Annotated in this window: 57 protein-coding genes, 1 other RNA gene and 1 pseudogene (2 of these 59 cut by a window edge); 34 read left to right on the top strand and 25 right to left on the bottom strand. The window is 64.2% G+C overall.

Annotated features, from left to right (window positions below):
• The 5 genes from ABLE86_RS02660 to ABLE86_RS02640 all read left to right on the top strand — a co-directional run.
• Positions 1-526, top strand: partial view of an outer membrane protein assembly factor BamD gene (locus ABLE86_RS02660; RefSeq protein WP_348777356.1) — the 3' portion only. Its footprint begins 341 nt before the window's first position; 526 of the gene's 867 nt are visible here — the last part of the coding sequence; the start codon falls outside the window, past its left edge; it ends in the stop codon at positions 524-526.
• A 15-nt stretch (positions 527-541) separates the two neighbouring features.
• Complete coding sequence (gene recN / locus ABLE86_RS02655) at positions 542-2,224, top strand: DNA repair protein RecN (RefSeq protein WP_348777355.1); 1,683 nt, start codon at positions 542-544, stop codon at positions 2,222-2,224.
• A gap of 126 nt (positions 2,225-2,350) precedes the next feature.
• Positions 2,351-4,504 (top strand): NAD-dependent DNA ligase LigA, encoded by a 2,154-nt coding sequence (gene ligA, locus ABLE86_RS02650; protein ID WP_348777354.1) that lies wholly within the window; start codon positions 2,351-2,353, stop codon positions 4,502-4,504.
• Positions 4,505-4,598: 94 nt separating this feature from the next.
• A complete protein-coding gene (locus ABLE86_RS02645) occupies positions 4,599-5,336 on the top strand; it encodes an AzlC family ABC transporter permease (protein ID WP_348777353.1) in 738 nt (245 codons plus the stop codon).
• A complete protein-coding gene (locus ABLE86_RS02640) occupies positions 5,333-5,629 on the top strand; it encodes an AzlD family protein (RefSeq protein WP_348777352.1) in 297 nt (98 codons plus the stop codon). The genes ABLE86_RS02645 and ABLE86_RS02640 overlap by 4 nt, the downstream gene beginning before the upstream one ends.
• Before the next feature lie 32 nt (positions 5,630-5,661).
• On the opposite strand, the gene ABLE86_RS02635 is transcribed toward ABLE86_RS02640, so the two are convergent.
• The 3 genes from ABLE86_RS02635 to ABLE86_RS02625 all read right to left on the bottom strand — a co-directional run bounded on the left by ABLE86_RS02635 (position 5,662) and on the right by ABLE86_RS02625 (position 9,118).
• Positions 5,662-7,491, bottom strand: coding sequence for an aminopeptidase P family protein (locus ABLE86_RS02635; protein ID WP_348777351.1), 1,830 nt, complete (start codon positions 7,489-7,491; stop codon positions 5,662-5,664).
• 125 nt (positions 7,492-7,616) lie between these two features.
• Complete coding sequence (locus ABLE86_RS02630) at positions 7,617-8,489, bottom strand: 50S ribosomal protein L11 methyltransferase (RefSeq protein ID WP_348777350.1); 873 nt, start codon at positions 8,487-8,489, stop codon at positions 7,617-7,619.
• A gap of 50 nt (positions 8,490-8,539) precedes the next feature.
• On the bottom strand, positions 8,540-9,118 hold the full coding sequence (locus ABLE86_RS02625) for an SCO family protein (protein ID WP_348777349.1): 579 nt from the start codon (positions 9,116-9,118) through the stop codon (positions 8,540-8,542).
• Positions 9,119-9,319: 201 nt separating this feature from the next.
• Here ABLE86_RS02625 and ABLE86_RS02620 point away from each other — a divergent pair, with 201 nt between their 5' ends.
• The 3 genes from ABLE86_RS02620 (at position 9,320) to ABLE86_RS02610 (ending at position 10,871) form a co-directional block, all read left to right on the top strand.
• Positions 9,320-9,805: a CreA family protein gene (locus ABLE86_RS02620; protein ID WP_348777348.1), complete on the top strand. Its 486-nt coding sequence runs from the start codon at positions 9,320-9,322 to the stop codon at positions 9,803-9,805.
• A gap of 56 nt (positions 9,806-9,861) precedes the next feature.
• Positions 9,862-10,497, top strand: coding sequence for a DapH/DapD/GlmU-related protein (locus ABLE86_RS02615; protein ID WP_348777347.1), 636 nt, complete (start codon positions 9,862-9,864; stop codon positions 10,495-10,497).
• A 92-nt stretch (positions 10,498-10,589) separates the two neighbouring features.
• Entirely contained in the window at positions 10,590-10,871 is a 282-nt protein-coding gene (locus tag ABLE86_RS02610) for a hypothetical protein (protein ID WP_348777346.1), read from the top strand.
• A 99-nt stretch (positions 10,872-10,970) separates the two neighbouring features.
• On the opposite strand, the gene ABLE86_RS02605 is transcribed toward ABLE86_RS02610, so the two are convergent.
• From ABLE86_RS02605 to ABLE86_RS02590, 4 genes are all read right to left on the bottom strand, one after another.
• Positions 10,971-11,954: a DUF2806 domain-containing protein gene (locus ABLE86_RS02605; protein WP_348777345.1), complete on the bottom strand. Its 984-nt coding sequence runs from the start codon at positions 11,952-11,954 to the stop codon at positions 10,971-10,973.
• Between the two features lie 26 nt (positions 11,955-11,980).
• Positions 11,981-14,491, bottom strand: a complete 2,511-nt coding sequence (locus tag ABLE86_RS02600; RefSeq protein WP_348777344.1) for a UvrD-helicase domain-containing protein — start codon at positions 14,489-14,491, stop codon at positions 11,981-11,983.
• Between the two features lie 117 nt (positions 14,492-14,608).
• A complete protein-coding gene (locus ABLE86_RS02595) occupies positions 14,609-15,046 on the bottom strand; it encodes a hypothetical protein (protein WP_348777343.1) in 438 nt (145 codons plus the stop codon).
• 10 nt (positions 15,047-15,056) lie between these two features.
• Positions 15,057-15,350 carry a hypothetical protein gene (locus tag ABLE86_RS02590; RefSeq protein ID WP_348777342.1) on the bottom strand — a complete coding sequence of 98 codons (294 nt, stop codon included), beginning with the start codon at positions 15,348-15,350 and terminating at the stop codon, positions 15,057-15,059.
• Between the two features lie 230 nt (positions 15,351-15,580).
• Between ABLE86_RS02590 and ABLE86_RS02585 the strand changes: the two genes are divergently transcribed.
• Entirely contained in the window at positions 15,581-16,459 is an 879-nt protein-coding gene (locus ABLE86_RS02585) for a dienelactone hydrolase family protein (RefSeq protein WP_348777341.1), read from the top strand.
• A 168-nt stretch (positions 16,460-16,627) separates the two neighbouring features.
• On the opposite strand, the gene ABLE86_RS02580 is transcribed toward ABLE86_RS02585, so the two are convergent.
• The gene (locus ABLE86_RS02580) at positions 16,628-16,831 is read right to left on the bottom strand and encodes a hypothetical protein (protein WP_348777340.1); all 204 of its coding nucleotides are present in this window, start codon (positions 16,829-16,831) and stop codon (positions 16,628-16,630) included.
• Positions 16,832-17,112: 281 nt separating this feature from the next.
• Positions 17,113-17,598 (bottom strand): thioesterase family protein, encoded by a 486-nt coding sequence (locus ABLE86_RS02575; protein ID WP_348777339.1) that lies wholly within the window; start codon positions 17,596-17,598, stop codon positions 17,113-17,115.
• A gap of 87 nt (positions 17,599-17,685) precedes the next feature.
• Between ABLE86_RS02575 and ABLE86_RS02570 the strand changes: the two genes are divergently transcribed.
• The 4 genes from ABLE86_RS02570 (at position 17,686) to ABLE86_RS02555 (ending at position 24,385) form a co-directional block, all read left to right on the top strand.
• On the top strand, positions 17,686-19,095 hold the full coding sequence (locus tag ABLE86_RS02570) for an FAD-linked oxidase C-terminal domain-containing protein (protein WP_348777338.1): 1,410 nt from the start codon (positions 17,686-17,688) through the stop codon (positions 19,093-19,095).
• A 109-nt stretch (positions 19,096-19,204) separates the two neighbouring features.
• Positions 19,205-19,741 carry a hypothetical protein gene (locus ABLE86_RS02565; RefSeq protein ID WP_348777337.1) on the top strand — a complete coding sequence of 179 codons (537 nt, stop codon included), beginning with the start codon at positions 19,205-19,207 and terminating at the stop codon, positions 19,739-19,741.
• 135 nt (positions 19,742-19,876) lie between these two features.
• Positions 19,877-23,800: an AsmA-like C-terminal region-containing protein gene (locus ABLE86_RS02560; protein ID WP_348777336.1), complete on the top strand. Its 3,924-nt coding sequence runs from the start codon at positions 19,877-19,879 to the stop codon at positions 23,798-23,800.
• A 102-nt stretch (positions 23,801-23,902) separates the two neighbouring features.
• Positions 23,903-24,385: an SRPBCC family protein gene (locus ABLE86_RS02555; protein WP_348777335.1), complete on the top strand. Its 483-nt coding sequence runs from the start codon at positions 23,903-23,905 to the stop codon at positions 24,383-24,385.
• Between the two features lie 75 nt (positions 24,386-24,460).
• Here ABLE86_RS02555 and ABLE86_RS02550 read toward each other — a convergent pair whose 3' ends face one another.
• The 5 genes and pseudogenes from ABLE86_RS02550 to ssrA form a co-directional block, all read right to left on the bottom strand.
• Positions 24,461-24,763 carry a putative quinol monooxygenase gene (locus ABLE86_RS02550; RefSeq protein WP_348777729.1) on the bottom strand — a complete coding sequence of 101 codons (303 nt, stop codon included), beginning with the start codon at positions 24,761-24,763 and terminating at the stop codon, positions 24,461-24,463.
• Between the two features lie 36 nt (positions 24,764-24,799).
• Positions 24,800-25,015 (bottom strand): annotated as a pseudogene (locus tag ABLE86_RS02545) (ribbon-helix-helix domain-containing protein); the annotation flags it as partial.
• Positions 25,012-25,227, bottom strand: coding sequence for a DUF4169 family protein (locus tag ABLE86_RS02540; RefSeq protein WP_348777334.1), 216 nt, complete (start codon positions 25,225-25,227; stop codon positions 25,012-25,014). The pseudogene ABLE86_RS02545 and the gene ABLE86_RS02540, both read right to left, overlap by 4 nt.
• A 12-nt stretch (positions 25,228-25,239) precedes the next feature.
• Positions 25,240-25,776 (bottom strand): SspB family protein, encoded by a 537-nt coding sequence (locus ABLE86_RS02535; protein WP_348777333.1) that lies wholly within the window; start codon positions 25,774-25,776, stop codon positions 25,240-25,242.
• A gap of 233 nt (positions 25,777-26,009) precedes the next feature.
• Positions 26,010-26,366, bottom strand: a transfer-messenger RNA (tmRNA) gene (gene ssrA / locus ABLE86_RS02530).
• A 145-nt stretch (positions 26,367-26,511) separates the two neighbouring features.
• Between ssrA and ABLE86_RS02525 the strand changes: the two genes are divergently transcribed.
• A complete protein-coding gene (locus tag ABLE86_RS02525) occupies positions 26,512-26,823 on the top strand; it encodes a DUF2853 family protein (protein ID WP_348777332.1) in 312 nt (103 codons plus the stop codon).
• A 132-nt stretch (positions 26,824-26,955) separates the two neighbouring features.
• Complete coding sequence (locus ABLE86_RS02520; RefSeq protein ID WP_348777331.1) at positions 26,956-27,750, top strand: thymidylate synthase; 795 nt, start codon at positions 26,956-26,958, stop codon at positions 27,748-27,750.
• A 78-nt stretch (positions 27,751-27,828) separates the two neighbouring features.
• Here ABLE86_RS02520 and ABLE86_RS02515 read toward each other — a convergent pair whose 3' ends face one another.
• From ABLE86_RS02515 to ABLE86_RS02505, 3 genes are all read right to left on the bottom strand, one after another.
• Positions 27,829-28,833, bottom strand: a complete 1,005-nt coding sequence (locus ABLE86_RS02515) for an inorganic phosphate transporter (protein WP_348777330.1) — start codon at positions 28,831-28,833, stop codon at positions 27,829-27,831.
• A gap of 9 nt (positions 28,834-28,842) precedes the next feature.
• On the bottom strand, positions 28,843-29,487 hold the full coding sequence (locus ABLE86_RS02510; RefSeq protein ID WP_348777329.1) for a DUF47 domain-containing protein: 645 nt from the start codon (positions 29,485-29,487) through the stop codon (positions 28,843-28,845).
• A 130-nt stretch (positions 29,488-29,617) separates the two neighbouring features.
• Complete coding sequence (locus tag ABLE86_RS02505) at positions 29,618-29,800, bottom strand: hypothetical protein (protein WP_348777328.1); 183 nt, start codon at positions 29,798-29,800, stop codon at positions 29,618-29,620.
• Between ABLE86_RS02505 and ABLE86_RS02500 the strand changes: the two genes are divergently transcribed.
• The 6 genes from ABLE86_RS02500 to ABLE86_RS02475 all read left to right on the top strand — a co-directional run bounded on the left by ABLE86_RS02500 (position 29,799) and on the right by ABLE86_RS02475 (position 35,459).
• A complete protein-coding gene (locus ABLE86_RS02500) occupies positions 29,799-30,836 on the top strand; it encodes a DUF4424 domain-containing protein (protein ID WP_348777327.1) in 1,038 nt (345 codons plus the stop codon). The genes ABLE86_RS02505 and ABLE86_RS02500 overlap by 2 nt on opposite strands.
• Complete coding sequence (locus ABLE86_RS02495) at positions 30,836-31,378, top strand: dihydrofolate reductase (protein WP_348777326.1); 543 nt, start codon at positions 30,836-30,838, stop codon at positions 31,376-31,378. Before ABLE86_RS02500 ends, ABLE86_RS02495 begins: the two co-directional genes overlap by 1 nt.
• 121 nt (positions 31,379-31,499) lie before the next feature.
• Complete coding sequence (gene hflK / locus ABLE86_RS02490; protein ID WP_348777325.1) at positions 31,500-32,606, top strand: FtsH protease activity modulator HflK; 1,107 nt, start codon at positions 31,500-31,502, stop codon at positions 32,604-32,606.
• Positions 32,606-33,574, top strand: a complete 969-nt coding sequence (locus ABLE86_RS02485; protein WP_348777324.1) for a protease modulator HflC — start codon at positions 32,606-32,608, stop codon at positions 33,572-33,574. Before hflK ends, ABLE86_RS02485 begins: the two co-directional genes overlap by 1 nt.
• A gap of 9 nt (positions 33,575-33,583) precedes the next feature.
• Entirely contained in the window at positions 33,584-33,769 is a 186-nt protein-coding gene (locus ABLE86_RS02480) for a DUF2065 family protein (protein ID WP_348777323.1), read from the top strand.
• 169 nt (positions 33,770-33,938) lie between these two features.
• Positions 33,939-35,459, top strand: a complete 1,521-nt coding sequence (locus ABLE86_RS02475) for a DegQ family serine endoprotease (protein WP_348777322.1) — start codon at positions 33,939-33,941, stop codon at positions 35,457-35,459.
• Positions 35,460-35,505: 46 nt separating this feature from the next.
• On the opposite strand, the gene ABLE86_RS02470 is transcribed toward ABLE86_RS02475, so the two are convergent.
• Together ABLE86_RS02470 and serB are read right to left on the bottom strand one after the other, a co-directional pair.
• On the bottom strand, positions 35,506-36,078 hold the full coding sequence (locus tag ABLE86_RS02470; protein ID WP_348777321.1) for a GNAT family N-acetyltransferase: 573 nt from the start codon (positions 36,076-36,078) through the stop codon (positions 35,506-35,508).
• On the bottom strand, positions 36,075-36,962 hold the full coding sequence (gene serB / locus ABLE86_RS02465) for a phosphoserine phosphatase SerB (RefSeq protein WP_348777320.1): 888 nt from the start codon (positions 36,960-36,962) through the stop codon (positions 36,075-36,077). The genes ABLE86_RS02470 and serB overlap by 4 nt, the downstream gene beginning before the upstream one ends.
• Here serB and miaA point away from each other — a divergent pair.
• Together miaA and ABLE86_RS02455 are read left to right on the top strand one after the other, a co-directional pair.
• Complete coding sequence (gene miaA, locus ABLE86_RS02460) at positions 36,961-37,887, top strand: tRNA (adenosine(37)-N6)-dimethylallyltransferase MiaA (protein ID WP_348777319.1); 927 nt, start codon at positions 36,961-36,963, stop codon at positions 37,885-37,887. The two genes, serB and miaA, sit on opposite strands and share 2 nt — an antisense overlap.
• A 144-nt stretch (positions 37,888-38,031) precedes the next feature.
• Positions 38,032-38,823 (top strand): GGDEF domain-containing protein, encoded by a 792-nt coding sequence (locus ABLE86_RS02455; protein ID WP_348777318.1) that lies wholly within the window; start codon positions 38,032-38,034, stop codon positions 38,821-38,823.
• 51 nt (positions 38,824-38,874) lie between these two features.
• Here ABLE86_RS02455 and ABLE86_RS02450 read toward each other — a convergent pair whose 3' ends face one another.
• Positions 38,875-40,695, bottom strand: coding sequence for an ATP-binding protein (locus tag ABLE86_RS02450; RefSeq protein WP_348777317.1), 1,821 nt, complete (start codon positions 40,693-40,695; stop codon positions 38,875-38,877).
• Between the two features lie 366 nt (positions 40,696-41,061).
• Between ABLE86_RS02450 and ABLE86_RS02445 the strand changes: the two genes are divergently transcribed.
• Together ABLE86_RS02445 and ilvN are read left to right on the top strand one after the other, a co-directional pair.
• Positions 41,062-42,849, top strand: a complete 1,788-nt coding sequence (locus ABLE86_RS02445) for an acetolactate synthase 3 large subunit (RefSeq protein WP_348777316.1) — start codon at positions 41,062-41,064, stop codon at positions 42,847-42,849.
• Between the two features lie 81 nt (positions 42,850-42,930).
• Positions 42,931-43,503 (top strand): acetolactate synthase small subunit, encoded by a 573-nt coding sequence (gene ilvN / locus ABLE86_RS02440; RefSeq protein WP_348777315.1) that lies wholly within the window; start codon positions 42,931-42,933, stop codon positions 43,501-43,503.
• A gap of 78 nt (positions 43,504-43,581) precedes the next feature.
• Here ilvN and ABLE86_RS02435 read toward each other — a convergent pair whose 3' ends face one another.
• Positions 43,582-44,337 (bottom strand): hypothetical protein, encoded by a 756-nt coding sequence (locus ABLE86_RS02435; protein WP_348777314.1) that lies wholly within the window; start codon positions 44,335-44,337, stop codon positions 43,582-43,584.
• A gap of 227 nt (positions 44,338-44,564) precedes the next feature.
• On the opposite strand from ABLE86_RS02435, the gene ABLE86_RS02430 reads away from it, so the two are divergent.
• From ABLE86_RS02430 to ABLE86_RS02415, 4 genes are read left to right on the top strand one after another with little or no spacing between them, the layout of a single operon-like run.
• Positions 44,565-45,161 carry a LysE family translocator gene (locus tag ABLE86_RS02430; protein ID WP_348777728.1) on the top strand — a complete coding sequence of 199 codons (597 nt, stop codon included), beginning with the start codon at positions 44,565-44,567 and terminating at the stop codon, positions 45,159-45,161.
• A 47-nt stretch (positions 45,162-45,208) separates the two neighbouring features.
• Positions 45,209-45,826, top strand: coding sequence for a nitrile hydratase subunit alpha (gene nthA, locus ABLE86_RS02425; RefSeq protein ID WP_348777313.1), 618 nt, complete (start codon positions 45,209-45,211; stop codon positions 45,824-45,826).
• A complete protein-coding gene (gene nthB / locus ABLE86_RS02420; RefSeq protein ID WP_348777312.1) occupies positions 45,823-46,482 on the top strand; it encodes a nitrile hydratase subunit beta in 660 nt (219 codons plus the stop codon). Before nthA ends, nthB begins: the two co-directional genes overlap by 4 nt.
• A complete protein-coding gene (locus ABLE86_RS02415; RefSeq protein WP_348777311.1) occupies positions 46,469-46,825 on the top strand; it encodes a nitrile hydratase accessory protein in 357 nt (118 codons plus the stop codon). The genes nthB and ABLE86_RS02415 overlap by 14 nt, the downstream gene beginning before the upstream one ends.
• Positions 46,826-46,846: 21 nt before the next feature.
• Here ABLE86_RS02415 and ABLE86_RS02410 read toward each other — a convergent pair whose 3' ends face one another.
• Together ABLE86_RS02410 and ABLE86_RS02405 are read right to left on the bottom strand one after the other, a co-directional pair.
• Positions 46,847-48,226 (bottom strand): FAD-containing oxidoreductase, encoded by a 1,380-nt coding sequence (locus ABLE86_RS02410; protein ID WP_348777310.1) that lies wholly within the window; start codon positions 48,224-48,226, stop codon positions 46,847-46,849.
• Positions 48,223-48,690 (bottom strand): DUF4126 family protein, encoded by a 468-nt coding sequence (locus ABLE86_RS02405; RefSeq protein WP_348777309.1) that lies wholly within the window; start codon positions 48,688-48,690, stop codon positions 48,223-48,225. Before ABLE86_RS02405 ends, ABLE86_RS02410 begins: the two co-directional genes overlap by 4 nt.
• Before the next feature lie 225 nt (positions 48,691-48,915).
• Between ABLE86_RS02405 and ABLE86_RS02400 the strand changes: the two genes are divergently transcribed.
• Genes ABLE86_RS02400 through ABLE86_RS02390 form a run of 3 tightly spaced genes read left to right on the top strand, consistent with a single transcriptional unit; the run spans position 48,916 to position 50,753 of the window.
• A complete protein-coding gene (locus ABLE86_RS02400) occupies positions 48,916-49,161 on the top strand; it encodes a type II toxin-antitoxin system VapB family antitoxin (protein WP_348777308.1) in 246 nt (81 codons plus the stop codon).
• A complete protein-coding gene (locus ABLE86_RS02395) occupies positions 49,161-49,568 on the top strand; it encodes a type II toxin-antitoxin system VapC family toxin (protein WP_348777307.1) in 408 nt (135 codons plus the stop codon). Before ABLE86_RS02400 ends, ABLE86_RS02395 begins: the two co-directional genes overlap by 1 nt.
• 57 nt (positions 49,569-49,625) lie before the next feature.
• On the top strand, positions 49,626-50,753 hold the full coding sequence (locus tag ABLE86_RS02390; RefSeq protein WP_348777306.1) for an ATP-dependent RecD-like DNA helicase: 1,128 nt from the start codon (positions 49,626-49,628) through the stop codon (positions 50,751-50,753).
• 108 nt (positions 50,754-50,861) lie between these two features.
• Here ABLE86_RS02390 and ABLE86_RS02385 read toward each other — a convergent pair whose 3' ends face one another.
• Both ABLE86_RS02385 and ABLE86_RS02380 read right to left on the bottom strand, forming a co-directional pair.
• Positions 50,862-51,734: a hypothetical protein gene (locus tag ABLE86_RS02385; RefSeq protein WP_348777305.1), complete on the bottom strand. Its 873-nt coding sequence runs from the start codon at positions 51,732-51,734 to the stop codon at positions 50,862-50,864.
• Between the two features lie 64 nt (positions 51,735-51,798).
• On the bottom strand, positions 51,799-52,203 hold the full coding sequence (locus ABLE86_RS02380; protein ID WP_348777304.1) for an STAS/SEC14 domain-containing protein: 405 nt from the start codon (positions 52,201-52,203) through the stop codon (positions 51,799-51,801).
• Positions 52,204-52,304: 101 nt separating this feature from the next.
• Between ABLE86_RS02380 and ABLE86_RS02375 the strand changes: the two genes are divergently transcribed.
• Positions 52,305-53,045: a pyridoxine 5'-phosphate synthase gene (locus ABLE86_RS02375; protein WP_348777303.1), complete on the top strand. Its 741-nt coding sequence runs from the start codon at positions 52,305-52,307 to the stop codon at positions 53,043-53,045.
• A gap of 80 nt (positions 53,046-53,125) precedes the next feature.
• Positions 53,126-54,006, top strand: partial view of a potassium transporter Kup gene (locus tag ABLE86_RS02370; RefSeq protein WP_348777302.1) — the 5' end (the start) only. 1,036 nt of this gene lie beyond the right edge of the window; the window shows 881 of its 1,917 coding nt (coding positions 1-881); its start codon is at positions 53,126-53,128; its stop codon lies beyond the right edge, outside the window.

Raw genomic sequence — 54,006 nt, 5'->3', positions numbered from 1 at the left:
TGCGCTCTACCCGTCGAGCCCCGACGCGGCCTACGCCCAGTACATTATCGGCCTCAGCTATTTCCGCCAGATCCGCGACGTGACGCAGGACCAGAAGGAGTCGCGCCGCGCCATCGAGGCGATGCAGGAAGTGGTTACCCGCTGGCCCGATTCCGAATATGTTGATGACGCCAAGGAAAAGATCCGCGTCGCGCGCGATCAGCTCGCCGGCAAGGAGATGCAGGTCGGCCGCTACTATCTTGAGCGGCGCGAGTACATCGCCGCCATCAAGCGCTTCCGCTTCGTGGTCGAGAACTATTCCAACACGCGGCAGATCGAGGAAGCCCTCGCGCGCCTGACCGAGAGCTACTACGCGATGGGCCTGACCTCCGAGGCGCAGACCGCGGCTGCCGTGCTGGGGCAGAACTACCCGCAAAGCCAGTGGTACAAGGACTCCTACAAGCTTCTGCAGTCCGGCGGGCTGGAGCCGCGTGAGAATGCCGGCTCTTGGCTTTCCAAGGCCGGAAAGTTCATTACCGGCGCCTGATCGCAGCGGGGCGAGATGCTCTCAAGGCTTTCGATCCGCGATATTGTCCTGATCCAGAAGCTGGACATCGATTTTGCGTCCGGCCTGTCGGTGCTGACAGGCGAGACCGGCGCGGGCAAGTCCATCCTTCTCGACGCGCTGTCGCTCGCGCTTGGTGCGCGCGGCGACGCATCGCTTGTGCGCCACGGCGCCACGCAAGGGCAGGTTTCCGCGGTTTTCGATGTGCCGCGCAATCATCCCGCCAGGCAGATCCTCATCGACAACGCGCTCGACGACGACGGCGACATCATTCTGCGCCGTGTGCAGACGGCAGACGGGCGCACGCGTGTCTTCGTCAACGACCAGCCTTCCAGCGTGACGCTGATGCGCGACATCGGTCGTGCGCTGGTGGAAATCCACGGCCAGCACGACGATCGCGCGCTGGTGGATGCCGGGGCGCACCGCGATGTGCTCGATTCCTTCGGTGGACATCTCGGCGAGGTGCGCGCCTGTGCAGAAGCCTGGCGGCGCTGGCGCGACTGCGAGCAGGAACTTTCCCGTCACCGTGCCCGTGTCGAGGCCGCCGCGCGCGAGGCCGACTATCTGCGTGCGGCTGTTGCCGAGCTGTCGCAGCTCGACCCGCAGGTGGGCGAGGAGGCCGAGCTTGCGGAAGTGCGCACGGCCATGATGCGGGCAGAGAAGATCGCCAGCGATATCCAGGATGCGCAGGACGTGCTGTCCGGCTCCAATTCGCCATTGCCGCAGCTTGCCAGCCTGCTTCGTCGCCTTCAGCGCAAGGCTGCCGAGGTGCCCGGTCTTCTCGATGACGTTGTCACGTCACTGGATGAGGCCATGCTGTCGCTGGACGCCGCGCAATCGGGCGTGGACGCGGCGCTGCGCGCCACCGAATTCGACCCCCAGCGGCTGGAGAAGGCCGAGGAGCGGCTGTTCGCGTTACGAGCGGCCTCCCGCAAGCACAATGTCCAGGTCGATGACCTCGCCAGGCTGCGCGACACGATGGCGGCCGACCTTGCCGACCTCGACGCGGGCGAAGATCGCCTGCAGGCGCTGGAGAAGCAGGCAGTGGCCGCCCGCGAGGCCTATGACCGCGTGGCCGCTCATCTGTCGGAGCTGCGCAAGACGGCCGCGCTCGGCTTGCGCGATGCGGTGATGGCCGAGCTGCCGGCGCTGAAGCTGGAGCGGGCCGAGTTCATCGTCGAGATGAGCGCGGAGCCCGACAATCGGCAGCAAGAGGGCATCGACCAGATCGAGTTCTGGGTTCGCACCAATCCGGGCACCAAGCCCGGGCCGATGATGAAGATTGCGTCCGGCGGCGAGCTGTCTCGCTTCCTGCTGGCGCTGAAGGTGGCGCTGGCCGACCGCGGCTCCGCGCCGACGCTGGTTTTCGACGAGATCGACACAGGCGTCGGTGGTGCCGTTGCCGACGCCATCGGCCAGCGCCTCGCGCGGCTGGCAAGCCGTGTGCAGGTGCTTTCGGTCACCCATGCGCCGCAGGTGGCAGCGCGGGCGCACACCCATTTCCTGATCGCGAAATCCGGCAGCAGCGAGCAGGTTTCCACCAGCATCGCGGCGATGAACCGCGACGCACGGCAGGAAGAAATCGCCCGCATGCTGGCGGGCGCAACAATCACCGACGAGGCGCGTGCCGCGGCCGAAAGGCTGCTGCGCGAAAACGCCGAGGCCGCCGCAGCTTCCTGAAGCTGCCGCGCGCTTGCAGTTTGTCAGCATGGTCCGCGTCATTGTGCCGAGCCGTGAAAAGCGGCTGCCACGCTCATGCTTCATAGGTTAGGGTATCGGCCGTCCTGAAAGCCGGATTCGCACATCATGTCGGAGACAATGAAACCCGTCGAACAACTGACCGAGGCGGAAGCCGCGGCCGAACTCGCGCGCCTTGCCGCAGAGATCGCCGAGCACGACCGGAGCTATTACGCCGAGGATAAGCCGACGATCTCGGACGCCGCCTATGATGCGCTGCGTCTGCGCAACGCGGCGATCGAGTCGCATTTCCCGGAACTGGTGCGGGCGGATTCGCCTTCGATGAGAATCGGCGCCGAGCCGACGGGGGCCTTTGCGCCCGTGGTTCATCTGCGGCCGATGCTTTCGCTGGACAACCTCTTCACCGACGAGGATGTCGTCGACTTCATCGGCAGCGTCCGCCGCTTTCTGGCCTATCCGGCCGACCGGGAGCTGGTCTTCACGGCCGAGCCCAAGATCGACGGCCTTTCAATGTCGCTGCGCTATGAGAACCGGCGGCTGGTGACGGCGGCCACGCGCGGCGATGGCACCACCGGCGAAAACGTCACCGCCAACATCCGCACCATCGGAGAGATCCCGCAGCATCTGCCGGCGGATGCGCCCGACCTGATCGAGGTGCGCGGCGAGGTCTACATGCGCCGCGACGACTTCTTCGCGCTCAACCAGCGCATGGCTGAAACCGGACAGGTCTTCGCCAATCCGCGCAATTCGGCAGCCGGCAGCCTCAGGCAGAAGGATCCGGCGGTCACGCGTTCGCGCCCGCTCAAGTTCTTTGCCTATGCCTGGGGCGAGACCAGCGAGCCGCTCGGCGAAACCCAGTATGAAGTCGTGCAGCGCTTCGCCGACTGGGGCTTTCCGGTCAACGACCTGATGGTGCGTTGCCGGTCGGTCGAGGAGATAATGGAGCACTACCGCGCCATCGAGGCGGAGCGTGCAGAGCTGCCCTACGACATAGACGGCGTGGTCTACAAGGTCGACCGGCTCGACCTGCAGGAGCGGCTCGGTTTCCGCTCGCGCAGCCCGCGCTGGGCGACGGCGCACAAGTTCCCCGCCGAGAAGGCGACTACGGTTCTGACCGATATCGATATCCAGGTGGGCCGCACCGGCGCGCTTACGCCCGTGGCGCGTTTGCATCCGGTCACCGTCGGCGGCGTGGTGGTCACCAACGCCACGCTGCACAACGAGGACTATATCCGCGGCATCGGCAACAACGGCCAGCCGATCCGCGAGGGCCGCGACATCCGCATTGGCGATACGGTGCTGGTGCAGCGCGCCGGCGATGTCATCCCGCAAATTCTGGACGTGGTCCTTGAAAAGCGCCCGGCCGATGCCGTGCCCTACGTCTTCCCCGACCGCTGTCCGGCTTGCAACAGCCATGCGGTGCGAGAGGAGGGCGAGGCCGTGCGGCGATGCACCGGCGGCCTCATCTGCCCGGCCCAGGCCGTGGAACGGCTGCGCCACTTCGTATCGCGCAACGCGCTGGACATTGAAGGGCTTGGCGAGAAGCAGATCGAGTTCTTCTTCAATGCCGAGGACCCGGCGCTACGCATCCGTTCTCCTGCCGACATCTTCACGCTGAAGGCGCGGCAGGAGAGGTCGCTGACCAAGCTGGAGAACATCGAAGGCTTTGGCACAGTCTCCGTGCGCAAGCTGTTTGCCGCCATCGACGACAAGCGGCAGGTCGAGTTTTCGCGCTTCCTGTTCGGGCTCGGCATCCGCCATGTCGGCGAAACCAACGCCAAGCGGCTGGCGCGGCATTTCCTGAATTTCTCGGTCCTGCGCGCGGCCGCGGAAAATGCCTTGGTGCCGACGGGCAAGGGCGACCCGGGCAATGCCGCTTGGCAGGAGCTGAACGGCATCAGCGGCATCGGCAATGTCGTCGCCGAAGCAGTGGTCGAGTTCTTCGCCGAGGAGCACAACCGCGAGGTGCTGGACGCGCTGCTGAAGGAAGTCACGCCGCTGGATGAGCAGCCGGTAGGGGAGGTTTCGTCTCCGGTCGCCGGCAAGACGGTGGTGTTTACCGGCGCGCTGGAGAAGATGTCGCGCGACGAAGCCAAGGCCATGGCCGAGAAGCTTGGCGCCAAGGTTGCGGGATCCGTCTCCAAGAAAACCGATTTGGTGGTGGCGGGGCCGGGCGCGGGCTCCAAGCTGAAGCAGGCCACCGAACTTGGCATCGAGGTCATCGACGAGGATGCCTGGTTCGAGCGGGTGGCGAAGGGGTGAGCCCGTTTCAGTTTCGCTGATGGTTGGCTCAACCATTTTGATATGACAGACGTGCCCGCGCTCCATACATAGGGCCTTCGCGAGGAATGGCCCCATGTCGGTAGAAGCAGTTTCGCAGCCCCAATCCGGCGCTTTCTGGCGCGGCGCGCGGTTAAGCATACCGGTGGTGGTCGCGTCCGCGCCCTTTGCCATCCTGTTCGGGGCGCTGGCCGTGGATAACGGCTTCAGCGTCGCCGAGGCCACGCTGATGAGCGCGACCATCTATGGCGGCGCGAGCCAGCTCGTCGGTATCGAACTGTTCGGCCACCAGGTCGCGCCATGGCTGGTGGTGCTGTCGATCTTCGCGGTCAATTTCCGCCACGTTCTCTATTCGGCAGCGGTGGGCAAGCACATCGACCACTGGCCGCTGTTGAACCAGGCCATCGGCTACTTCTTCCTCGTCGATCCGCAATATGCCGAAGCCGAGCGCAAAGGCGAGAACGGCGAAGACGTCAGCTTCGCCTGGTACATGGGCATGGCGGTGCCAATCTATGTGTTCTGGGTCGCCGAGAGCGCGCTCGGCGCGCTGTTCGGGCGGCTTATTCCCGATCCCCACGCCATCGGTCTCGACTTCCTGCTGCCGATTTATTTCCTCGGGCTCGTCATGAGCTTCCGCAAGCGCCCGCGCTGGCTGCCCATCGTCATTGCCAGTGCCGTAGCCTCGATGATCGCCTACAAGACGGTGGGTTCGCCCTGGCATGTGTCCCTCGGTGCGCTGGCGGGCGTGCTGCTTGCGGCCGCGTTGCCGGTGCGGCAGGGCGACGCTGTCGAGACGGCGGAGGCGACGATATGAGCACCACGCTGTGGATCATCGTCGCGGGCGCCATCGCGACCTACCTGACGCGCATTGGCGGGCATCTGGTCATCTCGCGCTTCGAGCGCATCCACCCGCGCGTCGAGGCCGGGCTCAACGCAGTTCCGGCGGCAGTGTTGACCACGCTTGTGGCGCCGGCCGCCCTTTCGGCCGGTCCGGCTGAGCTGGCAGCCCTTGCGGTGGCGGCGATCGTCTCGCTGCGCGGCGGGCTGATGACCATGTTTCTTGCCGGTGCCACAGTGCTGATCGCCATGCGGCACCTCGCCGGCTGAGCCACGCTCCTCAAGAAGCTGTTTGTAGGCGATCAGGCGATCGGCGCGGTCGCCTGTTCCAGCCACTTCAGCGTTTCGCCATCCACCATCGGTCCGATCTCGGCGAGAACGCGGGCGTGGTAGGCATTGAGCCACTCCAGTTCGGCTGGCGAAAGCAGGTCGGGCCGCACCAGCCGCCGGTCGATAGGCGCCAGCGTCAGCGTCTCGAAGCCGTGGACGGCCAGGTCGCCGCCCTCCGGCCGCTCGGCTGGCGTGACGATGATGAGGTTTTCGATGCGGATGCCGTAATGGCCTTCCTTGTAGTAGCCCGGCTCGTTGGACAGGATCATGCCTTCGAGCAGCTTCTCGGTGCCGGTCTTGGCGATACGCTGGGGCCCTTCATGCACGGCCAGATAGGAGCCCACGCCGTGGCCGGTGCCATGGGCGAAGTCCAGCCCCCGCTGCCACAGGGCTATGCGTGCAAAGGCATCGATGTCGCAGCCGCGCGTGCCGGCCGGAAAGCGCAGCGTCGAAATCGCTATCATACCCTTGAGCACAAGAGTAAAGCGCTCGCGCATTTCCTCGGTGGGCTTGCCCACGGCCACGGTGCGGGTGATGTCGGTGGTGCCGTCCTGATATTGCGCGCCGGAATCGAGCAGGAAAAGCTCGCCTTCGCGCAAGGGGCGATTGGTGGCGTGCGAGACGCGATAGTGCATGATCGCGCCGTTCGGGCCGGCGCCGGAGATGGTGTCGAAGGAAACGTCGCGCAGCGGCATCTGCGTTTCCTCGCCGACGCTGCGCCGCATCTCCTCAAGCTGGGTGACCGCCTTGATCTCGTCCAGCGTGCCGGGCTTCTGCGCGTCGAGCCAGCACAGGAGCTTCGCAACGGCGGCACCATCGCGCCGGTGCGCGGCGCGCGCACCCTGGATTTCGGCCTGGTTCTTGGTGGCGCGGGGCAGGCGGGCCGGGTCCGGCTCCAGAACGACCGTGCCGCCGTTCTCTTCGACCAGGGCACGCAGCTTGTCGGCCGCAAGCACCGGATCGAGTGCGATCCTGGCGCCGGAGCGGGCCAGCTCGATCACCTCGGCCTCGAGCGCATCGGGGGCGCGCAGTTCCGAGAGTTGGGTTAGATAGGCCTCGACCTTGCGGGAGAGCTTGCGGCCGTCCATGAACAGGCGATGCTTGCCGTCTGCGGCCAGTATGGCGAAGCCGAGCGCCAGCGGCGTGTGCGGCACGTCGGCGCCGCGGATGTTGAAGGCCCAGGCGATCGATGACGGGTCCGTCAGCACGCAATGGGTGGCGCCTTCCCTGGCGATCGCGGCTGCGAGCCGGGCGAGCTTGTCCTTCGCCAGTTCGCCGGCAAAGGCGATGGGATGGATTTCGACCTCGGCCAGCGGCTCGGCGGGTTGATCGGTCCAGATCTCGTCGATGGGGTTGTCGGCCAGCGGCACAAGGGTCGCGCCGGTCTTGGCGGCCGCCTTTTTCAATGCGCTCACTTCGCCGATCGTGTGCAGCCAGGGATCGAAGCCGATCTCCGCGCCCTTGCCGAGATTTTGGCGAATCCAGGCAGGCGGCGGATTTTCGATCAGGCTTTCGATGGCGAAGATGCCGAGGTCGACCTGCTCGCGCACCTGGAGCTGGTAACGGCCATCGACGAAGATGAAGGCGCGGTCGGCAAGAATGATCGCGACGCCGGCGGAGCCGCTGAAGCCTGTCAGCCAGCGCAGGCGCTCCGAACCGGGCGCGACATATTCGCCCTGATGCTGGTCGGCGCGCGGGACGATGAAGCCATCGAGCTCGCGCGCGGCCAGCCATTCGCGCAATTTGGCCACGCGGGCTGCGGCGGTGGACGGGTCGCTGGCCGAATCGAAGGTCTGGAACATGGGCGCGGTGCCTTCCTGCTGCAGGTGTCTAGCGTGGCGTCAAACTAGAGCATCGAGCCCGAAAGGGGAATTCGGTTTCAGGCATATCCGATGCCTCGGGTCGGCCCACCCATGTCCGGCTTTGCTCAGCGCTTGAGGTGGAGCGTCACCCAGCCCTCGCGCAGCAAGGTGCGGATGTGGCGAAAACCCTGGTTTGTATAGGCGGCGAGCACGGCGTCACCCTGCCTTTCCAGAATGCCCGAAAGGATGATGGAACCGCCCGGAGCCACGTGCTGCACCATTGAAGGGGCAAGCTCGATGAGCGGGCCTGCCAGAATATTGGCTATGACAAGATCGAAGGGGCCCCGCGCTGCAAAGACGGGATGGTCGAAACCGGTCGCGGTTTCGGTCTCGACATAGTCCGACGCGCCGTTGAGCCGCACATTGTCGGCGGCGACATCGGTGGCCACCGGGTCGATGTCGGTGGCCAGCACCGGAATATGCGCGAGCTTTGCGACGGCGATGGCCAGCACGGCGCTGCCCGTGCCCAGGTCGAGCGCATTGCGCGGCTTTTCCTGCCGGACGACCTGTTCCAGCATTTCGAGGCAGCCCGAGGTGGTGCCGTGATGGCCGGTACCGAAGGCAAGGCCGGCCTCGATCTCGATGGCCATCTCGCCTTCGCGAGGCTCGTCGCGGTCATGCGAGCCGTGCACCACGAAGCCGCCCGCCCGCACCGGCTTCAGGCCTTCCAGCGACTTTGCCACCCAGTCGACATCGGGCAGCGTCTCGCGCTCGATCTGCCTGTCCAGCGAGAGCGATGCCAGCACTTCGCGAATGCGCTGTTGGGTCTCGTCAACGTCGCCGTCGGTGTAGAGCGACACTTCGTGGATGTCGCGATCCTCGTCTATTTCCATGACAGCGATGGGAAAGCCCTCGGCCTCGAATTCGGTTTCCAGGGCGGCGAAGATGCGGTCTGCATCGCTGCGCCCGGCCGTGAGGTAAAGGCGTGTCTGGCTCATGGCGCTCACAATCAGAAAGAGGGCGAATTGTGCCCGCGCTTGTGGACGTTTCAGCCCTTGCCCGCAAGGCGTTTCAGCTTTGCCACGGCCGTATCCCCGCTTTCGCCATAGGCGATGGTGCCGAAGAAGTCGCCCTTGCGATCCAGCAGCAGCACCGAAGCGGTGTGGTCCATGGTGTAGTCGCCGCCGTCCAGCGGCACCTTGCGCGAATAGATATGGAACGACTTGGCCATGGCGGCCACCTTATCGGGGTCGCCGGTGATGCCGGTGATGCGATCCGACACGTTGCTGACATAGGCGTTCATCATCTCGGGCGTGTCGCGCTCGGGGTCGACCGTGACGAAATATGCCCTGATGTCCTTGCCTTCGTCGCCGATCTGCTTCAGCCAGCCGTCCAGTTCGAACAGTGTCGTCGGGCAGACTTCGGGGCAATGGGTGAAGCCGAAGAACACCGCCGAGGGGTGGCCGCGGAAAGCCGCTTCGGTGATCGGCTGGCCCTTCTGGTCGACAAGTGTGAACGCAGCCCCATAGGCATGGCCGCCATTGCGGGCCTGGTACCAGTCGAAGGTCAGCCAGCCCACGCCAGCGGCCATGAGAACCAGGATACCGACCAGAATGGAGCGCATCATGACTAGCTGTTTCCCTCGTCCAGCGTTCGGAAGGCTAAGCCGCCTCGGGCTGCGCCATGTGACTGACAAGATAGTGGCGGGAACGCGCATGCAAAAGGGGCCATGATGCCGCTGGCGAGCACACCTGGGCGGGCCAGAGCTTGCAAGCACGACCGGGCGCACCCAATTGTTGCGAACGGTTTGATTTCTCAGGAGGTCTCCATGCGTGCAGCGGCAATCGGTGCAGCAGCTCTTTTGCTTGGTGCGGCAGCACCGGCGCTTGCCGAGGAAGTCGGCAGGGTCGGGGTCGACTGGCTGGGCAACGATATCATCGTGCAGGCGGTGCAAGACCCCAAGATCGAGGGCGTGACCTGCCACTTCTCCTATTTCGATCGCGGCATCGTGGACCGGCTGCAGAAGGGCAACTGGTTCGAGAACCCTTCCGACTCGGCCATCTCCTGCCACCAGACCGGGCCTATCACCATCGGCAAGATCGACCTGAGCTCGAAGGGTGAGGAGGTCTTCAAGCAGGGCATCAGCCTGATCTGGAAGAAGCAGGTGGTGAACCGCATCTACGACAAGAAGAACGACACGCTGATCTATCTTTCGCATTCGCGGCAGGTGCAGAACGGCTCGGCCAAGATGGCCGTCACCACCGTGCCGCTCTACGGCCAGAACGTGACCTGGACCGACGGCAAGCCGAAATAGGCGCGGGGCCGCGCCGGCGGCTTGCCGGGCGCTGCGCGGCGGCGTAAAGCCGGGCCATGGACCCCGCACTTCGCTTCAAGGATGCCGAGCCGCGCATCCACCCCACGGCCGAGCTGAAATCCTGCCGCCTCGGCCGCTATGCGGCCATTGGCGAACGGGTGATCCTGCGTGAAGTGATGGTGGGCGACTTCACCTATTTCGAGCGCCACGCCGAGGCGACCTACACCACCATAGGCAAGTTCTGCTCCATCGCCGCCAACACCCGCATCAATGCTCTGGAGCACCCGATCGAGCGCATCACCACGCACAAGGTGAGCTATCGGCCCAACGAGTATTTCCGCTATCTCGGCGTCGACCAGGATTTTCGGGCACGCCGGCAGGCCAAGGCGGTAACCATCGGCCATGATGTGTGGGTCGGCCATGGCGCGGTCATCCTGCCCGGCGTTACGATCGGCAACGGCGCGGTGATCGGCGCCAATGCGGTGGTGACGCGCGACGTCGGCGCCTACGAGATCGTGGCCGGCGTGCCGGCGCGCAGCAAGCGGCTGCGCTTTGCGCCCGAGACCATCGCCCGCATCGAGGCGCTGGCCTGGTGGGACTGGCCGCTGGACCGGCTGGCCGATGCGATTCCCGACATGCAGGCCATGACAATCGAGGCGTTTCTGGACCGCTGGGAAGGCCGCCCGCTCTAAGTGCGAATACGGCGCTGAGGGCGTAAAGTCCCCACCGCCGGGTTGACGCCTCGGGCGGGCGAGGTGCATTTTGCCAACCGGAAGGAAACGTGATGGCAGATTGGCTCGAAATCCTCCGCAAGCAGGCGGAAACCTGCTCCGAGATGGACAAGGAAGTGCCGAAGATGCTGGCCGATCCCGACATCGCCGCCGACCAGGTCAGGGCGTTGTTCGAGGCGTTGGAAGAGCAGGTGCAGTTCGTCGAACAGCTGGTACGGGCCCTCGAGTTCAACGACTACGATCCCGATGTGGTCAAGGCCGCCGAGGAACTGGAGGAGCGCTATGCCGATCTGGCTGCCGGGGCGGCGGAGCGGCTGAAGCAGCTTCTGGGCTGAGGTGGGGCCGGCCGCCAGAGGCGAAAGATGGCGTCAAACGCGCGGCTCCTGAAGGAGACTAAAATTTCTTTGTATGCGACTTGTGAATTATAAATTGTTCTAAGGATCAATTTTCTTTGTAATTGTTTTTGTAATTTTGACTATTTGATCTCCGTTTTGATCAATTGTAATGTGCCCTATGTGTACCTTTTCAGGTCCTGACTTAATTAGTGATTCTGCTATCTTTTCTTTTTCATAATTGGTCGGGATTATTTTTGCTAGCTGTGTCCCGCACTTTGTTAATTTGTAGGAATTCAAAACAAAGATTTTTTGTGTAGTCTCGACGACCAAGTTATATTTTCCCATTCCAAAAAAGACGTAGCCATTTTCATCAGGTGTCCGTTGTATTGAAAGCTGGCTATTTGCTGTTGTGAGGAATCCGGCTTCTTCCAGTGTAATGAATTCTCCAATAAGCAATTCATCTTTTGAAGCATCTATTGGGATAATAAAATTTTCAATACAAAACGGCAGAATTTTGTTTATAAGATCTGCTGTCTCTTTGTCTAGGACGGAAATAAATTGCAGCGTAGAAAGCGAAAACGCTCCTTTGTTTCGAATTTCTCCAGCCAGTACCCTTGACCATAGAATTCTAAATTCGTCAGAACTTGCATTCTCTGCATGCCTTTCGAATATATTCATCCAGTCGTCGTTCGGAGATGAATACTCCGTCTCTGGCGCCTCTTCGAGCATCTCTTCGAGAATTTCGACCGTTTTGCGAGCTACGGCCTCCCTATTTTCCTGCCTTCGATATTGTTCTCCTAGCCATCGATGCAGGCTTCGATCAACAATCATTGGATCCAACGCTGCTTGATTGCTGGCAGCGGACGCTACAGCACCACTTATCGTGCTGCGCGCTGCAGTATCGTCTTTTATTTTTTGAGCCTTGGATTCTAACCAAGCGGCAGGTATGTCTGTCACCCCAGCTACAAGTCGGCTAATTGCCTTCCCAGCTGGTCCAAGTATTACCTGAGGCACTCCTCCGCCTACGGTCAGCTGGTTTAACCATGACATCGCCGAGTTTGAACTCGGCTCTTCGTGTTCCATGCTATCCCCCCCAGTGGTCTTAGCCCTCACACTGCCGTCACAAAACTATCGATCACCCGCTTCTGGCCCGCCTTGTCGAAGTCGATGGTGAGCTTGTTGCCTTCGATGGCCGCGATGTTGCCGTTGCCGAATTTCTGGTGGAACACGCGGTCGCCGACCTTGAAGGGCGAGGGGGCGTCGGCAACCGACTTGGCGACGAGTTCGCCCTCGATGGTGCGGCCTTTCACCGAGCCACGGCCGGCGCCATAGCCGGAATCCGTCTCGCCATAACCGATGCGCTCGACATGGTGGCCGGAGCGCGAGCCCCAGTTGCGGTCGGTCGCCTCCTTGCGGTTGGCCTGCGCACGCTGCCAGCCGGGCGTTGAATAGGTGTTGGAGAAGGATTTCTGATCCGTGCCGATGCTGTCGAAGCGCGAGGCGCCATAGGGGTTCTGCCGGCCGCCATAGCCACTGCCGTAGCCGCCATAGCTGTCCCCAGCCTCGGCCACCTCCACATGCGCCTCCGGCAGCTCGTCGAGGAAGCGCGAGGGGATGGTCGACTGCCACAGGCCGTGGATGCGGCGGTTGGAGACGAACCAGATGTGCAGGTTTCTCTTGGCGCGGGTGAGGCCGACATAGGCGAGCCGGCGCTCTTCCTCCAGCCCGGAGCGGCCGCCTTCGTCCAGCGAGCGCTGGTGCGGGAACAGGCCTTCCTCCCAGCCGGGCAGGAACACCGTCTCGAACTCCAGGCCCTTGGCCGAGTGGAGCGTCATGATGGTGACGGCGTCGAGATCCTCGTTCTGCTCGCTGTCCATGACCAGCGCGACATGCTCCAGGAACGAGCGCAGCGACTCGTACTCCTCCATAGAGCGGATGAGTTCCTTGAGGTTTTCGAGCCGACCCGGCGCCTCGGCCGAGCGGTCGTTCTTCCACATGTCGGTGTAGCCGCTCTCCTCGAGGATGATCTCGGCAAGCTCGGTGTGCGGCGTGTTGTCGAGTGCCTTCTGCCAGCGCTCGAAATTGGCGGCGACCTCGCGCAAGGCCGCACGCGGCTTGGGCTTCAGCTCGTCGCTTTCGGCAAGATTGCCCGCGGCTTCCAGCATGGGGATGCGCAGCGCGCGCGCCGTGTCGTGGATCTGGCGGATTGCGGCTTCGCCCAGCCCGCGCTTGGGCACGTTGACGATACGCTCGAAAGCGAGGTCGTCGGCCGGTTGCGCCACGACGCGGAAATAGGCCATGGCGTCGCGGATTTCCTGCCGCTCGTAGAAGCGCGGGCCGCCGACGACGCGGTAGTTGAGACCGAGCGTGACGAAACGGTCTTCGAACTCGCGCATCTGGAAGGAGGCACGCACGAGGATGGCCATGTCGTTCAGCGCATGGCCCTTGCGTTGGAGCTGCTCGATCTCCTCGCCGATGGCACGGGCTTCCTCTTCCGAGTCCCATGCGGCGTGGACGTTCACCTTGGAGTCGTCGGGGTCGGCGAGGTCGGTGAACAGCGTCTTGCCGAGGCGCCCTTCGTTGTTGGCGATGAGGTGCGAGGCAGCACCGAGGATATGGGCGGTGGAGCGGTAGTTGCGCTCCAGCCGGATGACGACAGCGCCGGGAAAATCCTTGTCGAAGCGCAGGATGTTGTCCACCTCCGCGCCGCGCCAGCCATAGATCGACTGGTCGTCATCGCCGACGCAGCAGACGTTCTTCTTGCCCGGGGCGCCGGTTTCCTGCGCCAGCAGGCGCAGCCACATATATTGCGCGGTGTTGGTGTCCTGGTACTCGTCGACGAGGATGTATTTGAACCGCCGGTGATATTCCTTCAGCACATCCGGATGCGCGCGGAAGATGCGGATCGGGTGACAGAGCAGGTCGCCGAAGTCGCAGGCGTTCAGCGTCTGCAGCCGCTCCTGATAGGCCTTGTAGAGTTCGCGGCCCTTGCCGTTGGCGAAGGAGCGGGCGTCGCCCTCGGGAATTTCGGCGGGACCGAGGCCCTTGTTCTTCCAGGCGTCGATCATCATGGCGAACTGGCGCGGCGGCCAGCGCTTGTCGTCCAGCCCCTCGGCCTGAATGAGCTGCTTGATGAGGCGGATGACGTCGTCGGTGTCTAGGATGGTGAAGTCGGAGCGCAGGCCGGCAAGCTCGGCATGGCGGCGCAGCATCTTGACCCCGATTGAGTGGAAGGTGCCCAGCCAGGGCATGCCTTCAATGGCTTCGCCGACCAGCAGGCCGATGCGCTGCTTCATCTCGCGCGCCGCCTTGTTGGTGAAGGTCACGGCCAGGATCTGCGAGGGGAAGGCGCGGCCGGTGGCGAGGATGTGCGCGATGCGGGTGGTGAGCACGCGCGTCTTGCCGGTGCCGGCACCGGCCAGCACCAGAACCGGGCCCTCGGTGGTTTCGACCGCCAGCCGCTGTTCGGCGTTGAGTCCGTTCAGATAATCGGGCGCGGATGCCTGGCGCGCGGCCATGGCGCGCGCGGCAATGCCGCCGGGCGCAGACGCGCCGGAAGGGCGCGGGGCGGGCGCACCGGGCTCATCGAAGAAGGGGATGTCGTCGGGAAAATCTGACATTTCCACCGAATGTAGTGATTCGGGGCCGAAAGGCCAGCGATGTTGCCGTTTTGTGCCCATGGTTGACGCGGAAGGCCGGGGCCGGCACTTCCGCGTGCAAGCGAGGAGGGGGCGGGATCAGAGCCCGATCTGGCTCTTCAGCCCGGGAATGGAGTCGACGATCTGCTTGATCGTATCCGGACCGGCGGCTTGTTCGGCCTTCTGGAACAGGGTCTGTCCGGCTTGCTTGATCTGGTCGGCGTCGAGCCCGCTGGCGCGGAGCTGCGCGATGCCGTTCACCAGAGCGCCGGCCTTTTCGCCCAGAAGCCCGCCAATCGCCGAGGTAATGGAACCCAGAAGCCCGCCGCTTTCGCCGCCGGATTGTGCGGCGGCCATGACGTCGTAGCTATGCGCCAGGTCTTCCGCGCCGGGAACGGCGGCAAAGAGCCCTGCGACGCGCTCTTCGCCCGCCTCGTGCTCGAACATCGACAATATGGTGCCAACGGCCATTTCCGCCCTGGCCTGGTCGAGGCCGCTTTGGTTCGAAACCGCGACTATGATTTCCTGTGCGTTCATGGTTGCGGCCTCACTGGCTGGTATTCAGCCGAATGTTGCAGTTCTTCCAGTATTTCTTCCAGGTTTCGTTGCCCGATATCTTGCCGGATGCCTTGTCGGCCTTCCACTCGGCCTTGCATTCGTGCACGCGTTGCCGGAAGCCCATCTTGCGCGGCTGATGCTGCTGGCCGCTCGGGCTCGTTGTAGCTGCCACGGGGACTATCTGGGCGGCGGTAGAGTTGGCGGCGAAGCCGTAGGTGGGAAATGCCATGAATGCTGCGCCGGCTGCCAAGGCGCTTGCTGACAGCAAGGTCCTGAAGGTCATTGCACTTCTCCTTCGTTGACGTTGTCGTCTGTTCCGGCACGATCAGGCTGTGCCGACAGCGGCTGTGGAAACACGCGCTGGTTCGCCAGATGGCGAGCCCGCAATAGAAGCCTTGTCCCTGAGATGTGGCGATGCCGCCGGGCTGACACCGATTGACGAAAATTTGATGAGGCTGGACCATGCCGGTCGCTCGCATATTTGCTCGATGGAACGGGAGGCAGGAGGAAGCGATGAACAGACCGGCCATTACGCAGGCAATGATCGACGCCTATGACGAATACACGCATCTGACGCTCGACCGACGCGGCTTCATGGAGAAGCTGACGAAGCTGGCGGGCTCCGGCGCGGCAGCCGCCGCGATCGCGCCGCTGCTGGCTGCAAATGCTGCACAGGCGGCGATCGTTGCGGAGGACGATGCGCGGGTGAAGGGCCAGGACATCACCTATCCGGGCTCCAAGGGCGAAATGAAGGGCTATCTGGTGCGCCCGGCTGCCGCAGGCGGCAATCTCGGCACGGTCATCGTCATCCACGAGAACCGGGGCCTGAACCCGCACATACGCGACGTGGCGCGGCGCATCGCGCTGGAAGGTTTTATCGCGCTGGCGCCCGACTTCCTTTCGCCGCTTGGCGGCACGCCGTCGGACGAGGACAAGGCGCGCGATATGTTTTCCCGGCTCGCGCCCGACCAGACCGTCGCGGACGGGCTGGCCACCGTGGCCTATCTGAAGCAAATCGACGGCGGCAACGGCAAGGTTGGCGCGGTGGGCTTCTGCTGGGGCGGCGGCGTGGTCAACGATCTGGCGGTGAACGCGCCGGACCTCGACGCGGCGGTGGCCTATTACGGCCGCCAGCCCAAAACCGAGGACGTGGCGAATATCCATGCGCCGCTATTGCTGCACTATGCCGGCATGGACGAGCGCATCAACGCCGGCATCGAGCCCTACAAGGAAGCGCTGGAGTCGCAGGGAAAGAAGTTCACGATCTACGTCTATGAGGGCGCCCAGCATGCCTTCAACAACGACACCTCCGAAGCGCGCTACAACAAGGCGGCGGCCGATCTCGCATGGGGGCGCACGATTGCCTTCCTCAAGGAAAAGCTTGCGGAGTGAGGCGCAAGCCTCTCAACCTTCGTTAACGCCAGCACGCCTGCTTGGTTAACGCGAAGCGGGCGAGCGCGGCCTGATTCTCTCGGGCGGGGCTCGCTTCAAAAACAGATTTTTCGGGAGGGGGAGGGCTTGCGGAGGCGCATGCGCTTTGCAGGCGGCGCAAGCACATATTCAGTTTACCTTGCGGCGTCGCTGGTTTCTTGCAGATGTAATGATGGCGCGGGCATAGATCATCTTCATCGGGATAGGAAGCTGAAGACGTTCAATGCGATAGAGCTCGTTGTTTATTGTCTTCAACGCGCGCCAGAAATCGTAGTCACTTATCGAGTGGTCGGATGCAAGGCGGCTGGAGAGCTGCGCCACGTCAATCTTCATGCAAATTCTCCGAACGTTGCCGCCCGCCACCGTTCCGGTCGTTGAGTCGAATCGTCGGGATTGTGCCCGCCACGCGGGTGGGATCAATCCGCCCCTTGGCTCAAACTGTGCAAAAACCCTTAAGGTTAATGTGTCACTCTCCGTTAAAATTTTAACGATTGGCGCGATTTCCCGCGCTTGTTCAGCGCAAATGCGCCGTCGCGGCAGGCATCGCGTGATGCCCGCCGTCGGCCATGCCGCGGGGTGAGCGGCGCGGTGTCGCAGGAAGGTGGCTTAGGCGCTCAGACGTTCTTGCGCTTGATGCCGATGGAGCGTCCGGCGCGCTCCGGCATCGGCAGGGCGGCGTGTGCTGCGCCCATGGCGTCGACCTTGGCCTGGATGTCTTCGGGGAAGGAGGCGACCTTGGGGCCCGACATGTCGATATGCAGCGACAGCGTTTCGGACGTGGCGGCCAGCCAGCCGTCGACATGGCGGATTTCCTGATAGGCGCGCAGGCGCTTCTCGTCATGGTCGATGAGCTGGAAGCTGACCGTGACCTTGTCGCCCAGATGCAGTTCGCGCACGTAGCAGATGTGAACTTCCGCCGTGTAGATCGTGAGCTTGCGGTCGCGGGCATAGTCCGCCCCCATGCCCAGCAGCTCCAGCGCGCCGTCGGAGCCGCGGTCGAAAATCACGTTGTAATAGGCCATGTTGAGATGGCCGTTATAGTCGATCCAGTCTTTCTCGATCTCCATCTCCTGGGAGACGAACGGGGCCTGGATGGTCATTGACAGCTTCCTCATTTGGCGGTTGTTGAATGCAACACACTTAGACTCTTCTCGCCGGCCGCTCATGGTCCAATAGCGGAGGAAAGCATGGCTCTTAGCGACGTGGCGATGGTTGAACGCGACGAGGATGGCATCGCGGCCGTGCTCGGCATCCTCAAGCAGCGTTTCGGCGAGCGCCTGCAGACGGGCGCATCGGTGCGCGAGCAGCATGCGCACACCACCACCTATATTCCTACCCAGGCGCCGGACGGCGTGGTGTTTCCGGAAACGACGGAAGAGGTGCAGGAAGTGGTGCGGGCCTGCGCGGCGCACCGCGTGCCAGTGATCGCCTTCGGCACCGGCACCTCGCTCGAGGGCCATGTGAATGCGCCGGGCGGCGGCATCTCGCTCGACACCTCGCGCATGAACCGCATCCTCGCCGTCCATGCTGAGGATCTCGACTGCGTCGTGGAGCCCGGCGTGACGCGCGAGGCGCTGAACACCCATCTGCGCGACACGGGCCTGTTCTTCCCGATCGATCCGGGCGCGAATGCCAGCCTCGGCGGCATGGCGGCGACGCGGGCATCCGGCACCAACGCTGTGCGCTACGGCACCATGCGCGACAATGTCCTGGCGCTGACGGCTGTGATGGCCGACGGCCGCGCGGTCACCACCGCCCGGCGCGCCAAGAAGAGCGCGGCCGGCTACGACCTGACGCGGCTTCTGGTGGGCTCGGAAGGCACGCTCGGCATCATCACCTCGCTGACCCTAAAACTCTATGGCATCCCGCAGGCGATTTCGGGCGGCGTCTGCCCGTTCCCGTCAGTGGAAGCCGCCTGCAACGCGGTGATCGCGACGATCCAGATGGGCATTCCGGTGGCGCGCATAGAACTGGTCAACCAGTTGCAGATGCGGGCGATCAAGCAGCATTCAGGGCTCGACTATCCCGAAAGCCCGTGCCTGTTCGTGGAGTTCCACGGCAGTGAGGCGAGCGTGGCCGAGCAGGCCGAAAGCTTTGGCGAGATCGCGGCCGAGCATGGCGGCGGGCCGTTCCTTTGGACAAGCGTGGCCGAGGAGCGGGCGAAGTTGTGGAAGGCGCGGCACGAGGCCTATTGGGCCTCGCTGACGTTGCGGCCCGGTGCGAAGGGGCTTTCCACCGACGTCTGCGTACCGATCTCGCGGCTGGCCGAGTGCATCGCGGAGACCGAGGCCGACATTGCCGGCATGGGCCTGATCGCGCCGATCGTCGGCCATGTCGGCGACGGCAATTTCCACGTTCTGGTGCTGATGGATGCGAGCGACCCTAGGGAAGTTGCACAGGCCGAGGAATTCGTCGGCCGCCTGAACATGCGGGCCATTTCCATGGACGGCACCTGCACCGGCGAGCACGGCATCGGCCAGGGCAAGATGGGGTTCCTGGAGCATGAGCTCGGCGAGGCGGTGGACGTCATGCGCTCGATCAAGACTGCGCTGGACCCGCAAAACATCCTCAATCCTGGGAAGATCCTGCCGCGCTGAGGCACCTGCGGACCCACAAGACGACCGCTTGGCGCCCTTGCCCCTTGACCGTTCCGGCATTGTGCCAAATTTCCAGACTGGAAGAGCGCACCGACAAGGAGCAAGCGAGATGGCGATTTCACGCAAGGAAGAAGCCCGGGCCCTGAACGGCGACGAGCGCGAGCTGGTGGAAAAGTCCCACCACCCGCAAATCCAGAACCTTTCCGACGCCGAACTCCACGACCTGGTCAAGCTGATGCGCGAGCGGCGCGACAAGGCGCAAGGCGATGTGTTTCGCCGCCGCCGCGAAATCCGCGGCAAGGGGGTGCCGAAAGGCGCCAAGCCCGTGACCGGCGATGCGGGCTCCCGCACCAAGCTTGCTGTGCTTGCCATGGCCATGCGGCGCGTGAATACGGAGGTGGAGCGCCGCCAGCAACTCGCGGCAAGCATGCAGCAGATCGAGAACTCTCGCCGGGCGCTGGCCATGAAGCAGCAGGCTGAGGCGCGGGAGGCGGACTTCAACACGCGCCATGCACATAGCGGCATGCGCGCGGTGGAAAGCGGCAAGACCAAGAACCTGATCCGGCCGATGGAGCTTGGCCGCCAGCGCAAGGCCGGCAAGGTCGCGCAGGCCAAGCGCGACACGCGCGGCCATCACGCGCTTTGATCGGAGGCAGCCGCCAACCGAGGTGCCCCATCGTGCGGGCGGGCGGGTTCTGTGCATCCGGCCAAGATGCCTCTTTATCGACACGCTCATACGGGTAGAGTGCAGGAGCGTTTTGGGGCGATTTGTCGGAGTGAGATGCTGGCCCGACTTTTTGTATTTGTGGGCGGATTGATCGTACTGGCGCTGACTGCGGCGCTGGTGGCTCCGTATTTTGTCGACTGGACCTCCTACCGCGCCGATTTCGAGCGTGAGGCGAGCGTGATTCTCGGGCGCCAGGTGACGGTGGAAGGGGCCGCCACTGCGCGCCTGCTGCCGTTTCCGTCGGTAACCTTCTCGGATGTCGCCGTGGGCGGCTCTGCCAAGGGCGAGCCCGCAATGACGGTCGAAAAATTCTCGATGGATGCGGAGCTCGCGCCATTCATGCGCGGCGAATTGCTGATCTTCGACATGCGGCTGGTGCGTCCGAGGGCGACGATCGACATCGCGGCCGACGGCACGGTCGACTGGGCGATGCGGCCGTCTTCGCCCTTCGACCCGAAGCGGATCGCGCTGGAAAAGCTGACCATCACCGACGGGCAGGTCGTGATCCGCCACGCTGCCGGCGGGCGCGAGCATCGCCTGGCCGAGATCAATACGGAAATCTCGGCCAAGTCGCTTGCCGGTCCGTGGCGGGCCAACGGTACAGCACTGGTGGACGGCATGCGGACCGCAATTTCTGCCTCCACCGGCACGTTTGACGAGGAAAGCGGCCAGCTGCGCGTCAAGGTGAGGGCTGAGCCCGAGCACTATCCGGTCGCCATCGAGGCCGACGGCAATGCCCGGATCGAAAACGGTGCTGCGCTCTATTCGGGCCAGTTCAAGATCCTCGGCGAGGAGCGTGCGGCGGAAAAACTGCGCGGCGGCGACGGCGAAATGGTCAAGGCGGCAGGCTTGAAAGCCGAACCGGGCTTCCGGCTGAACGGCCAGTTCTCGCTCGACCACCGCAAGCTTGGCATCGACAATTTCCGTTTCGAAACCGGGCCGCTGGACAACCCCTATACGGCCGACGGCACGGCTTTCATCGATCTCGGCACTGCGCCGCGCTTTTCCATTGAGGCCAAGGGCGCGCAGGTGCGCTTCGACGAAGCGGTCGCCGGCGACGAAACCGACGCGGGGCTGACGCTGGCGGAGCGCATCTCCGCGCTGGAAAAGGCGCTTTCCAACCTGCCAAAGCCTGGCATGCCCGGCAGCATCGAAGTCAATCTTCCGGCGATCGTGGCTGGCGACACCACGGTGCGTGACGTGCGCCTGTCGGCCGAGCCCGCCGAGGGCGGCTGGGCGGTAAAGTCGCTGGCCGCGACATTGCCAGGCCGCACGACGCTGGAGGCCGATGGCCTGTTGCGTACCGACGGCGATTTGGGCTTCAAAGGTTCGCTGCTGCTTGCGGTGGGGCAGCCTTCCGGCTTTGCCGCCTGGGTGGCCTCTGATGTCGATGAGGCGATCCGTCGCCTGCCTGCCGCCGGCTTCAAGGCAAATGTGGACATGACCGAGCAACGCCAGGTCTTCGACGACCTCGAACTGATGCTCGGCAAGGCGAAGTTTTCCGGCCGCATCGACAGCCGGCAGCCGGCCGACATGCGCCCATCGGTTGCGATCAGGCTCGACGGCGAGGCGCTGGACGTTGACGGGCTTTCGGCCTTCGCCTCGCTCTTCGTCAGCGACAAGGGCGCCAACCGTTTTGCCGACCGCGACCTCGATTTCGACATCAAGGCGGGGCCGGTTTCGGCCGGCGGGCTTACCGCAGACAGAATAGACACGGCGCTGAGGCTGCGCAGCGGCCTGCTGGAGATCGACCGGCTGTCGGTCGAGGGGCTGGCCGGTGCTTCGCTGAGCGCGACGGGCCGGATCAAGGACTTTCCCCAGAGCCCGACCGGCAATCTGGACGCCTCGATCGTTTCGGTCGACTTGGCCCCGCTGATCGGGCTGGCGGCGCAGCACTATCCGGAAAACTTGCTGCTGGCGGGCCTGGCTTCTCGCGCGGCCGCGCATCATGGCCTGTTCGAGGATGCGCGCATCGATGTGGTGGCCAGCGCTGTGGCCAACGGCGAGGGCGACACCGGGCTGACACTGAGCGTGGAGGGCAGTGCCGGCGGCTCGGCGATCTCCGCCTCGCTTTCGGCCAAGGGTACACCCGACGAACTCGACCGCGCGCCGCTCGACCTGTCGCTGTCGGCGCACAATGACGACGCCACCACGCTGCTGGCGCTCGCCGGCCTGCCGACGCTGCCGCTCGGCCTGACGGGCCCCGGCGAGCTTTCCCTCTCTGCCAAGGGCACGGCGGCGGGCGGACTGGACACGAGTTTCCGCTTCGGCGGCGACGGCTTTTCAGCCTCGTTCGACGGCACGACGGGCTATTCCGAGGAGCAGGCGCGCGCGAAAGGCGACGTGAAGCTGGATGCGCAGGACATCGAGCCGTGGATGATGACGGTGGGATTCGGCTTGCCCGGCATGGGCATGGGCACGCCGCTGACGCTCTCCGCCGAGGCCGACTACGAAAGCGGCCTGCTGGTGCTCGACAAGATCGAAGGCGCTGTCAACGAGGGCGCGGTTTCGGGCGCGGTCAATGTTCAGGCGAAGAACGGCGTGCCGCAGCTGACCGGCGCGCTGGCGCTGGACGAGTTGAACCTCGATCCGGCCATTGCGATGGTGCTCGGCGAGCAGGCGGTTGCGTCCACCGGCAAGGGCTGGTCGGAGGTTGCCTTCCAGCCGAAGCCGTTGGCGCCCTTTGCCGCCAATCTCGACCTCACGGTTGCCAACATCATCACAGCCGGAACGAACACCGCCCACGATGCCCGGCTTGCGCTGAAGCTGGACGAGGAGGGACTGCGGCTTTCCGATGTGGAGGCAAAGCTCTTCGATGGCCGGCTCAAGGGGCTGTTCGAGATCAAGAACAACGGCGGCACAGGCCTGGTATCCGGCCAACTAAAGCTGGATGGTGCCGATCTCGCGGCGGCCCTGCCCGAAACCGGGCTGGCGGGCCGCGCCGATATCGCCGCCGCGCTTTCGGCAAGCGGCAAGTCGGTGGGCGGTCTGGTCGCGGCGCTTTCCGGCTCGGGCACGGCCTCGCTCAAAGGGCTCGTGGTTCCGGGGGTCAACCCCGAAGCATTGCCGACCCTGATCGAAAAGGCAGACGCCATCGGCCGTGACGTCAACGCGGCGCGCACGGCGGCTTTCGCGCCGGAGATCGTCGCTTCTGGGAGCTTGGCGGCCGGTGATGCCGACATTGCATTCAGCGTGGCCGCGGGCGTGCTGCGCGCGCCGCCCTTCAGCTTCGAAACGCCGAAGGCGAGGCTTTCGAGCGACCTGCGCGCCGACCTCAATGCCGGCACGGTGGCAGCCGACGGCACGATCGCCTACGCGCCCGGCGACGAGGCGCTGGTGGGCTCGGAACCCAGCCTGCGCTTCAGCCTTACGGGCCCGCTTGCCGCGCCGAAGCGGACGCTGGACAGCGATCCGCTCGGCCAGTTCCTGACGCAGCGCGCACTGGAGCGCGAGCAGGCGAGAGTTGAGGCCATGCAGGCGGAGGTGCTGGAAAAGCAGCGCCTGCGCCGCGAGGCCCGCTACTACACCTCGCTGCAGCAGGAACGCGAACGCGCGGCCGAGGAAAAGCGCCGGCGCGAGGCGGAGGAGGCGCGGCTGAAGGCAGAGGCCGAAGCCAGGGCACGCGCTGCAGCCGAAGCCCAGGCAAAGGCGGAAGCCGACGCAAAAGCCAAGGCCGAGGCCGAGGCGAGAGCCGCCGAGCAGACGGCAGCGCAGAAGGCCGAAGCGGAAGCCAGGGCGCGGGCTGAAGCCGAAGCTGCGGCCAAGGCGAAGGCAGAGGCGGAGAAGAAAGCGAGGGCCGAAGCCGCGGCCAGGGCCAGGGCGGACGCGGAGCAGAAGTTGGAGCAGGCGCCCGGTATCGAGCGAGAGCCCCTGCCGCCACCGCCAAGGCCGAACCAGCTGGCGCCCGGCGGGGCGAACACCTTCGATCCCGAATCGATAGAAGAACTGCTGCGCAATCTGGACGACTCCGGCGGCTAAGCTTCAACGCCACGCCGGTCGTATCGGGAAAAATGCTTGGTGCTGTCGGGTTTCTGCCGGTTCGTGCGTCTAGAGGGAAAGCGACAAACCGTGGAGACGAGAATGACCGCCGCAGCCGAAACCACCCCGACTTCCGACCGCGAACTGGTGCTGACCCGCATCATTGATGCGCCGCGGGAGAAGGTTTTCCGCGCATGGACCGACGCAGAACTGCTCAAACAGTGGTTCGCGCCACTGCCCTGGACCACGCCATCGGCCGAGCTCGACGTGCGGCCCGGCGGCTCCAGCCTGATCGTGATGCGAGATCCCGAGGGCAACGACTATCCGAACCGCGGTATCTATCTTGAGGTGGTGGAAAACGAGAAGCTCGTGTTCACCGACGCCTATACCGAGGCGTGGCAGCCGTCGCCCAAGCCGTTCTTTACCGGAGTGCTGACCTTTGAGGATGTGGACGGCAAGACGAGATACACGGCCCGCGCCCGCCACTGGACGGTGGAAGACCGCGACGCGCATGAGAAGATGGGTTTTCATGAGGGCTGGGGCCGCTGCACCGATCAGTTGGCAGCGCTGGTGGCCAAGCTTTAGCTCGAGAGGCGCCCCGCACTTTCCTTTGGCGGAAGCGCACTCGCTTAAGCCGCCGGCCTCTTACCGGCGGGGTGGCTAGTCCGCGACGTCCAGCCCGACGCCCGCAACTGGTGTGGTGACGGTGCGGCTGTCGAAACCGGCGATCAGGGGGCGCGCCTTCTCGATCGCCGCCTGCACCTCAGGCAGGGCCAGTGACGCCTTGTGGCTGGCCTCATCTAGCCAGACCTCAGTGATCCAGATGGCGTTGCGGTCGGTGGTGTCGGTCGCGACGATATAGCTGAGACAACCGGGCATCCGCCCGGTGCCTGCCTGCATGATGGCGACCAGTTCGTCGCGCTTGCCGGGCTGCGCGATCATCCTGCCGATAAGCCCGTACATTGTCCGCGCCTGCGCAGGCGTGCCCGGCGCGGCGGCACTTTTGCGCTTGGCCCAGTCCAGAACATGGAGCCGCAGCGCGGAAGACAGGTTCGCCTCGCGCGGGCGCGTTTCGTCGATTTCTGCGACGAGGGCTGCGAGTGGGACATTGCGCTGAGCGGCGATGGTCGCAAGGTCGTCGAAGAAGGGCTGTTCGAGCGAATAGCTGGTGCGGTGGCCGCGGATCGTCACCGAGTGCTTGCGCACCAGGCTCACCGGTCGTCGCCCGAGGAGGGTGAGGGAGCTTCGGTGCCGCGCTCGCGCCGGTGGCCGTCGAGGAAACGCTCAGCCGTGTCTGCGGTCTGGCGGTCGCGGGTCTTCTCGACCTTGGTGCGGCCGTGCAGGATGCGGTTCTGCTCCGCGGCGCGTTCCTTCTCGGCGCGCGCCTTGTTCTTCCGGGCTTGGCGAAGATTGACGATTTCCGCCAATTGCCGGGCCTCCTATTTCTTGCGGAACGCGTCCAGCGAAACGACGTCCGCGCCCTTGGCGGGGGCTTCGCTTTCGGCTTCGGAGGATTTTGCCGCCTTCTTGCCGCTCTCGGCCTTGGCCGGAGCGCTCTTCTGCCGCTTGGCAGGTACTTCGGGCGCGGGCTCTTCCTCGATGGAATCGATGAGGCCCTCGATCTTGACGTCGAACTCCAGTTCGAAGTTCACGGAAGGGTCGTAGAAGCCGCGCACGGCGGAGAAGGGGATCTCGAGCTTCTCGGGAATGTCGGAGAAGGACAGGCCGATCTCAAAGCCGGTTTCGCTGACCTTGAGGTCCCAATACTGGAACTGGATGACGATGGTCATCTGCTCGGGGTAGCGTTCGCGCAGCCGACTGGAGATACGAACGCCGGGCGCGCCGGTAAGAAAGGTGATGAAGAAGTGGTGGTTGCCCGGCAGGCCGGTGCGGGCCACCTCTCCGAGCACCTTGCGCATGACGCCCCGCAGCGCTTCCTGGGCAAGAATATCGTAGCGAATCTGGTCTTCGGGCATATGCGGGCGTGCTTCCGGTGAATCGAGTTGGCTAGCTGTACTCAAGCTCGGCCCTATCGTAAACCGCATATAGCGCACGAGCGCAACAGGCACAGGGAGGGTCGCAGCGTGGAAAAGTTACTGACACGTTAGCAACCAACCGGCGGAATTTCGCGGCTCCACAGGGACCGCACCGTGGATCCTGCAAGGTCTTGATCCAACTGGTGTAGAAACCGGCGTAACTTCAAGAGAGAAGTGGAGGTTTCTGTTGCCAGGTACCTCCGAACCCCGCCTAGAGGTGCGAACCGCTAGGGCTTGATTTGAAGCTATCGCGCCGCATTAAGCAGCGAGACGTGCTTCCGCATAGTTGTCGTTGGCAACTATAAAAATAGCCCGATAACGGTGGTACAATGCCGAGCAAAAGTACGATCTTTACGCCTTCGTCGATCCTATTTCGCCCCCATCAAAAGCCGCTCCAAAAGAGCGGTTTTTGGTGGAGGCGCCGGGTACCGCCCCCGGGTCCGAACGGTTTATTGCATCGCCCATTTATTGCCATAGTCAGGCAAGCTGACAGCGCGAATATAGGCAGGGTCTGCCGAAAATAAAAGGGCCCATCTGCGTTATCCGCTGCCAGCAAGTGCTTGACAGGGGGCGGGTCCGCACGGAAGCTCGTGGACGGTGGGGATACGGCGGAAACGCCCAGGTTGCGATCCGCAGGAGCGAAAATCCTGTTGTTGTTCAACGAGGGGAGTACGCATGACCGACTATCTCACAGACGTGATGAAATACGATGCCGTGGCCGATGCCGCGACCGTCGACAAGATCGTGAGGCATCTGGGCATCGCATTGCGCAACCGCGACTCGTCGCTGGTGTCCTGCACTGATCCGAAGGAGCTCGAACGCGTCAAGGAAAACTGGATCGCCAAGAAGCTGGGCGTGACGGATGATGCCCTGGCCGACGCAACGGTGGAGAAGGTCTGCAAGGCGATGGCGGCCGATCACACCAAGAGCCGTGTGACCTTCTACTACCTGGCCGCGAAGGAACTGGGAAAGTTGGGCGCGCTCTAGGCCCCGCGACGCGGCAGTCGCAAGCCGCCGCCGCGGCACAAGGCGCGAAATGAGCCCCGGTTGGCATGGCGCAAGCCGGGGCTTACGTTATAACCGGCTGTCCCCGACCATTCCCCGAATCGAAGCGGAACAATGCGCCAGTATCTCGACCTCCTGAAACACGTGCTCGAAACCGGCGTGGACCGCAGCGACCGTACCGGAACCGGCACGCGCTCGGTGTTCGGCTACCAGATGTGCTTCGACCTAGCCGATGGCTTTCCCGTCACCACCACGAAAAAGCTGCACCTGAAGTCGATCATCCATGAACTGCTCTGGTTCCTGGCCGGCGATACCAACATCAAGTATCTGCACGATCATGGCGTGACGATCTGGGATGAGTGGGCCGACGAGAATGGCGACCTCGGCCCCGTCTATGGCGCGCAGTGGCGTTCCTGGCCGGCTCCGAACGGCGAGCGCATCGACCAGATCGCAAACCTTCTGCAGCAGTTGCGCAACAATCCCAATTCGCGGCGGCTGATCGTCTCGGCCTGGAACCCGGCCGAGGTGGACGAGATGGCGCTGCCTCCATGCCACTGCCTGTTCCAGTTCTATGTTTCGGAAGGGCGGCTGTCCTGCCAGCTCTACCAGCGTTCGGCCGACATCTTCCTCGGCGTGCCGTTCAACATCGCCTCCTATGCGCTGCTGACGATGATGGTGGCGCAGGTGAGTGGGCTGAAGCCTGGCGAGTTCATCCACACGCTGGGCGATGCGCACCTCTACGCCAACCATTTCGAGCAGGCGCGAGAGCAGCTTTCGCGCACGCCCAAGCCCTTGCCGACGATGTGGATCAATCCGGAAGTGAAGGGCCTGTTCGCCTTCCGCTTCGAAGATTTCCGGCTGGAGAATTATCAGGCCGACCCGAACATTCGCGCGCCGATTGCAGTGTGAGGAGGCGCGAAGCCATGCGAGCCTGAGGAAGCGGGAGCGGCCGGAAACAAGCGGCCGCTCCCGTTTTTCATTTCGCGGTCAAGCGAAGAAACCGACGGCGAAATAGGTGAGGGCCGAGATGGCCGCCGCCGCAGGCAAGGTGACCACCCAGGCAATCACGATATTGCCGGCGATGCCCCAGCGCACGGCCGACACCCGGCGTGCGGCGCCGACGCCGATGATGGCGCCGGTGATGGTGTGGGTGGTGGAAACCGGAATGCCGAGCCATGTGGCCATGAACAGTGTGATGGCACCGCCGGTTTCGGCGCAGAAGCCCTGCATCGGATTTAGCCGCGTGATCTTCGAGCCCATGGTGTGGACGATGCGCCAGCCGCCGAACAGCGTGCCGAGCGCCATGGCGCTCTGGCAGGTGATGACGACCCAGAACGGCACGTAGAATTCGCTGCCGAGATAGCCCTGCGAGAACAGCAGCACCGCGATGATGCCCATGGTTTTCTGCGCGTCGTTGCCGCCATGGCCCAACGAATAGAGCGACGCCGAGATGAATTGCATGACGCGGAAGGTACGGTCGACCGCAAACGGCGTCTGGCGGATGAACAGCCAGGACACGAACAGCACCAGGCTCAGCGCAAGCAGGAAACCGACCATCGGCGACATCACGATCGCCGCCGAGGTCTTGAGCAGGCCGGTCCACACCACCGCGCCGCCGCCGGCCTTGGCCACGCCAGCCCCGACGAGGCCGCCGATGAGCGCGTGCGAGCTGCTCGACGGAATGCCGAAGATCCAGGTCAGGATGTTCCAGATGATCGCACCCATGAGGGCGGCGAAGATCACCTGCGGATTGACGATCTCGGCATTGATGATGCCGGTGCCCAGCGTCTGGGCCACGTGCAGGCCGAAGAACAGGAAGGCGATGAAGTTGAAGAACGCCGCCCATGCGACCGCATATTGCGGCCGCAGCACCCGCGTGGAAACGATGGTGGCGATGGAATTGGCGGCGTCGTGCAGGCCGTTGAGGAAGTCGAAGAACAGCGCGACCGCGATCAGGCCGGCCAGCAGCGGAAAGGCGAGGGAGGCATCCATCACGAGGCGCTATATGTTCTCGATGACGATGCCGCTGATCTCGTCTGCGACGTCTTCGAAGCTGTCGACCACCTTTTCGAGATGTCCGTAGATTTCCCTGCCGATGAGATAGGCCATCGGATCGCTGTGGCCGTGTACGCGGAACAGCTCCTTCAAGCCCTGGTCGTGCAGCTCATCGGAGCGACCCTCGATGCGCGTCACCTCCTCGGTGATCGCCGCAAGCCGCGGGGCGTTGGGGTTGACCTTGTTGAGAAGCGGGATCGCCTCGTCGATCAGCCGTGCGGCAGAGACGATGATGCTGCCCATATCCTGCATCAGCGGATCAAACTGCTTCTGCTCGTACAGGCTGACCGTCTTCACGGTCTTGCGCATCATGTCGATGGCATCGTCCATGGACTGGATCAGGTCCTTGATGTCGCCGCGATCGAACGGGGTGATGAAGCTGCGCCGCACGGCCAGCATCACCTCGTGGGTAATGGCGTCGGCCTGGGTTTCCAGTTCGACGATCCGCCGGCCGTATTTCTCGACCTCTTCGCCGCCGGCCAGCAGGCCCTGCAGGGCTTCGGCGCCGCTGACCACCAATTGGGAATGCCGTGTGAACAGATCGAAGAAGCGGTCTTCCCGCGGCATCAGCGCCCGAAACCAGCCCAGCATCTAAAATACCTTCTATACTTTTCCACAAGGACAGCCGCAGGCGAGAAACCACGCGGCGGCGTTCCGGCCTTCGGATGGGAGCCCGGCCAGGGATAGCCGGCTTCCGTCTATTGCACGATGCAGCGCCTCGCTAGTGCAGAAATGCCGAGATCAACCGCGAAATTGCCTCACCCCGCCAGCTGATAGGCGGCGCGAGCGCTTGTGGAAAGTCCAGCAGCCGCGCCTTTTGCTTTGATTGTGCTTCGACCGGAGGGTTAGATACCGCCGCGTCGGCCGACTCGTGCCAGGCGCTGCGCGAGGAGGTTTTTTCCATGTTCCGCCGCCTGATGTTCGCCTTGCCGTTCCTGGCTCCGGCCCCGGCGCTGGCCAACGACTCCATTGCCGAACTCGGCACCGGCGGGCTGATCCTGTCGCGCAGCGACGTCGTGGCGATGGAAAAGGAAGACCTGTTCATTTCCCGCGACAGGATCACGGTGGACTATGTGTTTCGCAACACTTCCGACAAGGACGTGGCGACCATAGTGGCCTTTCCGATGCCTGAGATCACCGGCAATCCCTATTTCATGCCGGCCATTCCCAGGGCCGAGGACGACAATTTCCTCGGCTTCGAGGTGTTCGTCGACGGCACGACCGTTCAGCCTGAACTCGAGCATCGGGCAATGGCGGTCGGCATTGACATTTCCGACGAGCTGAAGGCCCACGGCGTGCCCTTCTATCCGTTTGGTCCGGAGACCACCAAGTCGCTGCAGGCGCTGCCGCAGGAGGTCGCCGACGGCTGGATCGACCGCGGCATAATAATGATCGAAGAATATGACGACGGCTCGGGCTGGAAGCGCGAACGGTCGCCCTTCTGGCAATTGCGCTCCACCTATTGGTGGCGCACGGTGTTCCCGACCGGCCAGGCGGTGAAAGTGTCGCACCGCTACCAGCCGAGCCTGGGCGGCAGCGTTGGCCTGACCTTCATGGACGGCGGCAGGCTCGCCGGAGCCACCTATGAAGACTACAAGCGGCGCTACTGCATGGACGCGGCGTTCGAGAAGGCGGTTGCGAAGGCAGTAAAGGCAGCCCCGAGCGACTATCCGGCGCTTTACGAGAACCGCCTGTCCTACATTCTGAAGACCGGCGGCAACTGGGCCATGGGAACCATCGGCGACTTCACGCTGACCGTCGACAAGGGCGATGCGAATAACCTGATCAGCTTCTGCGGCAGCAAGGTCGAGAAGATCGGCCCGACCACCTTTCGCATGAAGGCTCAGGATTTCTATCCCGAGCGCGACCTCGACATCCTGATCCTCAGCCATCCGGACCCGGAAGGCGCCGAAGCCAGCCAAGACGGGAGCGGCAATTGATGAGACTAGCGATCTATGTGGCCATCGCCGAAAACGGCGTGATCGGGCGCGAGGGCGGATTGCCGTGGCGGCTTTCCAGCGACCTCAAGCGCTTCAAGGCCGACACGATGGGCAAGCCGATCATCATGGGCCGCAAGACCTGGCAGAGCATCGGCCGGCCGCTGCCCGGCCGCCTGAATATAATAGTGACGCGGGACAAGGATTTTCGTGCCGAGGGCGCGGAGGTAGTCGGCTCGCTGGCCGAGGCCATAACGCTGGCCACCGCGCGTGCGCGCTGCATGGCCGGTGCCGACGAGATCTGCGTCGTGGGCGGCGGCGAGATCTACCGCGAGGCGCTGCCGCTGGCGGACAGGCTGCTTGTCACGCATGTGCTGGCCGAGGTTGAGGGCGACACGCGCTTTCCCGATATCGATCCGGATATCTGGCGGCTTGTCAGCGCAATCGACGTGCCGGCGGGCGAAAAAGACAGCCACGCGACGCGCTATGCAGTCTACGAGCGGCGCCGCGATGCGATGAAAGAGCCTAAAGCGGCGGTTTCGTAAGCAAATCGACGAATGCGCGCGGTCGCCGCGTTGAAAGCGCGTGGCGGCGTCCCTATAGAAGGAAGCACGTGCACATGGCGCCTGGCCGAAGGCCGGAAGATTTTGAACCGAAAGGACATTCATGCCCTGGAACAATCAGAGCGGTGGCGGCGGCGGCCCATGGGGGGGCGGCGGTGGAAACAGCGGTGGCCCTTGGGGCCAGGGGTCTCGTGGCCCGGGCGGCCCGCAAGGCACCCCTCCCGATCTTGAAGACATCATCCGGCGCGGCCAAGACCGCCTGAAGAACGTTCTGCCCGGCGGAAACGGCGGCGGGGCGGCCATGTTCGGGCTGATTGCCGTTGCGCTTGTGGTGTTCTGGGCCTTCCAGGCCGTCTACACCGTCCAGCCGGACGAGATGGCGGTGGAGCTTCGCTTCGGCAAGCCGAAGGAAGAGATTTCCGGCCCCGGCCTGCATTTCCACTGGTGGCCGGTCGAAACCATCGAAAAGGCCAATATGGCCGAAAAGCTCATCAATATCGGCGGCGGCACCGACCGCTCGACTTCGGGCCTGATGCTCTCGGGTGACCAGAACATCGTCAACGTGCAGTTCTCGGTGGCCTACCAGGTCTCCGACCCCAAGGCCTATCTGTTCCGTGTATCCGACCCGGACGGCATGCTGCGCCAGGTGTCCGAAAGCGCCATGCGCGAGGTTGTGGGGCGCCGTCCCGCGCAGGACATCTTCCGCGATGACCGCCAGGGCATTGCCGACTCGGTGCGCTCCACCGTGCAGGGCACGCTGGACGAATATGGCGCCGGCATCGCGGTCAATGCGATCTCGATCGAAGATGCGGCCCCGCCGCGCGAAGTCGCGGACGCCTTTGACGAGGTGCAGCGCGCCGAACAGGACGAAGACCGCTTCGTGGAGGAGGCCAACCAGTACTCCAACCAGAAGCTGGGCCAGGCTCGAGGCCAGGCCGCGCAGATCCGCGAGGATGCGGCCGCCTACAAGAACCGCGTTGTCCAGGAGGCCGAGGGTGAGGCGCAGCGCTTCATCTCCGTCTACGACGAATATGCCAAGGCACCCGACGTGACCCGCCAGCGCCTGTTCCTCGAAACCATGGAATCGGTTCTCAAGGGGGCCAACAAGGTCATCGTCGACCAGGGCAATGGGCAGGGCGTGATACCCTATCTGCCCCTGCCGGAATTGCAGAACCGCGCGCCGAACGCGACCCAAGGAGGCAACAAGTAATGTCTAACCGTCTCCCAATCATCGGCGTGATCGCAGCGGTCATCCTGCTGCTGCTCTACTCCTCGGTTTATGTCGTCAATGCGCGCCAGCAGGCCATCGTGTTGCGCTTCGGCGAGATCGTCGACGTCAAGAGCGAGCCCGGCATCTACTTCAAGATGCCGTTCTCGATGTTCGACGCCGACACGGTGCAATATGTGGATGACCGCATCCTGCGCTTCGATCTCGACAACATCCGCGTTCAGGTTTCGGGCGGCAAGTTCTATGAGGTGGATGCCTTCGTGGCCTACCGCATCAAGAACCCACGGCTGTTCCGTGCCGCCGTTTCGGGAAGCGTGACCCTTGCCGAGCAGCGCCTGAAGACGCGCCTCGACGCGGCCCTGCGTCGCGTCTACGGCGTGCGGGGCTTCGAAGCGGCGCTGTCGGAAGAGCGCGCCTCGATGATGCGCGAAGTGCGCGACCAGCTTCGCCCCGACGCGACCTCGCTCGGACTGGAGATCGAGGACGTGCGCATTCGCCGCACCGACCTGACGGCCGAGGTTTCGCAGCAGACCTACGAGCGCATGAAGGCCGAGCGCCTGGCCGAAGCCGAAAGGCTGCGGGCACGCGGCCGCGAAGCGGCGCAGCGCATCCGCGCCCGCGCAGACCGCGAGGTCGTGGAAACGGTTGCCGAAGCGCAGAAGGAAGCAGAGATCGTGCGCGGTGAGGGCGAGGCGGCGCGTAACGCCACTTTCGCCGACGCTTTCCAGCGCGACCCTGAGTTCTTCGAGTTCTACCGCTCGATGAATGCCTACAACAAGGCGCTCGACAGCGCCGACACCACCATGGTGCTGTCGCCGCAGTCGGAGTTCTTCCGCTACTTCCGCAGCCCTTCGGGTGCTGCAGCGGGCGCGGCGCCGTCCACGAACGCACCGACCACGAACGCACCGGCTGCTGCAAGCGGGGCACCCACAGCCGGCGCCAGCCAGTAAGCAGCGCCGGTGTCCGACTTCCTTGTCGCCATAGGGCTTGTCTTCGTCATCGAGGGCCTGATCTATGGCGGCTTCCCCTCGCTTGCGCGGCGGCTGGCCGCGCAGGTTCTGGTGATGCCTGAGAACATGCTGAGAGTGGTGGGGCTTGCGGCAATCGCCGCGGGCGTCGCCCTTGTCTGGCTGGCGCGCGCATAGGACCAGCGGCGCTTCCGCCGGATTTCGCCTGCGGGCGCCTGCGTGGCTGCGGCGGCGGCGCGGAAACCGCCGCCGACCAAGATTGTCTTGCCGAGCCAGTAGGCAAAGCCGCAAACACGCCTTATTTTTCCTCACACATGGCGCTGTCTGAACCGGAGGCTATTTTCCCATGACGTCCAATCCCTTCCTGCCCGTGGTCCGCAAGACCGTATTGGCGGCGACCATGGCCATGCTGACCGCCGGGGTCGCGACGCCGCACCTCGTCACTCCGGCTTTGGCGCAGGAACAGTCACGTCCTCCCGCGCATGGGCCGGCTTCCGTCGCCGACCTGGCCGAAGGCCTGCTGGGCGCGGTGGTGAACATTTCCACGTCGCAGACGGTGAAGGGAAGCGAAGGGCCGGGAGCTGTTCCGATGCCCCAGCTTCCCGAGGGTTCGCCCTTCCAGGACTTCTTCGACGAGTTTTTCAAGAACCGGCAGGGCAAGAAGGAAAGCGGGCCCCAGAAGGTGCAGTCGCTGGGCTCCGGCTTCGTGGTCGATGCCGAGAAGGGCATCATCGTGACCAACAACCACGTGATCGCCGATGCCGACGAGATCGAGGTCAATTTCTCCGACGGCAGCAAGCTGAAGGCGACGCTGGCCGGTACCGATACCAAGACCGACATTGCAGTGCTGAAGGTCGACCCCAAGGCCAAGAAGCTGACCGCGGTGAAGTTCGGCGATTCCAACAAGATGCGGATCGGCGACTGGGTAATGGCCGTGGGCAACCCGTTCGGCCTGGGCGGCACTGTGACCGTGGGCATCGTCTCGGCGCGCAACCGCGACATCAATGCTGGTCCTTATGACGACTTCATCCAGACCGACGCCGCGATCAACCGCGGCAATTCCGGCGGGCCGCTGTTCAACATGGACGGCGAGGTGGTGGGAATCAACACCGCCATCATCTCGCCTTCGGGCGGCTCGATCGGCATCGGCTTCTCCATCCCCTCGGAGCTTGCCGCAGGCGTTGTGCAGCAACTGGCCGAATATGGCGAGACGCGGCGCGGCTGGCTGGGCGTGCGCATCCAGCCGGTGACGGACGAGATCGCCGAAAGCCTCGGCATGAAAGCTGCCAAGGGCGCGCTGGTGGCCGGCGTGATCAAGGGCGGACCGGTGGACGATGGCACCATCCAGCCGGGCGACGTGATCACCAAGTTTGACGGCAAGGACGTGCACGAGATGCGCGACCTGCCGCGCGTCGTGGCCGAAAGCCCGGTGGGCAAGGCGGTGGACGTGGAACTCGTGCGCAAGGGCGCCGAACAGAGCGTAAAGGTGACGCTGGGCCGCCTCGAGGACGGAGAGAAGCTGAGCAAGGAAGAGGTCAAGCAGACCAAGGGCGGGGACGCCGTTGCGACCGCATCCGTGCTGGGAATGACCGTCGGCGACCTGGACGAGGCCGCCCGCGCCCAGTTCGGCATCAATGCCGATGTGGCCGGCGTGGTCATCCGCGAGGTCGATCCGAACTCGCCGGCGGCCGAACGCGGCATCGCTGCGGGCGAGGTGATCACCGAGATCGCTCAGGAATCCGTTGCCACTCCCAAGGATGTGATGGACCGCATCGCCGCGCTGAAGGAGCAGGGCCGCAAGAACGCGCTGCTGATGCTGGCTTCGAAATCGGGCGAGTTGCGCTTTGTCACGGTGCGGATGGATTGATTCCGGAAACCGATCCAAGCCTTTGAAGGAAAACGAAAAGGGGCGGCTAGCGGGCCGCCCCTTTTCTCATTCGCCAGTCCCGAAGGGTCATGCGATAGAGCACGTGCCGCTTCAATTGCGGGTGCGTGTCGGGCACGTTGGGATTGTCGAAATCGGCGGCCGGATCGCGGCGCATGCCCAGACGTTCCATCACCGCGGTGGAACGCGTATTGCCGGCCACGGCAAAGGACATGATCTCTTCCTTGCCGAGTTGGTTGAAGCCGAAGTCCAGCAGGGCGCAAGCGGCCTCGGTGACATAGCCGAAGCCCCAGAATTCCGGCGCGAGCCGCCAGCCGATCTCGATCGAGCCGGGCGGCACGACGGGCTCGATTTCGGCGTCGTGCAGCCCGACGAAGCCGATGCATTCGGCGGTCTCGGCGATTTCGACCGCCGACCAGCCATAGCCTTGGGCGGAGATTTCCGCGGCTATCTCGTCCATTCTGACATCCGCCTGTGCCCGAGTGCGCCGGAAGGGGAAGAACTCCATCACCGTCTCGTCGGAATTGATGCGGTGGAACAGGTCGCGGTCGCGCTCTTCCCAGTTGCGCAACACAAGCCGCTGGGTGCGGATTGGTGTCATGCGGCAAACTCCGTCTGGCTGTATCCTTGAAGGTAAAGAAGGGCGGTGAGATCGGCATGGTCGATGCGCACCCGCGCTTCGGCGGCGACTGCAGGTTTGGCGTGCAGCGCCACGCCGGTGCCGGCAAGATGGATCATGTCGAGATCGTTGGCGCCGTCGCCGACGGCGATGGCATCCGCCGGCGAGAGGCCGAGGCGGGCGGAGATGTCGAGCAGCGCTTCGGCTTTCGCGGCGCGGCCGAGGATTGGCTCCACCACCTCGCCGGTGAGGCGGCCGTCAACCTCGATGAGCCGGTTGGCGCGGTGCTCGTCGAAGCCGAGCTTGGCGCCGATACGCGAGGTGAAGACGTCGAAGCCGCCGGAGACCAGCACCGTATAGGCGCCATGGGCACGCATGGTGGCAACCAGCTGGCGCCCGCCCGAGGCGAGCGTCAGCCGTCCGCTGATGATGCGCTCGATGACGGTGGCGTCGAGCCCCTTGAGAAGGGCGACGCGCTCGCGCAGGGCCGGTTCGAACTCGATCTCGCCATTCATCGAACGCGCGGTGATGGCGGCGACATGCTCCTTGACGCCGATCTCGTCGGCCAGCTCGTCGATGCATTCCTGGTCGATCATGGTGGAGTCCATGTCGGCAAGCAGGATCTTCTTGGCGCGGCCGGCGGCCTCCTGCACTGCAATGTCGATGGGCTCGGAAGCCAGCGCCTCGCGCAAGCGCGCCTGTGCGGCTTCGCAGTCGGCTGCGTCTGGCAGGATCAGGTCGCAGGCGATTTCCTCGGCAAGCCAGCGAAGGGAGCTTGCACCCACGGCCTGCGAGGCCATATTCGCGAGCGAGTGCGAAAGACGGCGCTGGGCCGGGTGCGAAATGAGGGTGGCGACGAGCGGCATGGAAAATTCCGGCAAATGCGAAGGCGGCGAGCGCGTGAAGGACGCGATCCTGATAGCCGGGCCGACGGCCAGCGGCAAGTCGGCGCTGGCTTTGGACCTCGCCCTCGACAAGGGCGGCGTGATCGTCAACGCGGATTCCATGCAGGTCTATTCGGTTCTGGACGTGCTGACAGCGCGCCCCAGCGCCGAGGACCAGGCCCGCGCGCCGCATTTTCTCTACGGGCACGTTTCGCCGGCGACGCTCTATTCCACCGGCGCCTGGCTGCGGGACGTGGGCAAGCTGGTGGCCGAAGGGCGCCTTGAGGGAAAGGTGCCGATTTTCGTCGGCGGCACAGGCCTCTATTTCCGCGCGCTGACGGAGGGGATTTCGAACATGCCCGACATTCCCTCCGCGATCCGCGAGGGCTGGCGTGGCCGCATGGCCGATGAAGGCTCAGTGGCGCTGCATCGCATCCTAGGCGAGCGCGACCCGGAAATGGCTTTGCGCCTGAAGCCGGGCGACAGCCAGCGCATCCTGCGCGCGCTGGAGGTGCTGGACGCTTCCGGCCGCTCCATGCTGGCATGGCAGAGCGAGCGCGGCGGCGCGTTGGTTCACAGGGAGACGGCCCGTTGCATCGTGATCGAGCCCGATCGCGGCGAGCTTGTGCGCCGTATCGATGCGCGCTTCGACCGCATGCTGGAGGCCGGAGCGCTGGAGGAAGTGCGGGCGCTGGCAGCGATGAGGCTTGACCCGGCGCTGCCGGCGATGAAGGCCATCGGCGTGCGAGAGCTGCAGGCCGCGGATGCCGGCGAGATGGCGTTTGCCGAGGCGATCGAGCGCGCCAAGATTGCCACCCGGCAATATGCCAAGCGCCAGTCGACATGGTTCCGAAACCAGTTCGGACCGGAGTGGAAACGCATCCCCGGCGCGGCCGCCATGGCCTGAGCCAAAACCGCGTCGGAAAGTCAAGCGGCGGAAAGTACTCGGCTTTTAGCCGATCGGATTAACCGACCGTAAGGCCCGATATGGCACAACCTGAGTCGACGTGTCGTTCCGGATTCCGGAACGGATATCGCCAGCGGGAGGTCCATGCGTTTCCACCAGTCGGAATCGGCGTTCTTCGTACTGATCACCGTGATCCTTGCGGCTGGCGGCGTGACCTTGCACGCCTATAACGTGCTGCATAACGGGGACGAGACGCTGTTCCACCCCGAGCATATCGAAAGCGTGGCGTATCTTTCACAGCTGCTGTTCCTGACGGCGGTTCTGGTTATCACCGCGCTGTTCTTCGGCGTGTTCTTCATCTACCCGCAGATCCGTACGCAGGTGAAGGAGGGCGGCAAGCTGCGTGCCATGACCGCCTCGCTCAGCGCACGCTCCGAGACCCTGGAGCACGCGGCGCTGACGGACGGCCTGACGGGCATGCAGAACCGGCGCTATTTCGACGAGGCGTTGAAGGAATATCTTTCGGAATTTGGCCGCATCGACAAGCCGGTAGGGCTGATGATCCTGGACCTCGATCATTTCAAGCAGGTCAACGACACGCATGGGCACGACATTGGCGACGAGGTACTGCGCGCAGTGGCCAGATGCCTTCGCGACATGACCCGCTACCACGACGTGGTTGCCCGCCTGGGCGGCGAGGAGTTTGCCGTGGTGGCGCCCGACATGGATGCCGAAAAGCTGGTGAGGTTTGCCGAGCGCATTCGCAAGGCCATCGCTTCCCAGACGATCCTGTCGGGCAATGTCCGGCTGAGAGTCACTGCCAGCGTTGGGCTGGCGGTGTGGGACCGCAAGGAAGCGGCCGAAGAATTCTTCCGGCGCGCCGACAAGCAGCTTTATCACGCCAAGAGAGAAGGCCGGAACCGCGTCTGCGCCTGAGAGGGCAGGGTATCCGGCCGCGAAACCACGAAGCTTTGAGGCGGCGGGTCGTCAGTCCGAACGGGGACGGAGCCCGAAGGTGGTCGGCTTGAGCCCGAAGCTGACATCCAGGTCCTCAGGGACCGGTGCCGGCGCGGCCTTTCTGAAGCCGGGATCGCCGGCCTGGAGCTGGACGTCGACGGTTTCGGCAAAGCCGAGCGCCTGCTGCGGACGCGGCACGTTGCGCAGCCTTTCCACGATCAAGGCAAGATCCACTTCGCCTTCGGCCGCCGCCGCTCCCTCGGTGCGGCGCTTGTGGGCGCCGGGTATGAGGCTCTGCGGCAGGCGCTCGAACTTCAGCCGCATGGTGGTGGCCACGCCTTCGCCAAAGGCGATCGCCTCGCGCTGGCCCATCGACGACAGGAACGACAACGTCGAAGCAGAGGAATCGGCGATGGCTGAGCGGATGATCTGCTGGTCCTGATCGTTGGCGAGCCGCATGGCGAAGATGGTCGAGCATTGCGACAGGATGGTCGGATCGAGCTCGCCCGGCCGCTGGGTGACGATGCCGAGATAGCAGCCATATTTGCGGCCTTCCTTGGCGATGCGCGACAGCGCATGCCGGGTCGGCGCGAAGCCAAGCCGCGTATCGGCCGGCATGTAGCGATGCGCTTCCTCGCAAAGGATCAGCAGCCGCAACTTGCCCTCGCTCCACAGCGCCAGGTCGAAGGCGAGCCGGGCCAGGACGGAGCAGACCGCGTTGACCACTTCGGAAGGCAGCCCGGCCATCTCGAAGCAGGTGATGGGGCGGCCACCATGCGGAATGCGGAAGATGTTGCCGATGGTCTGGTGGATCGTGTCCTCGATCAGCCGCGAATTGAACATGAAGCGATAGCGCGGATCGGCGACGGCCGATTCGATGCGGGTCTTCAGGGCGCGGTAGATGGGGCGGTCGTTCTTGCTCTCCAGCATCCCCATGCGCTCGTCGATCTGTTTGATGAGGTCGGCCATGCGGTAGGGCACGGGCGTATCTGCGGTGAGCGCATCGGCGCCACGGCGCAGGAAGGCGCCGGCTTGGGGGTTGCGATAGAGGTTCTTGGCCTGCGGAATGAGGTCGCGCAGCACGTCGATCTCTTCCGGCACCACCTCGCGCCCGCGAAACAGCACCTCGGCGAATTCTTCCAGCCGGAACAGCCAGAAGGGCAGGTCGAGCGTGCCGGTGTCTATGGTGACGCTGTGGTCGGGCAGAGCCTCGGCGAACTCGTTGTGCGGGTCCATGATGAGAACGCGCAGGTCGGGCCTTGCCTCGATGGTCTTGCGCAACAGCAGCGACACGGCAGTCGACTTGCCGACGCCCGTGGTGCCGACGACGGCGAAGTGGCGCGACAGCGTGTCCTCGACGGCGATGCAGGCGTTGATCGTTTCGTCCTGCGAGAGCTGGCCGATGGTAACGGACTTGCGCCCCGCCAGATCGTAGACTGCCTGCAGGTCGCGCGAGCGGATGCGGTGGGCGACGGCGCCGATATGCGGATAGACGGTGATGCCGCGGTCGAAGACGGGCGCGCCGCCGGCGGGGCCGTCGCGCACCTCGCCGACCAGTTCGACGCTGACTTCGATGGGGTTGCGGCCTTCTTCCCTCCACACGCGATCGGGCCTGCCCACCGCGTAGACCAGGCCGACCGTGCGCGCCTTGCCGAGATTGATAGAGATCATCTTGCCGACGGTCCAGAGGCCGGACAGCGTGCCTTCGTCCGCCTCCGCGAAGGCGGCGATTGTGGCGCGGGCGCCATCGCAATGCACGACATGGCCCAGCACGCGCGCGTCCGGTTGGGCGTCCTCGCGGCGTTCCTGCGAAATGGCTTCTCCGCCGGATTTCTCGCGGTCGATGAACATTGTCGGCTCTGGCCCCCTGGCATTCCCTGCGCGGCATCCTAGCGAATGGCGGTTAAGCGGCGGTGAGGCGAAATGGTGCAGAAAGCACTAATGAAATGGCTTCAACCTTAGCGGGGGAGGGCCGAGGCGGCATTTCCAGCATTCTGTGCCAAAATTGTGCGTTGACACTTGGCCGAATCCCCACCTAATGTCCGCCTCGATGAACAAGTTGGCACTCATTCTCGTAGGCAGGCGCGTGGGCAAGGCGGTGTAACCGCCGGGCAAAGTCCTCCCATGCGCAAACACAGGCTCCCTCGGGGGCCTTTTTTATTGTCAAGAATACCGATACCACGGCAAAGCTGAAGCGGAAGAGACGGAACCAGACTGATGAGCAACGGACAGAACGAAACCGGACGGCGCGAAATGACAGGCGCCGAAATGGTGGTGCAGGCGCTGAAGGACAATGGCGTCAAGCATATCTTCGGATATCCGGGCGGTGCGGTTCTTCCCATCTATGACGAGCTTTTCCAGCAGGAGGATGTCGAGCACATCCTGGTGCGCCACGAGCAGGGCGCCGGCCACGCGGCCGAAGGCTATGCCCGCTCGACCGGCAAGGCCGGCGTGATGCTGGTGACCTCCGGCCCCGGCGCGACCAACGCCGTCACGCCACTGCAGGATGCGCTGATGGATTCGATCCCGCTGGTCTGCATCACCGGCCAGGTGCCGACATCGCTGATCGGCTCGGACGCTTTCCAGGAATGTGACACCGTTGGCATTACGCGCCCATGCACCAAGCACAACTGGCTGGTGAAGGACGTCAACGATCTGGCCCGCACGCTGCATGAAGCCTTCCATGTCGCCACGACCGGCCGGCCGGGCCCGGTGGTTGTCGATATCCCCAAGGACGTGCAGTTCGCCCGCGGCATCTACACGCCGCCGCAGACCGCGCCGCGCACCAGCTATCATCCGCAGGTGCAGGCCGACCTGCAGCGGGTCAAGGACGCGGTGGCGCTGCTGGCCAATGCAAAGCGGCCGATCATCTATTCGGGCGGCGGCGTCATCAATTCCGGCAACGAGGCCAGCCAGCTGCTGCGCGAGCTGGTGGAGCTCTCCGGCTTCCCGATCACCTCGACGCTGATGGGGCTTGGCGCCTATCCGGCATCGGGCAAGAACTGGCTCGGCATGCTGGGCATGCACGGCACTTATGAAGCCAACATGGCCATGCATGATTGCGACGTGATGCTGTGCGTCGGTGCGCGCTTCGACGACCGCATCACCGGCCGCCTCGACGCCTTCTCGCCGGGCTCGAAGAAGATCCACATCGACATCGATCCGTCCTCGATCAACAAGAACGTCCGCGCCGATATTCCCATCATCGGCGACGTCGGCCACGTGCTGGAGGATATGGTGCGGCTGTGGCGGGCGACCGTGAAGGCCGACAAGAAGACGCTCTACCCGTGGTGGGAGCAGATCGCCAAATGGCGCGCGCGTGACTCGCTGGCGTTCAAGATGAACGACGAAGTGATCATGCCGCAATATGCGATCCAGCGCCTCTACGAGCTGACCAAGCATCGCGACACCTACATCACCACCGAGGTGGGCCAGCACCAGATGTGGGCCGCGCAGCACTTCCATTTCGAAAAGCCGCACCATTGGATGACCTCGGGCGGCCTCGGCACGATGGGCTACGGCCTGCCGGCCGCACTGGGCGTGCAGATCGCGCATCCGGACGCGCTGGTGATCGACATCGCCGGCGACGCGTCGGTGCAGATGACCATGCAGGAGATGAGCGCGGCGGTGCAGTATGAGGCGCCGATCAAGATCTTCATCCTAAACAACCAGTACATGGGCATGGTGCGCCAGTGGCAGCAGCTGCTGCACGGCAACCGGCTGTCGCATTCCTACACCGAGGCGATGCCGGACTTCGTCAAGCTGGCCGAGGCCTATGGCGGCCACGGCATCCGCTGCGACAAGCCGGCCGACCTGGACGACGCAATCAAGGAGATGATCTCGGTGAACAAGCCGGTGATCTTCGACTGCCGCGTGGCGAACCTGGCCAACTGCTTCCCGATGATCCCCTCCGGCAAGGCGCACAACGAGATGCTGCTGCCCGACGAAGCCACCGACGAAGCGGTGGCCAACGCCATCGACGCCAAGGGGCGCGCGCTGGTCTAGGCGGAGTTTTCAACAATCGCGCGGCTTCAAAGGCCGCGCGAAAACAACGAATTGAGCGAGACGCTTGAAGACGGGATCCAAATGAACGCACAGCTACAGGCGACCGGCTCCGCCTACTTCATCTCCAAGGAGACGCAGCGGCCGGAAATCCACACGCTATCGGTTCTGGTCGACAACGAGCCGGGCGTGCTGGCCCGCGTGATCGGCCTGTTCTCCGGTCGCGGCTACAACATCGAAAGCCTCACCGTTTCCGAAACCGAACACGAGCGGCACCTTTCGCGAATTACCATCGTAACCCGGGGAACGCCCCACGTGCTGGAACAGATCAAGCATCAGCTTGAGCGCATCGTGCCGGTGCACCGCGTGATCGACCTGACGGTTCGGGCAGCCGAACTGGGCCAGGACCGGCCGCTGGAGCGCGAGCTGGCGCTGGTGAAGGTGGCAGGCACCGGAGACGCGCGCGTCGAGGCGCTGCGGCTGGCCGATGCCTTCCGCGCCAAGGTGATCGACGCCAACACCGAGCACTTCATCTTCGAGATCACCGGCAAGGTGTCGAAGATCGAGCAGTTCATCGCCATCATGAAGCCGCTGGGCCTGGTCGAGATCTGCCGCACCGGCGTGGCGGCGATGAACCGCGGCCCGCAGGGCATGTAATCCAAAACAGCAAGCCGCCCGCGGTCGAGCGACCGGGGCGGTGCGCAAGGCAGACCAGACGGGCAGTGCCCGCCCGGATCAGAAGCCGACGTTTTCGTTGATATAGAAGGTGTTGAGCAGGGTGACGCGCGGTTGCTCGATCGGCGTGTGGATCTTCGGGCGGCCGTGCCAGCTCATCTTCGTCAGCGAATGATAGGCCTTCAGCACCACGAAGGCATAGCCGACATTGGGCAGGAACGGCAGCGTCTTGACCGGTTCCAGCCCGTAGGAGCCGACATGCAGCAGGCCTTTCAGAGAAGCCTGATAGAGGGTCGTGCCAAGCTCCCGCTGGCTCTCGTCGGCGGGGCAGTAGAGCTGCATGGTCACCACCTTCTTGCGCGCATCGGGATGCGGCTTGATCTGGTATCCGTCCTTGTCGCTGTAGAGCACGGGCTTGGCCACCAGCCTGAGGTCGTCCGCGCTGGCGACCTTGTCGCCGCGCGCACGGATTTCAAGGCCCTCGTGAAGCTGTCGGCGGATGGCGTCCTCGATCTCGGGCGAGGTCAGCATGGCGGACACCGCGGCCCACATTTCGCGCAGGCTTTCGTCAACCTTGGCGACATTGTCGCCATAGAGCCGCAGCGCCATGCGCGTGCCGTCGCCCGTGATGGGGTCGTAGCCCTCGGTCGGGATCGACTTGATCAGGTCGGCATAAAAATCCTTCGGAAAGAAGTTGCGGAAGAAGATGTGGGGAAAGGGCAGCGAGAACCGGTCGGACCCCTCGATGCTTGCCACGGCGTGGTCGATGAGTTCGCGGGTGAGGCTGGTGGGCTCGACTTTCGCAACTGCAGACATTTGTCACCTGAATTACATGGAATTTCAGATATCAGATCTTTATCGAAGCCATGCCGGCAGAAGATCTGGTCGATGTCGATAGAAACAGAACGTTCACCCCGAATATATCTGTTTCCCTTCGCCGTTCAATCCTGCGCGCGACGCGCGGATTCGACATCGGAAGGCCGCGCAAACATGCGGCGTTCCGATGCATTCCGGCCGGCGCACCACTCCAGACAGGTCCAATGATGACAGCAGACGCATTCTTCGCCCTCGTGGTTTATGCCCTGGTGACCTCGATCACGCCGGGGCCTAACAACTTCATGCTGCTGGCCTCGGGCGTGAATTTCGGCTTCATGCGCACCATTCCGCACATGCTGGGCATCGGCATGGGTTTCCTTTCGCTGCTGCTCGGCGTGGGGTTTGGGCTCGGCGCGGTGCTGACGGCATTCCCGGCGCTGCATACTGGGTTGAAGATCGCCGGCGGCGCCTATCTGGTCTATCTCGCCTGGCGGATCGCCATGTCGCGCTCGATGGGCAAGGACGGCGACGCCAAGGCGCGGCCGATGACCTTTCTCGAGGCCGCCGCCTTCCAGTGGGTCAACCCGAAGGCATGGGTGATGGCACTGACGGCCATGGCCGTCTACACCAACCCGGAAGCGCCGTTCCTCTCGGTGCTGTCGATTTCCTTCGCGTTTGCGCTGGTCAACCTGCCCAGCGTCTCGTCCTGGGCGGGGTTCGGCATGGCGCTGCGCGGCTTCCTGGCCGACCCAGTGCGGCTGAAATGGTTCAACATCTGCATGGGTCTGCTTTTGGCGGCGACGCTGTGGCCGATGCTGCGGTGATGGCTGGCCCGCTTGCGCGCCGGCCGCACGCGGCATAGCCTGCGGCCATGTCGCACGATCATGACCACGACCACCATCACGACAACGAGCTCGACCCGATGGCCGCGCGGGTGCGGGCGCTCGAGACGATCCTGACGCAGAAGGGGCTGATTGACCCCGCCGCGATCGACGTGATCGTCGACACCTACGAAACCAAGGTCGGCCCGCGCAACGGCGCCCGCGTGGTGGCAAAAGCCTGGAGCGACCCGGAATTCGCCGACTGGCTGAAGCGCGACGCCACCGCGGCTATCGCCTCGCTGGGCTATACCGGCCGCCAGGGCGAGCACATGCAGGCGGTGTTCAACACGCCTGACCAGCACAACATGGTCGTCTGCACCCTGTGCTCCTGTTATCCGTGGACGGTCCTCGGCCTGCCGCCGGTCTGGTACAAGGCGCCGCCCTACCGCTCGCGCGCGGTGATCGATCCGCGCGGCGTGCTGGCCGAATTCGGCGTGACGCTGCCGGCGGAGACAAAAATCCGCGTCTGGGATTCCACCGCCGAGCTACGCTACCTCGTCATTCCAATGCGTCCGGAAGGAACCGAGGGCTGGAGCGAGGAGAAGCTTGCCGATCTAGTGACGCGCGACTCGATGATCGGCACCGGCCTTGCGAGGGCGACCGCATGAACGGCCCGCAGGACCTCGGCGGCCAGATGGGGTTCGGGCCCGTCGCGCCCGAAAAGGACGAGCCCTATTTCCACGCCGAATGGGAAAAGCGCGCGCTGGGCGTGACGCTTTGCGCCGGCGCCATGGGCCACTGGACGCTCGATGAGAGCCGATACACGCGCGAAAGCCTGCACCCGGCCGACTATTATTCCTCCAGCTATTACGAAATCTGGATCAAGGCGCTGGAGACGCTTCTCAAGCGGCACGGCTTTATCACGCAGGATGAACTGCTGGTGGGGCACGCGCTGGGTGGCGACGTGAGGCCGAAGCGCGTGCTGCAGGCAGAAGATGTGCCGGCCACGCTCGCGCGTGGCGGTCCGTGCAACCGTCCTGTCGGTACTCCGGCACGCTTCAAGGCCGGCGATCGTGTGCGCACCAAGAATTTCAACCCTGAAGGCCATACCCGCCTGCCGCGCTATGCGCGTGACAAGGTGGGGGTGATCGATGCCGTGCGCGAGGGTTTTGTGTTCCCCGACACCAACGCCCACGGCCGCGGCGAGCATCCGCAGTGGGTCTATACGGTCGTCTTCGACGGCCGCGAGATCTGGGGCGAAGGGGTCGACCCGACGCTTTCCGTCAGCATCGACGCCTGGGAGAGCTACCTTGAGCCGGCATGAGAAGGGGCGGCCGCTGCCGTCCGGCATGGACGAGCCCGTATTTGCCGAGCCGTGGCAGGCAGAGGCCTTTGCACTGACGGTGGCCCTGCACGAGAAGGGGCTGTTTTCCTGGAACGAGTGGGCGCAGATGCTTTCGGCCGAGGTGAAGGCGCCGGGCGCGGCCCAGGACGGCAGCGACTATTACGACTGCTGGCTGCGCGCGCTGGAAAAGCTGCTGGCCGCCAAGGGCGTTGCACCGCGGCACGATGTCGACGACCTCGCCGCCGCCTGGCAGCGCGCGGCCCATGCCACGCCGCATGGCAAGCCGATCCTGCTGGAAAACGACCCGCAGCGCGCTCGATAGAACACGCCGCTCCCCCGAGCCTCACTCCAGCGGCTTCAGATCGCCCAAGATCGTGGGGATAAGCTCCGACACGGTGGGGTGGATGTGCACCGCCCGCTGCATCGTCGTGTAGGGCGCCTTGGCGTACATGACGTCGAGGATGCAGTGGATGGCTTCGTCGCCACCGGTGCCGAGGATGGCGGCGCCGAGGATCTGGTTGCTCTCGGCGTCGACCAGCACCTTCATGAAGCCCTGCGTTTCGCCCTTCTCGACCGCGCGGGCAACCCGCGTCATCGGCCGCGTGCCGACCAGAACTTGCCGGCCCGACTTGCGGGCTTCGGCCTCGGTCTTTCCGGCACGGCCGAGCGGCGGGTCGGTATAGAGCGCATAGGCGGTGATGCGATCGCTAACGCGGCGCGGCTGATCGTCGAACAGGTTGGCCGCCACGATCTCGAAATCGTTGTAGGCGGTATGGGTGAAGGCACCCTTGCCGTTGCAGTCGCCCAGCGCCCAGATGCCGGGAACGCTGGTGTGCAGCTGGTCGTCCACGGTGATGTAGCCGTGCTTGTCGGTGGCCACGCCGGCATTTTCCAGGCCGAGATCGTCGGTATTGGGGCGACGACCGACCGCCAGCAGCACATGCGAGCCGATGACCTCCGGCTCGCCCTCGGTGCAATCCACGCTTACGGCGACATCCTCGCCATGCGGTGAGAAGCTGATGCATTCGGCATTGCAGCGCACCGCTATTCCTTCGCGTTCGAGGATCTCGCGGACCGCCTCGGAAACATCTTCATCCTCGCGCTGGATGAGGCGCGAGCCCTTCTCCACGACCGTGACTTCGCTGCCGAAGCGCCGGTACATCTGGGCGAATTCGAGCCCGACATAGCTGCCGCCGACGATGACGAGATGGCGCGGCAGGGCGTCGAGTTCCAGGATCGTGCTGTTGGTGAGGTATGGCACCTTGTCGACGCCCGGCATGTCCGGCACGATCGCGCGGCCGCCGACATTGATGAAGATGCGTTCGGAAACTAGGGTTTCGTCGTTGACCCTGACTTCGTCGGGCGAGACGAAGCGGGCATGGCGCTCATAGACGGTGCAGTTTTTCATGCCCTTCAGCCAGCTTTCAACGCCCTCTCGGGACTTGCCCGAAACGGCGTCCTTGCGCGCCTTGACCGCTTTCATGTCCACGCCCACGCTATCGCCGAGCGTCACGCCATATTCTGTGGCGCGGCGCGCCAGCTGCGCGGCATAGGCACTGGCAATGAGGGTCTTGGTGGGAGTGCAGCCGGTGTTGATGCAGGTGCCGCCGAACTGCTTGCGCTCGATGATGGCGACTTTCATTCCAGCGGTCGTGAGCCTGCCGGCAAGCGGCGGCCCCGCCTGGCCGGTGCCGATGATGATGGCGTCGAACTGTGTGCTCATAGTGCCTCCCGGACGATGAGATAGGCTCCGACGATCGCGACCGCGTCCTCCAGCAGTGCGATCGGCAGATCGCGTCCGCCGGTGGCGGCAACGAGCCGCTTGCGGGCCCCGTATCCGCCGAGCGTGCCGATCACCGCGCCAATCGCACCGACGATCAGCCCGCCAATCCATGGACCGCTGGCGGCACCGATGACCGCGCCGCACAGCGCACCGCTGAAGACGCGGGCGGCGAATTGCTGCGGCACGGTGCGCGCGGGCGTGCTTGGAAACTGGTCCGTGACGAGCTCCACGACCGCAAGAAGGGTGAAGATGTAGGGCGTGTAGCGGTAGCCCATGAAAGCCGCCCAGCTGTTTTCAACCGGCAACCAACCGAGCAAGGCGGCCCAGCTTACGGCGGCCGGGGCTGTGAGCGCCCGCAAGCCGGCAATGATGCCGATGAGGAGCGCGAAAACATAGATCGACATGCTCACTCTCCGCGCGGCCTACGTCAAGCCGCCGGTGCCTGGCGCCCGTGAGGCGGGCATTCACCGGCGACAGCCCATTAGCTTCGGCCCGCGGCGTCTTGTCTTGTCAGGTAAACCCGCAGCTGAGAAATGGGTAAATCTTGTTCTTCTTGTGTTCTCAATTTATATAAGATAGAGTTCTAGGTATATAAGTCATCGGTGGTTGCATATAAGATGGTGATACATGTGAAAGACGAGGAGACGGATATGCTGGTCCGGCGGCTGGCTCGTTCGCGCGGGATCGGTATCACCGAAGCAATCAAGGAGGCGGCTCGGGAAGCCCTCGCCGCAGACGCGGCCGAGGAGCAGCAACTACGCAATGCTCCCTTGCGGGAGCGGCTTCGACCGCTGTTGGACAGACTGGACAGGCTGCCACGCTCGCAAGTGGCCACGGACAAGAAGTTCTTTGACGATCTTTGGGAGGGGGACTGATGGCCGAGAACAGTTCGTTGTATGTCGAGACCTCGGCAATCGTGGCTGTTCTGAAAAATGAGCCTGAGCGCGAGAACTTCATTGAAAGGATCGCACAGAGCGAGGGCTGCATCACATCGCCCATATCGGCCTTCGAAGCGTCGATTGCACTTTCGGAGCTCACCGGCAGCTGTTCGTCGGCCATGAGCGAAGTGCTTCGCTTCCTTCAGCTTGCCAAAGTTGCAATCCATGAGATTGGCGAGGAGATGCTGCCGGAACTTGCATTGGCGCGGGATCGCTTCGGCAAGGGCTCCGGCCATCCGGCGCGCCTGAACATGGGCGACTGCTTTTCCTACGCGATGGCCAAGCAGGCCGGGGTGCCTTTGCTCTACAAAGGTGACGATTTCGCCGCTACCGATCTGGCCTGACTGGCCGCAAGGCTCAAATGGCTTGCCCTTCGGGCGCGAATCCTGTCTGTCGAGGCCATGGAATTCTCTCCGCAACAAGACGATGCGCTGCAGGCGGTGGCGCGGTGGCTGAAAGGCGGCGGCACGCCGGTGTTCCGGCTGTTCGGCTATGCCGGCACGGGCAAGACCACGCTGGCGCGCTATTTCGCCGAGCATGTCGACGGACAGGTGCAGTTCGCCGCCTTCACCGGCAAGGCCGCGCAGGTGCTGCGCTCCAAGGGCGCGGTGAACGCCCGCACCATCCATTCGCTCATCTATCGCCCGCGCGGCGAGGAGGCGGTGGAGGACGAGACCACCGGCAAGACCTCGATGTCGCCGACCTTCTCGCTCAACCGCCAGAGCCCGATCGCCAAGGCCAAGCTGGTGGTGATCGACGAGTGCTCGATGGTGGACGAGGAACTCGGCCGCGATCTGTTGAGCTTCGGCACGCCGATCCTGGTGCTGGGCGACCCCGGCCAGTTGCCGCCGATCTCGGGCGGCGGCTTCTTCACCGAGCACGAGCCGGATTTCCTGCTGACCGAAATCCACCGCCAGGCGCGCGACAATCCAATCATCCGCCTGGCCCTTGATGTTCGCGAGGGGCGCGAGTTCATGCACGGCGACTATGGCACCGCGCAAGTCATCGGCCGGGATCAGGTGAACCAGGATCTGGTGCTGTCGGCCGATCAGGTGCTGGTGGGCACGAACCGCACGCGCCGCCGCTATAATACGCGCCTGCGCGAGCTGAAGGGTTTTACGGCAAGCTACCCACAGGCCGGCGACAAGCTGGTGTGCCTGCGCAACGATCCGGCCAAGGGCCTGCTCAACGGCTCGCTTTGGAAGGTCATGACTTCTTCGCGCGAGACGGTGAAGCCCGGCATCAACCTGCTGGTTTCGCCGGAAGAGGACGATCCGGACCGGGGCGTGGCCAAGATCAAGCTGCTGAAAGCTGCGTTCGAAAACCCGGACGAGGACATTCCCTGGCAGCAGAAGAAACGCTTCGACGATTTCGACTATGGCTACGCGATGACCGTGCACAAGTCGCAGGGTTCGCAGTGGAACAATGTTGTCCTGTTCGACGAAAGCTTTGCCTTCAAGGACACCCGCCAGCGCTGGCTCTACACGGCCATCACCCGCGCCGCCGAGCGGTTGACGGTGGTGCGCTAGGCCTCGGCGCCCAGCGCCCGCGCTGTCTGGAGCGGCTGGCGTTGATGCCGCTCTCTGGGGTTCGATCCGAGTGCGGCGGACGTGTTGACCGTCCGCCGACCCCGGCTGCTAGTCCACAATCTCGAACAGCACGGCCGTGGCGTCGTCGCTCATCTTGAAGCGGGGGTATTTCAGGCCATCAGGGTCCTCGACGCGCTCGATGCGGCGCAGTTCGTCGAGAAGGCTCGAAAGGCCGCCTTCGCGGGCGGCGCAGACGAGCTCGCAGGCGTCGTAGCGCTGATACTGGTCAACGAGCGCGGCGAAGCCGTCGGTGCACAGGAGGCCGGTGGCGGGCAGGGCGCAATGCAGTGCCTCGCTTGCCAGGTGCTCGCCGGCTTCCGGTTCAACCCCCAGCGTCCAGATGCCGGATGCGGGGCTGTTGTAGGCAGCGCGGTGCCGTCGCAGTTCGTCGCGCACCATCGGCTCTTCGGCCAGCGCCTGGAAGGCGGAAAAGCCGCCGGCATGGGCAAGCGCCAGCCGTGCCCCTTCGCGCTCCGCGGCTGCCGCTTCCTTCAGCGCCGTGGTTTCGAAGGTGAAGCCATCGCCGCCGAGCAAGAACAGTCGGCAGTCGCCGAGGCCGTGGGTGACAACGGTGTCGTCCTCGATCCGCACCATCTGGAAGCCCGCCACCGGCAGGTTCCATGGCTCGAGGGGCAGGGCGTGCGCGGCCTCGTGCACGACATTGGCTGCACGCTCGTTGAATTCGCGCACGATTTCGGCCATGGCCCGGCCGGGCCGCACCATCTGCTCGAAGGCGCTTTGCGCGAATTGTGCCAGCCAGGCGGCGTCCGAGCCGTTCAGGCCGACGATGTTCTTGCCGCCAAGCCCGGTCGCCCCGTCAATGACGAAGGCGCAGCTTGCGTTGCCGCCGCCGGCGTCCTCATTGGGGCGCGAGGCGGAACCGGCGTCGGAAATCGAATCGATAATGCGAATATTTGGCATGATGCGGGGATTTGACCTGCGGCAGTGTCGGCAATGTGACGCTAGCCTGCCGTTCCGCCGGTGGCTATGCCGCCTTCACGGGATGCGCGTCGATCCACGCCCAGGCTTCATTTTCTTCGGCGGTGGCGAAATGGCGGAGTTCCACCGGAAGCGGAGCCGAGAACAAGCCGCTGGCGTAGGTGGTCCAGTCGGGCTCGCCCACGGCCGCGCAGCGCCGTATGTGCTGCAGCGCATGGCGGCGGCCTTCCCGGCGGGTAATCTTGGAGACGTTTTCCCAGTCGACGCCGTCGTAATTGATAATGCGGATGAGCAGATCGATCCGCTCGTGCAGAATGTAGGCGCCTTCCAACAGGCCGTAGAGATTTTCGATGTCGGCCGCCGAGACATGTCCCACCAGCTCGAATGCATAGGCATCCGCGCGGTTGGTGTCGATGCGACGCACTGCAGGGACATCGTCGAGCAGGCCCATTTCGCCTCCTTTCACCAGAGATGGGATTGGAACACACAAAGTCGCTGTCCGTTCCCGCCGGACGCGCTATAGATCGAGCAGTCGAGGATGAGGTCCCAGGAATGCCGGCAAAACTTTCCGTCAACTTGAACGCCGTCGCCATGCTGCGCAATCGTCGCGATCTGCCCTGGCCGAGTGTAACCGGTCTGGGCCGGGTGGCGCTTGCCGCCGGCGCGCACGGGCTGACGGTGCATCCGCGCCCCGACCAGCGCCATACCCGCTTTTCCGACCTGCCGGAACTGCGCGCGCTGATCGACGACGAGTTCCCGCAAGCCGAGTTCAACATCGAGGGCTATCCCAACGAAGAGTTCCTGCGGCTGGTGGAAGAGCATCAGCCCGACCAGGTGACTCTGGTGCCGGACGATCCGGCGCAGGCCACCTCCGACCATGGCTGGAACTTCGTCGAGCACCAGGCGTTCTTGTCGCAAACTGTAAAGAGGCTGAAGAAGAGCGGGTTTCGAGTGTCGCTGTTTTCCGACCCGGATCCTTCGCAGGTGTCGGCAGCGCGGGACACGGGGACGGACCGGATTGAACTCTATACCGGGCCTTACGGCAGTTGCCATTCCGATCCGGAGAGGGCAGCCAGGGAACTGGAAAAGCTTGGCGAAACGGCGGACGCCGCGCTCGCGGTCGGGCTGGCGGTCAACGCCGGCCACGATCTGGTGGTGGCCAACCTTCCGGCGCTGGTAAAGCGTGTGCCCGGCCTAGCCGAAGTGTCCATCGGACATGGCCTCACGGCCGATGCGCTCGAATACGGAATGGCCGAGACGACGCGGCGCTTCCTGAAGGCATGCGGATGGTGAACACGGGCGGCAGAATGCCGCCTGTTGCCATTGTCGCCGGACAGGAGTAGAGCACCCGCCGCTTTACCGGAGTGTCAGGCATGGCCCATACCAATCTTGGTCATGAGGCGGAACAGGTGGCGTCGGCGAGTGTCGTCGCCTCCCAAAACACCAAACTGCTGATGATCGGCGCCCTGGGCGTCGTATACGGGGATATCGGCACGAGCCCGATCTACGCGTTTCGCGAAGCGCTTGTCGCCTCGTCGAGCGGCGGAGCCGTCGCCTCGGAAGAATCCGTACTCGGCGTGCTGTCGCTGATCATCTGGGCGCTGACCATCATCGTCACGATCAAATATGTGATCTTCGTGCTCAGGGCCGACAACCATGGCGAGGGCGGCACGCTTTCGCTGATGGCGCTGGCGCGGGCGAGCTTCGGCAAGCGTTCGGGGCTCATCCTGGCGGCCGGAATATGCGGGGCGGCGCTGTTTTTCGGCGACTCCCTGATCACGCCGGCGATTTCTGTTCTGTCGGCCGTCGAAGGCATCGAGGTCATCACGCCGACATTCGATCCCTATGTGGTGCCGATGACGCTGCTGATCCTGGCGGTGCTGTTTGCCGTGCAGCGCTTCGGCACCGGCCGGGTGGCGTCCGTGTTCGGGCCGATCATGCTGCTCTGGTTCCTGTTCATAGGCTATTCGGGGCTGAGGCACATTGCCGACGAGCCTGCCATCCTGGCGGCGCTGAACCCGGCTTACATTCCCTACCTGCTTTCGGATTCGCCCGGCGTCGCCTTCGTCACCATAGGAGCGATCTTCCTTGCCGTGACCGGTGCGGAAGCGCTCTATGCCGACCTTGGCCATTTCGGCCGGCGACCGATCATAGCGGCGTGGCTTGCCGTGGTGTTCCCCTGCCTGTTGCTGAATTATTTCGGGCAGGGCGCCTATGTGCTGGCCAACACCGGCAAGATCGGCCACCCGTTCTT

Origin of the sequence: Mesorhizobium sp. KR2-14, from assembly GCF_040049255.1 — a bacterium.
Classification (GTDB): Bacteria; Pseudomonadota; Alphaproteobacteria; order Rhizobiales; family Rhizobiaceae; genus Pseudaminobacter.
This window is presented reverse-complemented; position numbering and strand designations above follow the sequence as displayed.

What these genes read in the sequence shown, in the direction of transcription:
- recN (WP_348777355.1), top strand. Translation starts at nt 542, where the DNA reads ATGCTCTCAAGGCTTTCGATCCGCGATATTGTCCTGATCCAGAAGCTG.
- ligA (WP_348777354.1), top strand. Translation starts at nt 2,351, where the DNA reads ATGTCGGAGACAATGAAACCCGTCGAACAACTGACCGAGGCGGAAGCC.
- ABLE86_RS02645 (WP_348777353.1), top strand. Translation starts at nt 4,599, where the DNA reads ATGTCGGTAGAAGCAGTTTCGCAGCCCCAATCCGGCGCTTTCTGGCGC.
- ABLE86_RS02640 (WP_348777352.1), top strand. Translation starts at nt 5,333, where the DNA reads ATGAGCACCACGCTGTGGATCATCGTCGCGGGCGCCATCGCGACCTAC.
- ABLE86_RS02635 (WP_348777351.1), bottom strand. Translation starts at nt 7,491, where the DNA reads ATGTTCCAGACCTTCGATTCGGCCAGCGACCCGTCCACCGCCGCAGCC.
- ABLE86_RS02630 (WP_348777350.1), bottom strand. Translation starts at nt 8,489, where the DNA reads ATGAGCCAGACACGCCTTTACCTCACGGCCGGGCGCAGCGATGCAGAC.
- ABLE86_RS02625 (WP_348777349.1), bottom strand. Translation starts at nt 9,118, where the DNA reads ATGATGCGCTCCATTCTGGTCGGTATCCTGGTTCTCATGGCCGCTGGC.
- ABLE86_RS02620 (WP_348777348.1), top strand. Translation starts at nt 9,320, where the DNA reads ATGCGTGCAGCGGCAATCGGTGCAGCAGCTCTTTTGCTTGGTGCGGCA.
- ABLE86_RS02615 (WP_348777347.1), top strand. Translation starts at nt 9,862, where the DNA reads ATGGACCCCGCACTTCGCTTCAAGGATGCCGAGCCGCGCATCCACCCC.
- ABLE86_RS02610 (WP_348777346.1), top strand. Translation starts at nt 10,590, where the DNA reads ATGGCAGATTGGCTCGAAATCCTCCGCAAGCAGGCGGAAACCTGCTCC.
- ABLE86_RS02605 (WP_348777345.1), bottom strand. Translation starts at nt 11,954, where the DNA reads ATGGAACACGAAGAGCCGAGTTCAAACTCGGCGATGTCATGGTTAAAC.
- ABLE86_RS02600 (WP_348777344.1), bottom strand. Translation starts at nt 14,491, where the DNA reads ATGTCAGATTTTCCCGACGACATCCCCTTCTTCGATGAGCCCGGTGCG.
- ABLE86_RS02595 (WP_348777343.1), bottom strand. Translation starts at nt 15,046, where the DNA reads ATGAACGCACAGGAAATCATAGTCGCGGTTTCGAACCAAAGCGGCCTC.
- ABLE86_RS02590 (WP_348777342.1), bottom strand. Translation starts at nt 15,350, where the DNA reads ATGACCTTCAGGACCTTGCTGTCAGCAAGCGCCTTGGCAGCCGGCGCA.
- ABLE86_RS02585 (WP_348777341.1), top strand. Translation starts at nt 15,581, where the DNA reads ATGAACAGACCGGCCATTACGCAGGCAATGATCGACGCCTATGACGAA.
- ABLE86_RS02580 (WP_348777340.1), bottom strand. Translation starts at nt 16,831, where the DNA reads ATGAAGATTGACGTGGCGCAGCTCTCCAGCCGCCTTGCATCCGACCAC.
- ABLE86_RS02575 (WP_348777339.1), bottom strand. Translation starts at nt 17,598, where the DNA reads ATGACCATCCAGGCCCCGTTCGTCTCCCAGGAGATGGAGATCGAGAAA.
- ABLE86_RS02570 (WP_348777338.1), top strand. Translation starts at nt 17,686, where the DNA reads ATGGCTCTTAGCGACGTGGCGATGGTTGAACGCGACGAGGATGGCATC.
- ABLE86_RS02565 (WP_348777337.1), top strand. Translation starts at nt 19,205, where the DNA reads ATGGCGATTTCACGCAAGGAAGAAGCCCGGGCCCTGAACGGCGACGAG.
- ABLE86_RS02560 (WP_348777336.1), top strand. Translation starts at nt 19,877, where the DNA reads ATGCTGGCCCGACTTTTTGTATTTGTGGGCGGATTGATCGTACTGGCG.
- ABLE86_RS02555 (WP_348777335.1), top strand. Translation starts at nt 23,903, where the DNA reads ATGACCGCCGCAGCCGAAACCACCCCGACTTCCGACCGCGAACTGGTG.
- ABLE86_RS02550 (WP_348777729.1), bottom strand. Translation starts at nt 24,763, where the DNA reads ATGTACGGGCTTATCGGCAGGATGATCGCGCAGCCCGGCAAGCGCGAC.
- ABLE86_RS02535 (WP_348777333.1), bottom strand. Translation starts at nt 25,776, where the DNA reads ATGCCCGAAGACCAGATTCGCTACGATATTCTTGCCCAGGAAGCGCTG.
- ABLE86_RS02525 (WP_348777332.1), top strand. Translation starts at nt 26,512, where the DNA reads ATGACCGACTATCTCACAGACGTGATGAAATACGATGCCGTGGCCGAT.
- ABLE86_RS02520 (WP_348777331.1), top strand. Translation starts at nt 26,956, where the DNA reads ATGCGCCAGTATCTCGACCTCCTGAAACACGTGCTCGAAACCGGCGTG.
- ABLE86_RS02515 (WP_348777330.1), bottom strand. Translation starts at nt 28,833, where the DNA reads ATGGATGCCTCCCTCGCCTTTCCGCTGCTGGCCGGCCTGATCGCGGTC.
- ABLE86_RS02510 (WP_348777329.1), bottom strand. Translation starts at nt 29,487, where the DNA reads ATGCTGGGCTGGTTTCGGGCGCTGATGCCGCGGGAAGACCGCTTCTTC.
- ABLE86_RS02500 (WP_348777327.1), top strand. Translation starts at nt 29,799, where the DNA reads ATGTTCCGCCGCCTGATGTTCGCCTTGCCGTTCCTGGCTCCGGCCCCG.
- ABLE86_RS02505 (WP_348777328.1), bottom strand. Translation starts at nt 29,800, where the DNA reads ATGGAAAAAACCTCCTCGCGCAGCGCCTGGCACGAGTCGGCCGACGCG.
- ABLE86_RS02495 (WP_348777326.1), top strand. Translation starts at nt 30,836, where the DNA reads ATGAGACTAGCGATCTATGTGGCCATCGCCGAAAACGGCGTGATCGGG.
- hflK (WP_348777325.1), top strand. Translation starts at nt 31,500, where the DNA reads ATGCCCTGGAACAATCAGAGCGGTGGCGGCGGCGGCCCATGGGGGGGC.
- ABLE86_RS02485 (WP_348777324.1), top strand. Translation starts at nt 32,606, where the DNA reads ATGTCTAACCGTCTCCCAATCATCGGCGTGATCGCAGCGGTCATCCTG.
- ABLE86_RS02475 (WP_348777322.1), top strand. Translation starts at nt 33,939, where the DNA reads ATGACGTCCAATCCCTTCCTGCCCGTGGTCCGCAAGACCGTATTGGCG.
- ABLE86_RS02470 (WP_348777321.1), bottom strand. Translation starts at nt 36,078, where the DNA reads ATGACACCAATCCGCACCCAGCGGCTTGTGTTGCGCAACTGGGAAGAG.
- miaA (WP_348777319.1), top strand. Translation starts at nt 36,961, where the DNA reads ATGGAAAATTCCGGCAAATGCGAAGGCGGCGAGCGCGTGAAGGACGCG.
- serB (WP_348777320.1), bottom strand. Translation starts at nt 36,962, where the DNA reads ATGCCGCTCGTCGCCACCCTCATTTCGCACCCGGCCCAGCGCCGTCTT.
- ABLE86_RS02455 (WP_348777318.1), top strand. Translation starts at nt 38,032, where the DNA reads ATGCGTTTCCACCAGTCGGAATCGGCGTTCTTCGTACTGATCACCGTG.
- ABLE86_RS02450 (WP_348777317.1), bottom strand. Translation starts at nt 40,695, where the DNA reads ATGTTCATCGACCGCGAGAAATCCGGCGGAGAAGCCATTTCGCAGGAA.
- ABLE86_RS02445 (WP_348777316.1), top strand. Translation starts at nt 41,062, where the DNA reads ATGAGCAACGGACAGAACGAAACCGGACGGCGCGAAATGACAGGCGCC.
- ilvN (WP_348777315.1), top strand. Translation starts at nt 42,931, where the DNA reads ATGAACGCACAGCTACAGGCGACCGGCTCCGCCTACTTCATCTCCAAG.
- ABLE86_RS02435 (WP_348777314.1), bottom strand. Translation starts at nt 44,337, where the DNA reads ATGTCTGCAGTTGCGAAAGTCGAGCCCACCAGCCTCACCCGCGAACTC.
- ABLE86_RS02430 (WP_348777728.1), top strand. Translation starts at nt 44,565, where the DNA reads ATGACAGCAGACGCATTCTTCGCCCTCGTGGTTTATGCCCTGGTGACC.
- nthA (WP_348777313.1), top strand. Translation starts at nt 45,209, where the DNA reads ATGTCGCACGATCATGACCACGACCACCATCACGACAACGAGCTCGAC.
- nthB (WP_348777312.1), top strand. Translation starts at nt 45,823, where the DNA reads ATGAACGGCCCGCAGGACCTCGGCGGCCAGATGGGGTTCGGGCCCGTC.
- ABLE86_RS02410 (WP_348777310.1), bottom strand. Translation starts at nt 48,226, where the DNA reads ATGAGCACACAGTTCGACGCCATCATCATCGGCACCGGCCAGGCGGGG.
- ABLE86_RS02405 (WP_348777309.1), bottom strand. Translation starts at nt 48,690, where the DNA reads ATGTCGATCTATGTTTTCGCGCTCCTCATCGGCATCATTGCCGGCTTG.
- ABLE86_RS02395 (WP_348777307.1), top strand. Translation starts at nt 49,161, where the DNA reads ATGGCCGAGAACAGTTCGTTGTATGTCGAGACCTCGGCAATCGTGGCT.
- ABLE86_RS02390 (WP_348777306.1), top strand. Translation starts at nt 49,626, where the DNA reads ATGGAATTCTCTCCGCAACAAGACGATGCGCTGCAGGCGGTGGCGCGG.
- ABLE86_RS02385 (WP_348777305.1), bottom strand. Translation starts at nt 51,734, where the DNA reads ATGCCAAATATTCGCATTATCGATTCGATTTCCGACGCCGGTTCCGCC.
- ABLE86_RS02380 (WP_348777304.1), bottom strand. Translation starts at nt 52,203, where the DNA reads ATGGGCCTGCTCGACGATGTCCCTGCAGTGCGTCGCATCGACACCAAC.
- ABLE86_RS02375 (WP_348777303.1), top strand. Translation starts at nt 52,305, where the DNA reads ATGCCGGCAAAACTTTCCGTCAACTTGAACGCCGTCGCCATGCTGCGC.